This is a genomic window from Actinomycetospora sp. C-140 (assembly GCF_054796175.1).
The window spans coordinates 1-55,376 of record NZ_JBTWNF010000003.1; the positions used below are offsets into that span (position 1 = coordinate 1).

Annotated in this window: 58 protein-coding genes (1 of these 58 running past the window's edge); 29 read left to right on the plus strand and 29 right to left on the minus strand. The window is 74.6% G+C overall.

Translation table 11 applies throughout. The annotated features are described in order from the left end of the window. Window positions 1-50 precede the first annotated feature (50 nt). Window positions 51-554, minus strand: a complete 504-nt coding sequence (locus ACR9E3_RS05600; RefSeq protein ID WP_460379078.1) for an Hsp20/alpha crystallin family protein — start codon at window positions 552-554, stop codon at window positions 51-53. Window positions 555-752: 198 nt separating this feature from the next. Continuing rightward, window positions 753-2,150 (minus strand): xylulokinase, encoded by a 1,398-nt coding sequence (xylB, locus tag ACR9E3_RS05605; protein WP_460379079.1) that lies wholly within the window; start codon window positions 2,148-2,150, stop codon window positions 753-755. Between the two features lie 34 nt (window positions 2,151-2,184). Here xylB and ACR9E3_RS05610 point away from each other — a divergent pair, with 34 nt between their 5' ends. Continuing rightward, window positions 2,185-3,864 (plus strand): NAD-binding protein, encoded by a 1,680-nt coding sequence (locus ACR9E3_RS05610; RefSeq protein ID WP_460379080.1) that lies wholly within the window; start codon window positions 2,185-2,187, stop codon window positions 3,862-3,864. Window positions 3,865-3,873: 9 nt separating this feature from the next. Here ACR9E3_RS05610 and ACR9E3_RS05615 read toward each other — a convergent pair whose 3' ends face one another. Next, on the minus strand, window positions 3,874-4,929 hold the full coding sequence (locus tag ACR9E3_RS05615) for a LacI family DNA-binding transcriptional regulator (RefSeq protein ID WP_460379081.1): 1,056 nt from the start codon (window positions 4,927-4,929) through the stop codon (window positions 3,874-3,876). 223 nt (window positions 4,930-5,152) lie between these two features. Here ACR9E3_RS05615 and ACR9E3_RS05620 point away from each other — a divergent pair, with 223 nt between their 5' ends. From ACR9E3_RS05620 to ACR9E3_RS05635, 4 genes are read left to right on the plus strand one after another with little or no spacing between them, the layout of a single operon-like run. Continuing rightward, on the plus strand, window positions 5,153-6,532 hold the full coding sequence (locus ACR9E3_RS05620) for an ABC transporter substrate-binding protein (RefSeq protein WP_460379082.1): 1,380 nt from the start codon (window positions 5,153-5,155) through the stop codon (window positions 6,530-6,532). Further along, the gene (locus ACR9E3_RS05625; RefSeq protein WP_460379083.1) at window positions 6,529-7,473 is read left to right on the plus strand and encodes a carbohydrate ABC transporter permease; all 945 of its coding nucleotides are present in this window, start codon (window positions 6,529-6,531) and stop codon (window positions 7,471-7,473) included. Before ACR9E3_RS05620 ends, ACR9E3_RS05625 begins: the two co-directional genes overlap by 4 nt. Beyond that, complete coding sequence (locus ACR9E3_RS05630; protein ID WP_460379084.1) at window positions 7,473-8,354, plus strand: carbohydrate ABC transporter permease; 882 nt, start codon at window positions 7,473-7,475, stop codon at window positions 8,352-8,354. The genes ACR9E3_RS05625 and ACR9E3_RS05630 overlap by 1 nt, the downstream gene beginning before the upstream one ends. Window positions 8,355-8,372: 18 nt before the next feature. Beyond that, window positions 8,373-9,464 (plus strand): ABC transporter ATP-binding protein, encoded by a 1,092-nt coding sequence (locus ACR9E3_RS05635; protein ID WP_460379085.1) that lies wholly within the window; start codon window positions 8,373-8,375, stop codon window positions 9,462-9,464. Here the strand turns inward: ACR9E3_RS05635 and ACR9E3_RS05640 are convergent. Further along, on the minus strand, window positions 9,461-10,615 hold the full coding sequence (locus ACR9E3_RS05640; protein WP_460379086.1) for an FAD-dependent monooxygenase: 1,155 nt from the start codon (window positions 10,613-10,615) through the stop codon (window positions 9,461-9,463). The two genes, ACR9E3_RS05635 and ACR9E3_RS05640, sit on opposite strands and share 4 nt — an antisense overlap. A 92-nt stretch (window positions 10,616-10,707) precedes the next feature. Here ACR9E3_RS05640 and ACR9E3_RS05645 point away from each other — a divergent pair, with 92 nt between their 5' ends. Genes ACR9E3_RS05645 through ACR9E3_RS05655 form a run of 3 tightly spaced genes read left to right on the plus strand, consistent with a single transcriptional unit; the run spans window position 10,708 to window position 13,198 of the window. Next, a complete protein-coding gene (locus ACR9E3_RS05645; RefSeq protein ID WP_460379087.1) occupies window positions 10,708-11,661 on the plus strand; it encodes a GntR family transcriptional regulator in 954 nt (317 codons plus the stop codon). Next, window positions 11,658-11,960 carry a Dabb family protein gene (locus ACR9E3_RS05650; RefSeq protein WP_460379088.1) on the plus strand — a complete coding sequence of 101 codons (303 nt, stop codon included), beginning with the start codon at window positions 11,658-11,660 and terminating at the stop codon, window positions 11,958-11,960. Before ACR9E3_RS05645 ends, ACR9E3_RS05650 begins: the two co-directional genes overlap by 4 nt. Window positions 11,961-12,007: 47 nt before the next feature. After that, window positions 12,008-13,198, plus strand: a complete 1,191-nt coding sequence (locus ACR9E3_RS05655) for a macrolide family glycosyltransferase (RefSeq protein ID WP_460379089.1) — start codon at window positions 12,008-12,010, stop codon at window positions 13,196-13,198. Between the two features lie 38 nt (window positions 13,199-13,236). Here ACR9E3_RS05655 and ACR9E3_RS05660 read toward each other — a convergent pair whose 3' ends face one another. From ACR9E3_RS05660 to ACR9E3_RS05670, 3 genes are all read right to left on the minus strand, one after another. After that, window positions 13,237-13,629, minus strand: a complete 393-nt coding sequence (locus tag ACR9E3_RS05660; RefSeq protein ID WP_460379090.1) for a VOC family protein — start codon at window positions 13,627-13,629, stop codon at window positions 13,237-13,239. 78 nt (window positions 13,630-13,707) lie between these two features. Further along, window positions 13,708-14,136 carry a CBS domain-containing protein gene (locus ACR9E3_RS05665; protein WP_460379091.1) on the minus strand — a complete coding sequence of 143 codons (429 nt, stop codon included), beginning with the start codon at window positions 14,134-14,136 and terminating at the stop codon, window positions 13,708-13,710. A 58-nt stretch (window positions 14,137-14,194) separates the two neighbouring features. Continuing rightward, on the minus strand, window positions 14,195-15,322 hold the full coding sequence (locus tag ACR9E3_RS05670) for an MFS transporter (RefSeq protein WP_460379092.1): 1,128 nt from the start codon (window positions 15,320-15,322) through the stop codon (window positions 14,195-14,197). Window positions 15,323-15,489: 167 nt separating this feature from the next. On the opposite strand from ACR9E3_RS05670, the gene ACR9E3_RS05675 reads away from it, so the two are divergent. Further along, on the plus strand, window positions 15,490-16,131 hold the full coding sequence (locus ACR9E3_RS05675) for a class I SAM-dependent DNA methyltransferase (protein WP_460379093.1): 642 nt from the start codon (window positions 15,490-15,492) through the stop codon (window positions 16,129-16,131). A 17-nt stretch (window positions 16,132-16,148) separates the two neighbouring features. Beyond that, window positions 16,149-18,125: an acetoacetate--CoA ligase gene (locus ACR9E3_RS05680; RefSeq protein WP_460379094.1), complete on the plus strand. Its 1,977-nt coding sequence runs from the start codon at window positions 16,149-16,151 to the stop codon at window positions 18,123-18,125. 224 nt (window positions 18,126-18,349) lie between these two features. Here ACR9E3_RS05680 and ACR9E3_RS05685 read toward each other — a convergent pair whose 3' ends face one another. Next, window positions 18,350-19,051, minus strand: a complete 702-nt coding sequence (locus ACR9E3_RS05685) for a hypothetical protein (protein WP_460379095.1) — start codon at window positions 19,049-19,051, stop codon at window positions 18,350-18,352. A gap of 143 nt (window positions 19,052-19,194) precedes the next feature. Here ACR9E3_RS05685 and ACR9E3_RS05690 point away from each other — a divergent pair, with 143 nt between their 5' ends. Further along, window positions 19,195-20,526, plus strand: a complete 1,332-nt coding sequence (locus ACR9E3_RS05690; RefSeq protein ID WP_460379096.1) for a glycoside hydrolase family 15 protein — start codon at window positions 19,195-19,197, stop codon at window positions 20,524-20,526. Between the two features lie 11 nt (window positions 20,527-20,537). Here the strand turns inward: ACR9E3_RS05690 and ACR9E3_RS05695 are convergent, their stop codons facing one another. From ACR9E3_RS05695 to ACR9E3_RS05735, 9 genes are all read right to left on the minus strand, one after another. Continuing rightward, complete coding sequence (locus ACR9E3_RS05695; RefSeq protein WP_460379097.1) at window positions 20,538-21,182, minus strand: PAS domain-containing protein; 645 nt, start codon at window positions 21,180-21,182, stop codon at window positions 20,538-20,540. A 126-nt stretch (window positions 21,183-21,308) separates the two neighbouring features. Next, window positions 21,309-21,965: a CoA transferase subunit B gene (locus ACR9E3_RS05700; RefSeq protein ID WP_460379098.1), complete on the minus strand. Its 657-nt coding sequence runs from the start codon at window positions 21,963-21,965 to the stop codon at window positions 21,309-21,311. A gap of 1 nt (window position 21,966) precedes the next feature. Next, window positions 21,967-22,737, minus strand: a complete 771-nt coding sequence (locus ACR9E3_RS05705; protein WP_460379655.1) for a CoA transferase subunit A — start codon at window positions 22,735-22,737, stop codon at window positions 21,967-21,969. 2 nt (window positions 22,738-22,739) lie between these two features. Next, window positions 22,740-23,504 carry a 3-oxoadipate enol-lactonase gene (gene pcaD / locus ACR9E3_RS05710; protein ID WP_460379099.1) on the minus strand — a complete coding sequence of 255 codons (765 nt, stop codon included), beginning with the start codon at window positions 23,502-23,504 and terminating at the stop codon, window positions 22,740-22,742. 51 nt (window positions 23,505-23,555) lie between these two features. Beyond that, window positions 23,556-23,837, minus strand: coding sequence for a muconolactone Delta-isomerase (catC, locus tag ACR9E3_RS05715; protein ID WP_460379100.1), 282 nt, complete (start codon window positions 23,835-23,837; stop codon window positions 23,556-23,558). A gap of 71 nt (window positions 23,838-23,908) precedes the next feature. After that, window positions 23,909-25,009 (minus strand): mandelate racemase/muconate lactonizing enzyme family protein, encoded by a 1,101-nt coding sequence (locus ACR9E3_RS05720; RefSeq protein ID WP_460379101.1) that lies wholly within the window; start codon window positions 25,007-25,009, stop codon window positions 23,909-23,911. Then, window positions 25,006-25,944: a LysR family transcriptional regulator gene (locus ACR9E3_RS05725; protein ID WP_460379102.1), complete on the minus strand. Its 939-nt coding sequence runs from the start codon at window positions 25,942-25,944 to the stop codon at window positions 25,006-25,008. Before ACR9E3_RS05725 ends, ACR9E3_RS05720 begins: the two co-directional genes overlap by 4 nt. Window positions 25,945-25,947: 3 nt before the next feature. Then, on the minus strand, window positions 25,948-26,817 hold the full coding sequence (locus ACR9E3_RS05730) for a dioxygenase family protein (RefSeq protein ID WP_460379103.1): 870 nt from the start codon (window positions 26,815-26,817) through the stop codon (window positions 25,948-25,950). Beyond that, window positions 26,814-28,007: an FAD-dependent monooxygenase gene (locus tag ACR9E3_RS05735; RefSeq protein WP_460379104.1), complete on the minus strand. Its 1,194-nt coding sequence runs from the start codon at window positions 28,005-28,007 to the stop codon at window positions 26,814-26,816. The genes ACR9E3_RS05730 and ACR9E3_RS05735 overlap by 4 nt, the downstream gene beginning before the upstream one ends. Window positions 28,008-28,249: 242 nt before the next feature. On the opposite strand from ACR9E3_RS05735, the gene ACR9E3_RS05740 reads away from it, so the two are divergent. Next, window positions 28,250-29,401 carry a cobalamin-independent methionine synthase II family protein gene (locus ACR9E3_RS05740; RefSeq protein WP_460379105.1) on the plus strand — a complete coding sequence of 384 codons (1,152 nt, stop codon included), beginning with the start codon at window positions 28,250-28,252 and terminating at the stop codon, window positions 29,399-29,401. Here ACR9E3_RS05740 and ACR9E3_RS05745 read toward each other — a convergent pair. Continuing rightward, complete coding sequence (locus ACR9E3_RS05745; protein ID WP_460379106.1) at window positions 29,382-29,909, minus strand: TetR/AcrR family transcriptional regulator; 528 nt, start codon at window positions 29,907-29,909, stop codon at window positions 29,382-29,384. The two genes, ACR9E3_RS05740 and ACR9E3_RS05745, sit on opposite strands and share 20 nt — an antisense overlap. A gap of 139 nt (window positions 29,910-30,048) precedes the next feature. Here ACR9E3_RS05745 and ACR9E3_RS05750 point away from each other — a divergent pair, with 139 nt between their 5' ends. Together ACR9E3_RS05750 and ACR9E3_RS05755 are read left to right on the plus strand one after the other, a co-directional pair. Beyond that, on the plus strand, window positions 30,049-30,534 hold the full coding sequence (locus tag ACR9E3_RS05750; protein WP_460379107.1) for a flavin reductase family protein: 486 nt from the start codon (window positions 30,049-30,051) through the stop codon (window positions 30,532-30,534). Beyond that, a complete protein-coding gene (locus ACR9E3_RS05755; protein ID WP_460379108.1) occupies window positions 30,531-31,727 on the plus strand; it encodes a CaiB/BaiF CoA transferase family protein in 1,197 nt (398 codons plus the stop codon). Before ACR9E3_RS05750 ends, ACR9E3_RS05755 begins: the two co-directional genes overlap by 4 nt. Here ACR9E3_RS05755 and ACR9E3_RS05760 read toward each other — a convergent pair. Further along, window positions 31,724-32,158: an SRPBCC family protein gene (locus ACR9E3_RS05760; protein ID WP_460379109.1), complete on the minus strand. Its 435-nt coding sequence runs from the start codon at window positions 32,156-32,158 to the stop codon at window positions 31,724-31,726. The genes ACR9E3_RS05755 and ACR9E3_RS05760 overlap by 4 nt on opposite strands. A 37-nt stretch (window positions 32,159-32,195) precedes the next feature. Here ACR9E3_RS05760 and ACR9E3_RS05765 point away from each other — a divergent pair, with 37 nt between their 5' ends. Continuing rightward, entirely contained in the window at window positions 32,196-32,459 is a 264-nt protein-coding gene (locus ACR9E3_RS05765; protein WP_460379110.1) for a DUF3253 domain-containing protein, read from the plus strand. A gap of 70 nt (window positions 32,460-32,529) precedes the next feature. Beyond that, a complete protein-coding gene (locus ACR9E3_RS05770; RefSeq protein WP_460379111.1) occupies window positions 32,530-33,597 on the plus strand; it encodes an alpha/beta hydrolase in 1,068 nt (355 codons plus the stop codon). 43 nt (window positions 33,598-33,640) lie between these two features. Here ACR9E3_RS05770 and ACR9E3_RS05775 read toward each other — a convergent pair whose 3' ends face one another. Continuing rightward, entirely contained in the window at window positions 33,641-34,633 is a 993-nt protein-coding gene (locus ACR9E3_RS05775; RefSeq protein WP_460379112.1) for an aldo/keto reductase, read from the minus strand. 87 nt (window positions 34,634-34,720) lie between these two features. On the opposite strand from ACR9E3_RS05775, the gene ACR9E3_RS05780 reads away from it, so the two are divergent. The 3 genes from ACR9E3_RS05780 to ACR9E3_RS05790 all read left to right on the plus strand — a co-directional run bounded on the left by ACR9E3_RS05780 (window position 34,721) and on the right by ACR9E3_RS05790 (window position 35,802). Continuing rightward, window positions 34,721-35,176, plus strand: coding sequence for a hypothetical protein (locus ACR9E3_RS05780; RefSeq protein WP_460379113.1), 456 nt, complete (start codon window positions 34,721-34,723; stop codon window positions 35,174-35,176). Between the two features lie 68 nt (window positions 35,177-35,244). Beyond that, window positions 35,245-35,538, plus strand: a complete 294-nt coding sequence (locus ACR9E3_RS05785) for a WhiB family transcriptional regulator (RefSeq protein WP_460379114.1) — start codon at window positions 35,245-35,247, stop codon at window positions 35,536-35,538. Between the two features lie 24 nt (window positions 35,539-35,562). Then, complete coding sequence (locus ACR9E3_RS05790; protein WP_460379115.1) at window positions 35,563-35,802, plus strand: PASTA domain-containing protein; 240 nt, start codon at window positions 35,563-35,565, stop codon at window positions 35,800-35,802. 18 nt (window positions 35,803-35,820) lie between these two features. Here ACR9E3_RS05790 and ACR9E3_RS05795 read toward each other — a convergent pair whose 3' ends face one another. From ACR9E3_RS05795 to ACR9E3_RS05810, 4 genes are all read right to left on the minus strand, one after another. Further along, on the minus strand, window positions 35,821-36,285 hold the full coding sequence (locus ACR9E3_RS05795) for a group II truncated hemoglobin (RefSeq protein WP_460379116.1): 465 nt from the start codon (window positions 36,283-36,285) through the stop codon (window positions 35,821-35,823). Between the two features lie 235 nt (window positions 36,286-36,520). After that, window positions 36,521-38,164: an FAD-binding dehydrogenase gene (locus ACR9E3_RS05800; protein WP_460379117.1), complete on the minus strand. Its 1,644-nt coding sequence runs from the start codon at window positions 38,162-38,164 to the stop codon at window positions 36,521-36,523. A 113-nt stretch (window positions 38,165-38,277) separates the two neighbouring features. Further along, window positions 38,278-38,664: a transglycosylase family protein gene (locus tag ACR9E3_RS05805; RefSeq protein WP_460379118.1), complete on the minus strand. Its 387-nt coding sequence runs from the start codon at window positions 38,662-38,664 to the stop codon at window positions 38,278-38,280. Between the two features lie 309 nt (window positions 38,665-38,973). Then, window positions 38,974-39,813 (minus strand): SAM-dependent methyltransferase, encoded by an 840-nt coding sequence (locus tag ACR9E3_RS05810; protein WP_460379119.1) that lies wholly within the window; start codon window positions 39,811-39,813, stop codon window positions 38,974-38,976. A 330-nt stretch (window positions 39,814-40,143) separates the two neighbouring features. Here ACR9E3_RS05810 and ACR9E3_RS05815 point away from each other — a divergent pair, with 330 nt between their 5' ends. The 5 genes from ACR9E3_RS05815 (at window position 40,144) to mihF (ending at window position 44,534) form a co-directional block, all read left to right on the plus strand. Continuing rightward, the gene (locus ACR9E3_RS05815; protein ID WP_460379120.1) at window positions 40,144-41,295 is read left to right on the plus strand and encodes a glycosyltransferase family 4 protein; all 1,152 of its coding nucleotides are present in this window, start codon (window positions 40,144-40,146) and stop codon (window positions 41,293-41,295) included. A gap of 151 nt (window positions 41,296-41,446) precedes the next feature. After that, a complete protein-coding gene (locus ACR9E3_RS05820; RefSeq protein ID WP_460379121.1) occupies window positions 41,447-42,331 on the plus strand; it encodes a GNAT family N-acetyltransferase in 885 nt (294 codons plus the stop codon). Further along, a complete protein-coding gene (locus tag ACR9E3_RS05825; protein WP_460379122.1) occupies window positions 42,328-43,263 on the plus strand; it encodes a lysophospholipid acyltransferase family protein in 936 nt (311 codons plus the stop codon). The genes ACR9E3_RS05820 and ACR9E3_RS05825 overlap by 4 nt, the downstream gene beginning before the upstream one ends. Continuing rightward, entirely contained in the window at window positions 43,253-43,891 is a 639-nt protein-coding gene (locus tag ACR9E3_RS05830) for a class I SAM-dependent methyltransferase (RefSeq protein WP_460379123.1), read from the plus strand. The genes ACR9E3_RS05825 and ACR9E3_RS05830 overlap by 11 nt, the downstream gene beginning before the upstream one ends. Window positions 43,892-44,222: 331 nt before the next feature. Next, entirely contained in the window at window positions 44,223-44,534 is a 312-nt protein-coding gene (gene mihF, locus ACR9E3_RS05835; protein WP_274284601.1) for an integration host factor, actinobacterial type, read from the plus strand. A 115-nt stretch (window positions 44,535-44,649) separates the two neighbouring features. Here the strand turns inward: mihF and ACR9E3_RS05840 are convergent, their stop codons facing one another. After that, window positions 44,650-45,498 carry a hypothetical protein gene (locus tag ACR9E3_RS05840; RefSeq protein ID WP_460379124.1) on the minus strand — a complete coding sequence of 283 codons (849 nt, stop codon included), beginning with the start codon at window positions 45,496-45,498 and terminating at the stop codon, window positions 44,650-44,652. Between the two features lie 574 nt (window positions 45,499-46,072). Here ACR9E3_RS05840 and ACR9E3_RS05845 point away from each other — a divergent pair. From ACR9E3_RS05845 to ACR9E3_RS05860, 4 genes are all read left to right on the plus strand, one after another. After that, window positions 46,073-46,831 carry a pyridoxamine 5'-phosphate oxidase family protein gene (locus tag ACR9E3_RS05845; RefSeq protein WP_460379125.1) on the plus strand — a complete coding sequence of 253 codons (759 nt, stop codon included), beginning with the start codon at window positions 46,073-46,075 and terminating at the stop codon, window positions 46,829-46,831. After that, a complete protein-coding gene (locus ACR9E3_RS05850) occupies window positions 46,828-47,892 on the plus strand; it encodes an MBL fold metallo-hydrolase (protein WP_460379126.1) in 1,065 nt (354 codons plus the stop codon). The genes ACR9E3_RS05845 and ACR9E3_RS05850 overlap by 4 nt, the downstream gene beginning before the upstream one ends. A 156-nt stretch (window positions 47,893-48,048) precedes the next feature. Then, a complete protein-coding gene (locus ACR9E3_RS05855) occupies window positions 48,049-50,481 on the plus strand; it encodes a HelD family protein (RefSeq protein WP_460379127.1) in 2,433 nt (810 codons plus the stop codon). A 194-nt stretch (window positions 50,482-50,675) separates the two neighbouring features. Then, a complete protein-coding gene (locus ACR9E3_RS05860) occupies window positions 50,676-52,067 on the plus strand; it encodes a serine/threonine-protein kinase (RefSeq protein WP_460379128.1) in 1,392 nt (463 codons plus the stop codon). 12 nt (window positions 52,068-52,079) lie between these two features. On the opposite strand, the gene eccB is transcribed toward ACR9E3_RS05860, so the two are convergent. After that, on the minus strand, window positions 52,080-53,543 hold the full coding sequence (gene eccB, locus ACR9E3_RS05865; RefSeq protein ID WP_460379129.1) for a type VII secretion protein EccB: 1,464 nt from the start codon (window positions 53,541-53,543) through the stop codon (window positions 52,080-52,082). A 49-nt stretch (window positions 53,544-53,592) separates the two neighbouring features. Next, complete coding sequence (locus tag ACR9E3_RS05870; RefSeq protein ID WP_460379130.1) at window positions 53,593-54,084, minus strand: hotdog fold domain-containing protein; 492 nt, start codon at window positions 54,082-54,084, stop codon at window positions 53,593-53,595. A gap of 175 nt (window positions 54,085-54,259) precedes the next feature. On the opposite strand from ACR9E3_RS05870, the gene ACR9E3_RS05875 reads away from it, so the two are divergent. Beyond that, window positions 54,260-54,622: a DUF2795 domain-containing protein gene (locus ACR9E3_RS05875; protein ID WP_460379131.1), complete on the plus strand. Its 363-nt coding sequence runs from the start codon at window positions 54,260-54,262 to the stop codon at window positions 54,620-54,622. 9 nt (window positions 54,623-54,631) lie between these two features. Here ACR9E3_RS05875 and ACR9E3_RS05880 read toward each other — a convergent pair whose 3' ends face one another. Together ACR9E3_RS05880 and ACR9E3_RS05885 are read right to left on the minus strand one after the other, a co-directional pair. Next, window positions 54,632-55,294: a response regulator gene (locus ACR9E3_RS05880; RefSeq protein ID WP_460379132.1), complete on the minus strand. Its 663-nt coding sequence runs from the start codon at window positions 55,292-55,294 to the stop codon at window positions 54,632-54,634. Beyond that, window positions 55,291-55,376, minus strand: partial view of a sensor histidine kinase gene (locus ACR9E3_RS05885; RefSeq protein WP_460379133.1) — the 3' end only. 1,072 nt of this gene lie beyond the right edge of the window; the window shows 86 of its 1,158 coding nt (coding positions 1,073-1,158); the start codon falls outside the window, past its right edge; the stop codon is at window positions 55,291-55,293. Before ACR9E3_RS05885 ends, ACR9E3_RS05880 begins: the two co-directional genes overlap by 4 nt.

Below are 55,376 nucleotides of genomic sequence, written 5' to 3' on the forward strand. Positions count from 1 at the left end.
GTGCGCGTAGAAGCAGCGATCACCACGTTCGCTGCGTCAACAGGCGCGCCTCAGGCGGCGGCGCTGCCGGACTCGTCAGAGCCGGACTCGTCCGAGGCGGTGGGCTCCTCCGAGGACTCCGGGGCGGCGATGCCGTCGATGGCGATGCGCCGGGCACCGGGCTGGGCCGGCTCGGCGTGGGCGCCGGCGACGCGCAGGGTCAGCACACCGGCGTCGTAGGACGCGGTGACCGCGTCGGCGTCGACGTGCTGGGGGAGGGTGAAGCTCCGGCGGAACGAGCCGTGGCGGCTCTGTCGGTAGCCCTCGCCGGACTGCTCGTCGCGGCGCTCGCCCCGGACGGTCAGGCGGTCGCCGTCGACCTCGACGGTGACGTCCTTGGCGACGTCCACGCCGGGCAGCTCGACGCGGACCACGGCGTCGTCGCCCTCACGGACGACGTCGGTGGTCGGCGCGAACCAGGCAGCGGGGCGACCGGTGCCGGGGCGGCGGAACAGGGCGGGAGCGACGGCGAACGGGTCGACGAAGCGCGGGCCCCAGGGGATCAGGGTGCTCATGGTGGTTCCTCCTCGATGGGGAAGGCAGCCCGGCCTTGCGGGCTCTCGACTCATGCAACCTGAGTCGGTTCCGCTCAATTCCCGTCGGGAGAACTTTCGAGCTGGGGGATTTCCTGATGTTGAACGCCAGCGTGGACGCCAGGCTGGCAACCACACGCCGACCCCGGGCGACGGGGCGACGGGCTACGGGGCGACGGGCTACGGGGCGCGGTCGTCGCGGACGTCGGCGTAACGGGAGCGCACCTGCTCGGAGATCGAGGCGTCGGTGACGTCGCGCGTGGTCTCGCGGGCGACGGTCCAGCCCGGCTCCTCACCGTGCAGCGCCCAGGCCGCCTGGCGGGCGGCGCCGAGGGCGACGTACTCCTGGGGCGCGAGGACCTCGACGGGCAGCCCGAGGACGTCGGGCGCGAGGTCCGCGACCGCCCGGGAGCGCGAGCCGCCGCCGATGAGCAGGGCCCGCCGGACCGGCACGTCCTGCGCGGCCAGCGCGTCGACGGCGTCGGCGAGCCCGCAGAGCATGCCCTCGACGGTCGCTCGGGCGAGGTTCTCGCGGGTGGCGTTCGCCGTGGTCAGCCCGACGTAGCGGCCCTGGGCCCCCGGGCGGTTGGGGGTGCGCTCGCCGTCGAGGTACGGCAGCAGGGTCAGCCCGCCCGCGCCCGGAGCAGCGCCCAGGGCCAGCTCGTCGAACCCGGCCGGGTCGACGCCGAGCAGCGCCGCCCCGGCGCCGAGCACGCGCGCGGCGTTGAGGGTGGCCAGCAGCGGCAGGTAGCCCCCGCGCGCGTCGGCGAAGCCCGCCACGAGCCCCGAGGCGTCGGTGGTGGGCCGGTCGTGGCCGGTGAACACCGCGCCGGAGGTCCCGATCGAGATGACGACCTCGCCGGGTCCCGGCCCGATCGCGAGCGACGCGCCGGCGTTGTCGCCGGTGCCGGCCGAGACCGCGAGCCCGTCCGGCGTCCGTCCGACCACCTCACCGGGCGCGGCCACCCGCGGCACGTCGAGCCCGCGCCCGAACGCCATCTCCAGCAGGTCGGGGCGGTAGTCCTCGGTGACGGTCGACCAGTAGCCGGTGCCCGACGCGTCGCCACGGTCGGTGGTCGCCTCGGCGGGCGAGCCGCGCAGCCGCCAGGTCAGCCAGTCGTGCGGCAGCATCACCCGCCGCGCGCGGTCGGCGACGTCGGGCTCGGCGCGGGAGGTCCAGCGCAGCTTGGTGGCGGTGATGCTCGCGACCGGCACGGTGCCGACGGCCTCGGCCCACTGGTCGGGCCCGCCGAGCTCCTCGATCAGCGCCTCGGCGTCCGGCGCGGACCGGGTGTCGTTCCACAGCAGCGCGTCGCGCACCGGCTCGCCGCCCTCGTCGAGCAGCACCATCCCGTGCTGCTGGCCGGCGACGCCGATGGCGGCGACGTCGGAGGTCCCGACCTCACCGAGCGCCCCCGCGAGCGCGTCCCACCACGCCCGCGGATCGACCTCCGTGCCGTCGGGGTGGCCGCGACGGGCCTCCCGCACGATCGTCCCGTCGGCCGGGTCCACGACGAGCACCTTGGTGGCCTGGGTCGAGGAGTCGACCCCGGCGACATACCGCTCCGAACGCGCCATGGCCGCAGTATCCCCACGATTAGGGTGACGTCGCGTGACCACTGGGGGGTTCCGGGAACGGTTCGTGGTCTGCGGCGAGGACATGCTCTCCCTGCGCATGGTCGAGGCGCTCGTGCGGCAGGCGCGGCGCGGTACCACCGACGTCGTCGTCCTGACGGCGCCGGGCGGCGCCGTGGTCGACCGGCTGCGGGCGATCCGCGGGGTCGAGGTCGTCGAGGTCGCCGAGCCCGACGACGAGGCCTTCGCCGCGGCCGGGGTCGACGCCGCGACGTCGGTGGCGCTCGTGCACCGCGACGACGTCGTCAACATCCACCGCGCCCTGCGCGTGCAGGAGCTCGCGCCCGCCGCGCGCCTCGTCGTCCGGCTCCACGCGCCGGCGCTGGCCGGGCGGATCCGGATGCTGCTGCCCCACGCCACGGTGCTGTCGGTCTCGGCGACGGCCGCGCCCGCCTTCGTCACCGCGGCGATCGGTGCGAGCTCGCGCCAGGACGTCGACCTGCCCGGCCACCCGATGATCGTCGCCGACCGCGACGGGCTGCGGCCCGAGCGCGTCGTGTGCGGGCTCGCGCGCCGCCCGGACGTCGGCGAGCCCGAGCTGCTCCCGGTCGACGACACCGGCGCCGACCTCGTCCTCGCCCGCGTCCCGCTCCACCGCGAGGGGCGCGTCGTCGGGCACCGCCGCGCGATCTGGCGGCGGGTGCTGAGCCGGATGTGGCGCCGGGTCCGCGCGAGCATGACCCGCTCGCTCGCCCAGGCGACCCTCGGGCTGATCGGGCTGCTCGTGCTCGGCACGGTCGCGTTCGCGACGCTGGCCGACCTCTCGTGGGGCGACGCGATCTTCCTGACCGTCCTGGACTCCGCGGGGGCCGCCGACCCGGACACCCACGTCTCGCCGGTCGCCCGCACGATCCAGGCGCTCGTCACCGTCGTCGGGATCGCGATCATCCCGCTGGTGACCGCCGTCGTGGTCGACGCGGCGGTCAGTGCCCGGTTCGCCGGCACGCCCCAGCGCTCGCGGCCGCGGCGGGGGCACGTCGTGGTGGTCGGCCTGGGCAACGTCGGGGTCCGCGTCGTCGAGCAGCTGCACGAGCGCGGTGTCCCGGTGGTCGCGGTCGACGACGTGGAGGGGCCCGGGGTGACCCAGGTGCGCCGCCTGGGCGTGCCCGTGATCGTCGGCGACTCGACGCGGCAGTCGACCCTGGACGCGGCCTCGGTCGCCGACTGCCGCGCGCTCGTCGCCGTCGGGCGCGACGACGTCGCGAACCTCGAGACCGGTCTGGTCGGCCGCTCCCTGCGCGCGCGGCTGCGGGTGGTGCTGCGGCTGCGCGACGACGACCTCGCCCGCCGGCTCGACCGCACGCTCGAGGTGGCGGTCTCCCGCAGCGTCTCGTTCCTCGCGGCGCCGGCGTTCGCCGCGGCGATGCGCGAGCACCAGGTGGTGGCCACCGTCCCGGTCGGGCGCTCGGTGCTCCTGCTCGCCGACGTCCCGATCGGGCGCAGCGCGCTGCTCGCGGGCCTGGCCGCGTCCGTGGCGGAGATCGAGGGCGAGGTCCGCGTGGTGGGGGTCTACCGCGGCTCCGGGGAGGACGCGGTGCTCGAGTGCCCGCCGCGGCCCCAGCGCCGGCTCAAGGTCGGGGACCGTCTCGTCGTCGCCGCGACCCGCAACGGGCTGGTGGACGTGCACGCGCGGTGCGCCGCCCGGATCTCCTCCTGACGCTCCTGCTCACGCCGTCCGCGCCGGACCACTGCGAGCGGCTCGGGAACCGGACGGCTCGGCCGGAGCGGGCTCGCAGCCGCACGACTCCCGGATGATCATTTCCGGCGGGATGCGGCGGGTGGTGGCCGGGGCGTCGGGCTCGGCGATGCGCGCCAGCAGCATGTGCACGGCCGTCGCCGCGATCTCGTGGAACGGCTGGGCCACGACGGTCAGGCGCGGGGAGAAGAGATCCGCCCAGGCGAAGTCGTCGAACGACGCGACGGCGACGTCGCCGGGCACCGAGAGCCCGGTGTCGCGCAGCGCCTGCAGGACGCCGATGGTCATGCTGTTGTTGCCGGCGACGATCGCCGTCGGCGGGTCGTCGAGGGCCAGCAGGCGGTGGGTCGCGGTCCGGGCCGTGGCGGTCTCGGAGGCGCCGGTGACCTCGAGGTCGGGGTCGACGGGCAGGTCGCGGGCGCGCAGCGCGTCGCGGTGGCCGTCGCGGCGCTCCGAGGTGGTGGCGAGCCCGGCGAGCCCGGCGACGAGGCCGATGCGGGTGTGCCCGTGGTCGGCGAGGTGGCCGGTCAGCGCGGCGGTCGCGTCCCGGTTCTCGCTGCCGACCTGGTCGTGGCCGGCGTCGATGAGGCGGTCGAGCAGCACCGTGGGCACCTCGTGGCGCGCGAGGTAGGCGAGCGCGGCGTCCGGGGCCGCCGACGGCGCGAGCACGACGCCGTCGACGCGGTGGTGGTGCAGGCGGGTGACGACGGTGAGCTCGTAGTCCGGGTCCTCGTGGGGATCGACCAGGAGCAGCGTGTAGCCCGCCGAGGCCGCCGCGGACTCGGCGGCGTGCAGCAGCTCGCCGAAGTACGGGTTCGAGATCGCGGACAGGACCAGGCCCATCGTCGTCGTCCGCGCGGTCGCCAGGGAGCGGGCGACCGTGTTGGGCGTGTACTGCGTCGCGGCGACGGCGGAGAGGACGAGTTCGCGGGTGCGGGCGCGTACGGGACGGGTCCCGTTGAGGACGTGGGAGACGGTGGCCGTCGAGACCCCGGCCATCCGCGCGACATCGGCCATCGTGACCATGCGCGGCTCCCGTCCATCCGGCGGTGTCGCGTCGGCGACCTGCCGCCCCCACGCGCAAGTTGTACCGCCTGCGCGCGATCGGCGCTCGCTCCCGATCTGACGCGGTTAAGCGCTTGCTTATGACGGAGCGGAGCTTTACGGTCACGCCACCGCCAGTGGCCCACGTCACGGACGTTGCCGGCGCGGGACCGATGACGGCGGATCACGGGGGGCGGGAGGCGCGATGCGCGGCGCGGCGCAACGTCGGGGGCGGGGCCGGGCACCGGCGGTCCTCGGGGCGGTCCTGGCGAGCCTGGCGTTGCTCGCCGGCTGCTCCGGCGCGGGTGCGCTGGGGGCGGCCGAGGGCGTCGAGACCGTCACGGTCGCCATCGTGTCCAACCCGCAGATGGAGGACGCGATCTCGCTCGCGCCCCAGTTCGAGGCGGAGAACCCGGGCATCCGGCTGCGGTTCGTCTCGCTGTCGGAGAACGAGGCCCGCGCCAAGATCACCGCGTCGGTGGCCACCGGCGGCGGCGAGTTCGACATCGTCATGATCTCGAACTACGAGACGCCGCAGTGGGCGCAGAACGGCTGGCTCACGAACCTCGAGCCCTACATGGCCGCGACCCCGGGCTACGACCGCAACGACTTCATCCCCACGGTGCGCGACTCGCTGTCCTACCAGGGCGCGATGTACTCGGTGCCGTTCTACGGCGAGTCGTCGTTCCTCATGTACCGCAAGGACCTCTTCGAGCAGGCCGGCATCCAGATGCCCGCGCAGCCGACGTGGCCGCAGATCGCGCAGATCGCCGCCCAGCTCGACCAGGGCCAGGGTCAGCGCCGCGGCATCTGCCTGCGCGGCAAGCCGGGCTGGGGCGAGGTCATGGCGCCGCTCGACACGGTGATCAACACCTTCGGCGGCCGCTGGTACGACCCGCAGTGGCGCGCGCAGCTGACCTCCCCCGAGGTGCGCCAGGCCGTGCAGTTCTACGTCGACCTCGTCCGGGAGCACGGCGAGCCGGGCGCGTCGCAGGCCGGCTTCTCCGAGTGCGCGACGCAGTTCGGCCAGGGCGAGGTCGCGATGTGGTACGACGCGACGTCGGCCGCGGGCACCGTCGAGGACCCCGAGGAGTCGACGGTCTCCGGCAAGATCGGCTACGCCCCGGCGCCCGTCGTCGCGACGCCGTCCTCGGGCTGGCTGTACACCTGGTCGCTGGGCATCCCGCAGACCTCCCCGCGCAAGGACGCCGCGTGGCGGTTCATGTCCTGGATGAGCAGCAAGGAGTACATCCAGCGGGCCGGCAACGATCCCAGCATCGGGTGGACCTCCGTGCCGCCCGGGTCCCGCCAGTCGACCTACCAGATCCCGCAGTACCAGCAGGTGGCCGGCCAGTACGCGCCGCTGATCCTCGACGGTCTGCAGCGGGCCAACCAGCAGCAGCCGACCGTGCAGCCGGTGCCGTACCAGGGCGTGCAGTTCGTCCGCATCCCCGAGTTCCAGGACCTCGGCACCCGGGTGAGCCAGCAGATCAGCGCGGCGATCGCCGGGCAGATCAGCGTCGACGAGGCCCTGGAGCAGTCGCAGAACTACGCGGAGACGGTGGGGGAGAGCTACCAGCGATGACAGCGACACTGGAAGAACGCCCCGCCCCCGAGGCCAACGTCGGCGGCGCCGCGATGGTCGACCGTGCCGAGGGGTGGCGGCGCCGAGGCCCGCTGCTCCCGGCGCTGATCTTCACGATCATCGTCACCCAGATCCCGTTCCTGCTGACGCTCTACTACTCGCTGCAGTCGTGGAACCTGGTCCGGCCGGGGTCGCAGGAGTTCGTCTGGTTCTCGAACTACGGCGACGTCTTCACCGACAGCCAGTTCCGGACGGTCGCGCTCAACACCGTGATCATGACGCTGGGCTCGGTGCTCATCGCCGTGGTCCTCGGACTGCTGCTGGCGCTGCTGCTCAACCGCCAGTTCGCCGGCCGCGGCATCGTGCGCACGCTGCTCATCACGCCGTTCCTCATCACGCCGGTGGCCGCGGCGCTGCTCTGGAAGACGGTGCTGCTCGACCCGACGCTCGGCCTGATCAACTTCGTGCTCACGCCGTTCGGCCTGTCGGGCACGGAGTGGATCAGCCAGTACCCGCTGGCCTCGGTGATGGCCGCGCTGATCTGGCAGTGGACCCCGTTCATGATGCTGCTGCTGCTCGCGGGCCTGCAGAGCATGCCGACCGACCAGCTGGAGGCGGCGCGGGTCGACGGGGCGAGCGCGTGGTCGACGTTCCGGGAGCTGACGCTGCCGCACCTGCGGCGGTTCATCGAGCTGGGCGTCGTGCTCGGCACGATCTACCTGGTCAACATCTTCGACCAGGTCTACATGATGACCCAGGGCGGCCCCGGCGTGGCCAGCGCGAACCTGCCGTTCTACATCTACCAGCGCGCCTTCCTGGGCTTCGACATCGGCCAGTCCGCGGCGATGGGCGTGGTCGTGGTCATCCTGACCCTGATCGCGGCGAACTTCGCGCTGCGCCTGATCTTCCGTTCGTTCAGTGGCGAGCAGGAGGCGGCCTGATGGCGGTCACGACGAGCACCCCACCCGACACGCAGCAGCCCGCGGCGCCGCCCGAGCCCCGTCGCCAGAAGCGCAGCGCCGCGAACGTGTGGCTGGGCGTCATCGCCTGGATCGTGGGCATCGCGTTCTTCTTCCCGGTCTTCTGGATGGTGCTCACCTCCTTCAAGCAGGAGACCGACGCCTACACGACGACGCCGAAGATCATCTTCGAGCCGACGCTGGAGCAGTACGAGGGCGTCTTCTCCGCCGGCGTCGGTCCGTACCTGGTGAACTCCGTGATCGCCACGGTGTTCTCCACGCTGTTCGTGCTGCTCCTGGGCATCCCGGCCGCGTTCGCGGTGTCGCTGCGCCCGGTGAAGAAGACCCAGGACGTCCTGTTCTTCTTCATCTCGACCAAGATGCTGCCGGTCGTCGCGGTGATCGTGCCCATCTACGTCGTGGTCAACCAGATCGGGATGCTCGACAACATCTGGACCCTGGTCGTGCTCTACACCGGCATGAACCTGCCGATCGCGGTGTGGATGATGCGCTCGTTCTTCCTCGAGGTCCCGGGTGAGCTGCTCGAGCAGGCCAGCATCGACGGCGCGCCGCTGTGGCGCACGCTGCGCGAGATCGTGCTGCCGATCATCTCGCCGGGCATCTTCGCCACGGCGCTGATCTGCGTGATCTTCGCGTGGAACGAGTTCTTCTTCGCGGTCAACCTCACCGCGGCGAACGCCGGCACCGTGCCGGTCTTCCTGGTCGGGTTCATCACCTCGGAGGGCCTGTACTGGGCCCAGCTCTCCGCGGCGGCGACCATGGCCGCACTGCCCGTGGTGATCGCGGGCTGGGTGGCGCAGAACAAGCTGGTGCAGGGCCTGTCGTTCGGTGCGGTCAAGTAGAGCAAGGGGAGCAGAACAGTGGCCGAAGTGGTGTTCGACCAGGCCTCGCGCATCTACACCCCGGGCGCGAAGCCGGCGGTCGACAGCCTGGACCTGACCATCGCCGACGGCGACCTCGTCGTGCTCGTCGGACCCTCGGGCTCGGGGAAGTCGACCGCGCTGCGGATGCTGGCGGGCCTCGAGCCGATCGACGCGGGCTCGGTGCGCATCGACGGCCGCGACGTCGTCGACGTGCCGTCCAAGGACCGCGACATCGCGATGGTGTTCCAGAACTACGCGCTCTACCCGTCGAAGACGGTCGCGGAGAACATGGCCTTCCCGCTGAAGATGCGCGGGATGGACAAGGAGGAGCGCGGGCAGCGCGTCCGCCAGGCCGCGGACATGCTCGGGCTCACCGAGTACCTCGACCGCAAGCCGAAGGCGCTCTCCGGTGGCCAGCGCCAGCGCGTCGCGATGGGCCGGGCGATCGTGCGCGAGCCGCAGGTGTTCCTCATGGACGAGCCGCTGTCGAACCTCGACGCCAAGATGCGCGTGCAGACCCGCGCGCAGATCGCCGAGATGCAGAACCGGCTCGAGGTGTCGACGGTCTACGTCACCCACGACCAGGTCGAGGCCATGACGATGGGCGACAAGGTCGCCGTGCTCGCCAACGGCCAGCTCCAGCAGTACGCGACGCCGCCGGAGCTCTACGACCGCCCGATCAACGCCTTCGTCGCCGGGTTCATCGGCTCGCCCGCGATGAACCTGCTCGACCTGCCGCGCTCGTCGAGCGGCGTCACGCTCGGCGGCGTCGAGATCCCGCTCCCGCGCGAGATCTCGGACGCCGCGGGGTCGCGCGACAAGCTCACCGTCGGCGTCCGCCCCGAGGACTGGGTGCTCGAGAGCAACGACGCCGACGCCGGGTCCGTGGTCAAGGCGGTGGTGGACGTCGTCGAGGAGCTCGGCAGCGAGTCCTACCTCTACGCCCACCTCGCCGAGGACACGTCGACGACGATCGTCGTGCGGGGTCCGGGCCGGGTGCAGGTCCGTTTCGGCGACCCGATCGCGGTGCGCCCCAACCCCGAGGCCCTGCACGTCTTCGACGCCGAGACGGGACAGCGCCTGCCCTAGTACTCGGGCAGGTCGATCGCGGTGGCCGCGCTGGCCACCCAATGCTCGTCGAACCCCTCGACGGACTCGCTCGCGCCGGTCATCTGGCGCGTGCGCTCGGCGTTGACCAGCGCGAGGTGCTGGTTGGCCTCGACGAACCCGCGCATCCGCTCGCGGTACGCCGCGAACGCCGTGGGCTCGCCCTGGGCGCGGGCCAGCTCGCCGGCGAGCACGTACGCGCCGACCATCGCGAGGCTCGTGCCCTGCCCCGACACCGCGGTGGCGCAGTAGGCGGCGTCGCCGACGAGGACGACGCGCCCGCGCGACCAGTCCTCCATGCGCACCTGGGTCATGGGGGAGAGGTAGAAGTCGTCGGCGCCCGCCATGCCCTCGAGCATCTCCGGGATGCGCCAGCCGCCGGCGGCGAAGGCCTCGGCGACCAGGCGGCGCTGCAGGCCGAGGTCGCGGTGATCGTAGGTGACGGGCCCGTCCGCCGGGTCGGCCCACCCCATGACCGCCCGGACCTCGGTGTTGTCCCGCGCCGTGTACAGCCCGACCATCGCGTCCGGGCGCTGGAGGAACACCTGCCAGCGGTCGAGCCCGAACGTGTTGGGCAGGGTGAACACGGCGATGTGCTGGCCGAGCGGGTACAGCCGGCCGTCGTCGTCGGGGCCGAAGGCGAGCCGCCGGACCCCGGAGAACTGGCCGTCGGCACCCACGACGAGGTCGACGTCGCGGCGCTCGCCGCTGCTCAGCTCCACGCGGACGCGGTCCCCGGTGTCCACGAGGCCGGTGACCCGCGCGCCGTAGTGGTACTCCACGCCGGCGGTCGCGCCGACCAGGATGTCGACGAGGTCGTCGCGCAGGATCTCCACGTCGGGCCCGTCGACCGGCCCACCGGTGAGCGTGAGGTCGGTGGTGCGCATCAGCTCGGTGCCGTCCTCGCCGACCACGGACATGCCGCGCATGTCGGTGCGCGCCCCGCGGAGCGCGTCCCCCAGGCCCATCCGCTCGGCGATCGTGAGCGCCGGGCCGCGGACGTCGACGGCCTGACCGCCGCGGCGCGGCGTCGGCGACGCCTCCACGACGACGGGCGTGAACCCGTGGTGGCGCAGCCAGTACGCGGTCGTCGCGCCCGCCACGCCCCCGCCGGACACCAGCACGTCGGTCATCTGTTCCTCCTCGCAGTACGGTGTACGAGCAGGAAATCTGCCGGTGGGCAAGGCCGCGCCGGCGAACTGTGCCGGCACAGACAGGACAGATCGTGGACGACGACCTCCCCTCGGAACGGGTCGCGGCGGCGCTGCGCGGCCGGATCGTCGACGGCGACCTGGGGCCGGGCGACCGCGTCCCCTCGACGCGGGCGCTGGCCGCCGAGCACGGCGTCGCGCTCTCGACGGCGGCGCGGGCGCTGACCCTGCTGCGCGACCGGGGCTGGATCCGCACGGTGCCCCGCTCCGGGTCGGTGGTGGCGTCGCGGGCCGAGGCCGAGCCCCGTCCGGCGCCGCGGGCGGGCAGCCGGGACGTCGTCGAGGTCGCGATCGAGATCGCGGACGCCGACGGGCTCGCGGCGCTGTCGATGCGCCGCGTCGCGAGCGCCCTCGGGGTCCCGACGATGTCGCTGTACCGGCTGGTGCGCGGCAAGGAGGACCTGCTCGTCGCGATGATCGACGCGGTGTTCGCCGCCGCCGCGCTGCCGCCGGCCACGGGGTCCTGGCGCGTGCGGCTGGAGGCCCTCGCGCGGCGGCAGTGGCGGGTGCACCGGCGACACCCCTGGCTCGCCCGGGCCCTGTCGCTGAGCAGGCCTCAGTCCTCGCCGGCACTGCTGCGCCTCGCGGAGGCCGAGCTCGCCGCGCTGGAGGAGGTCGTCGCCGACCCCGTCACCCGTTTCGACCTGCACGTCGTGCTGACCAGCTACGTCCGGGGCATGGCCGTCGACCTCGCCGCGGAGCTCGACGCCGAGGCCGACACCGGCGTCGACGCGGACACCTGGGCCGACCGGGACCCCCGGCTGCGCGAGACCCTGCACCGCCACGGCGGCCCGGCCCTGCGCCGCGTCGGCGACTACCCCTACGACCTGCAGCGCATCTTCGACGCCGGCCTCACCGCGCTCCTCGACGGGTTCGAGCACCGCCGGGGTGGTCAGCGAAGTGCCGTCACGGACACTGAGCGTCCGTATCGGGACTTCGATCACCGGTCCGGGAGGATCGAGCCATGATTCGCAACGTGGTGATGGGCCGGGTCCGCGAAGGCGTGCCGGCCGAGCAGGTCGAGGCGGCGATCCAGGCCCTGCGTGACCTCACCGTGGACGGCGTCGAGTTCCGCCTCGTCGGGGGCCAGGACCGCGGCCTGCGCGAGGGCAACGCGAGCTTCGCCCTGACCGCCGACTTCGTCGACGACGAGGCCTACCGGATCTACGACGCCGACCCGGAGCACAACCGCATCCGCCGCGAGCTCTTCGCGCCGATCGCGGCGTCGATCGACCGCATCCAGTTCGCCCTGCCCGACGACCGCTGAGGAAAATCCGTTCGCCCGGTTCGTCCCGATCCGGACAGGGTGGGGTCATGGCCCACGTCCTCGTGGTCGGTGCCGGCGCGCACGGACACACCCACCCCCACCTGCCCGTCGTCGCCGAGCTCGTCGCCCGCGGCCACCGGGTCACCTACGCGATCCCGGCGCCGTTCGCGGACCTGGTCGCGGCGGCGGGCGCCACGCCGCTGGTGCACCCCTCGGTGCTCCCCGACCAGGCCCGCGGCGAGCAGTGGCCCACCGACCCCGTCGCGGGCACCGCGCTCTTCCTCGACGAGGCGGTGCGGTCGCTCCCGCCGATCCGCCGGGCCCTCGCCGACGACGTGCCGGACATCGCCCTGTACGACATCGGCGGCTACCCCGCGATCGTCCTGGCGCGCGGCTGGGGCATCCCCGCGGTGCAGCTCTCGCCCGCGCTCGTCGCGTGGGACGGCTACGAGACCGACCTCGCCGACGACCTCGCCTTCCGCGCGACCCCCGGGTACGCCGCGTACCTCGCGCGGTTCTCGGCGTGGCTCGCCGGGTTCGGGATCGACGACGACCCCGAGCAGCTCGTCGGGCGCCCACGGCGTTCTATCGTCGAGATCCCGCGCGCCCTGCAGCCGTGCGCCGACCGCGTCGACCCGGACGTCTACACGTTCGTCGGGCCGGATCTGGACCGGCGGGCGCAGGAGGAGCAGTGGCCCGCCCCGGAGCGCCCGCTCGTGCTCGTGTCGTTCGGGTCGGCGTACCACGAGCACCCGGACCTGTTCCGCGCCTGCGCCGACGCCTTCGCCCCGGCGGGGTGGGAGGTCGTGCTGGCGATCGGCCCGCACGTCGACCTCGACACGCTGGGCGAGCTGCCCGAGCACGTGACGGCGCACCGCTGGGTGCCGCAGCTCGGGGTGCTCGGCCGGGCGAGCGCGTTCGTCACCCACGCCGGCATGGGCGGGTGCGCCGAGGGGCTCTTCCAGGGCGTCCCCATGATCGCGATCCCGCAGGCCGTCGACCAGTTCGGCAACGCGGCGATGCTCGAGGCGGCGGGCGTGGCCCGCACGGTGCCGTCCGCCGAGGCGACGCCGGAGCGGCTGCGCGAGGTGCTCCTCGCGCTGACGTCGTCGCCGGACGTCGCGGCGCGGCTCGCGGCGGAACAGGACGCGATCCGCCGGGGCGGCGGCGCGGCCGCGGCGGCCGACGTGGTCGAGGCGGAGCTCGCCTCAGATGAGTCAGCGAAGTGCCGTTACTGACGCTCAGCGTCCGTGACGGCGCGTCGCCGACACGCCGGCTACACCTGCACGACCGCGAGGTGGTTGCCGTCGGGGTCGCGCATCATGAACAGCGTCGGCGCGCCGGGCGCCTCCATGACCGGGTCGAGGTCGACGCCGCCGATCGCGGTGAGGCGGGCGTGCTCGGCGCGGACGTCCGGGGTCTCGACGCCGATGCTGCCGCCGCCTGGCTGCCCGCCCATCGGCGGGTTCAGCGCGAGCCGCGCGGTGGAGCCCGGCGGCGCGACCTCGACCCAGCGATTCTCGCCGTTCTCGCCGAAGCGGGCGTCGCCGCGCAGCTCCCACCCGAGCGTCCGTGTGTAGAAGGCGAGCGCGGCGTCCTGGTCGGCGACGGCGAACATCGCGACGCCGAGGTTCGAGACGGTGGTGCTGGTGGGGGTCGGCGCGGTCATCGGGGCTCCTCGGCGGCGGGGCGGTGGGAGCTCCGTACTGTAGGGGGACGCCGTGATCCTGAACAAGGACCAGAAGGGTCAGCCCGAGATGTAGGCCTCGAGCTGGTCGCGGTGCTCCTCGAGCTGGTCGATCCGGTTCTTGACGACGTCGCCGATGCTGACGATCCCCGCCAGCCGGTCCTGGTCGTCGACGACGGGGACGTGCCGGATGCGGCGCTCGGTCATCGTGCGGCTGAGGGTCTGCAGGTCCTCGCCGCCGCGACAGGTGGCGACGACGCTGGTCATGATCTCGGAGACCGGTGCGGCGAGGAGGTCGGCCCCACGCTGGTGCAGGTGCCGCACGACGTCGCGCTCGGAGACGATGCCGGCCAGCCGCTCGCCCTCGATGACGACGGCGGCGCCGACGTTGCGCTCGGCGAGCACGGCCAGCAGCTCGGTGACCGGGGCGTCGGGCGGGACGGTGAGCACCGCGGTCCCTTTGCGAGCGAGCACGTCCGCGATGCGCATGGCCGGTCCCTTCGTCGGGTTCTCGACGTCACACGAATATGACAGGAACCGTCCGGGTTCAGCCAGCCCCGGACGGTGACTTCTCGTGGCGGCCGACCATCACCGCGACCGCGAGCAACGGGACGGCCAGCGCGGCGACGAGGACGGGCAGCGACACCCACGGCGAGCCCGCGCCGACCGTCGCGAGCACCCCGAGCGCGACCGCCTCCGACCCGAGCCCGGCCACCGACGTGACGGTGGCGCGCGCCTCCCCGGTGACGGCGTCCTGGACCCGGGTCTCGACGACCACCAGCAGCATCTGCAGGACGCCCCACCCGGCGCCGAGCACGGCGAAGCCGGGGCCGAGGGGGAGGAGCGCTCCGACGGCCACGGCGGTCGCCGCGAGGGCCAGCAGCACGCCGAGCACCGGTCCGCGGGCCCGTGCGACGCGGCCGGCGAGGGCGACGCAGGCGCTCTCCGCGACGCCGACGCCGGCGAGGACGAGCGCGGTCACCGCCGGCGAGGCGCCCCGGTCGGCGGCGAGCAGCGGCAGGTACTCGTCGATCGCCATGAGGCCGGTGAAGACGGCGGTGACGACGACCGCGCGACGCAGCAGGGCGGTGCGCGAGACCTCGGCGAGCCCGGCGCGCAGCGTCGCCCACCACGCGGTGAGCGCGCCCCGGGATGACGCCCGGGGCGTCCGGGGTCGGTCGGCCTCCGGCAACGTCAGGGCGAGAGCCGCTCCGGCGAGCGCGGCGCCCGCGCCGACCAGGCCCGGCAGCACGTAGCCGCCGGACTGCACGAGCGGCGCGGCGGCGAGCGTCGCGAGCAGCGTGGCCGCGAGGTAGCCGGAGCGGGCGCGGCCCATCAGCGTGGCGTAGCCCTCGGCGGCGTCCCACCCGGCCAGCGCGTCGTACGTCAGGGCCTCGAGGGTGCCGGATGCGAGCGCGGTCCCGAGGCCCCAGAGCACGAAGCCCAGCGCGAAGACCGGGAGGCTCGGGGCGAGCACCCACAGGGCGAACGCCGACCCGGACAGCAGGCCGGCCAGCGCGAGCATCCGCCGCCGCGAGGTGATGTCGGCCCAGGCCCCCGACGGCACCTCGAAGGCCAGCGTCGTGACCGACCACAGCCCGAACAGCGCCGAGATCGCGGTGTCGGAGAGGCCGTGCTCGGCGAAGAGCAGGGCGTAGAGCGGGTACAGCGGCACGAACTGGCCGAGCGCCTCGACGGCGACGACCCGGGCGCCGAACCCGCGCGGGACCCTGCTGTCAGGCGATCAATGTCGCCGGAACGCGTTCTGCACGTGCTCCAGCCTATGTGAGCGAACTTTGGTGCTATAGCCCCGAAGTTCGCTCACGTACGAGACTGGCCGCCATGAGCGAGCCCATGACCCCGAGCGGCGGCAGCAGCCACGTCGAGCGCGCCTACCGCCTGCAGGGTCCCGACGACGCCCGCGCGCTCTACGACGAGTGGGCGGAGAGCTACGACGCCGAGCTCGCCGGCGAGACCCAGGGCTACGTCGCGCCGGGCCTCGCCGCCGACACCGTCGTGCGCGTCGCGGGCACCGGCGTCACCGTGCTCGACGCCGGGTGCGGGACCGGGCTGGTCGGCGCGGCGCTCGCCGAGCGCGGCGTCGGATTGATCGACGGCGTGGACGTCTCGCCCGGCATGCTCGAGCAGGCCCGGGCCACCGGCGCCTACCGCACCCTCGAACCCGCCGACCTCACCCGCCCGCTGCCCACGCCCGCCGACAGCTACGACGCCGTCGTGTGCGTCGGCACGCTGACACACGGCCACGTCGGGCCCGAGGCGCTCGCCGAGTTCGTGCGCCTCACCCGTCCGGGCGGCACCGTCGTCGCCACCGTGCTCGACGACATCTGGGAGTCCGGCGGATACCGCAGCGAGGTCGACCGGCTGGCCGCGTCCGGTGCCGCCGAGCTCGTGTCGGCGGACATCACCCCGTACCGCGCCGGCGCGGGTGTGGACGCGCGGATGCTGGTGCTCGCCGCCCGCTGAGGGATAGAACGGTGACCATGAGCGATCAGCCCGAGATCCTGTGGCAGCCCGACGAGGAGACGGTCCGGCGGGCGCGGATCACCGCGTTCGCGCAGCGGGTGGCCCGGGAGCACGGGGCGACCGTCGACGACTACGACCAGCTCTGGCGCTGGTCCACCGAGAACCTCCCCGAGTTCTGGGGCACCGTCGTCGACCACCTCGGCGTCCGGTTCCACGAGCAGCCCCGCGAGGTCCTGGCCTCGAGCGCGATGCCCGGGGCGACCTGGTTCCCGGGCTCGACGCTCAACTACGCCGAGCACGCGCTGTGGCCTCGCGACGGCGGGGCGGACGGGGACACGGCGATCGTCGCCGTGCGCGAGGACGGCCGGCGGGTCGCGCGCACCTTCGGTGAGCTGCGCGCCGACGTCGCCCGCGCGCGGGCCGGGCTCGTCGCGCTCGGGGTCGGGTTCGGCGACCGCGTCGTCGCCCTGTCGCCCAACTCCGTCGAGACGCTCGTCGCCTTCCTGGCCGCGTCGTCGCTCGGGGCGACGTGGTCGTCGTGCTCGCCGGACTTCGGCCCGCGCGCCGTCGTGGACCGCTTCGCGCAGATCGAGCCGTCGGTGCTCGTCGCCGTCGACGGCTACCTCTACAACGGCAAGTCCTACGACATCCGCGACACCGTGGGCTCGCTGCGCGCGCAGCTGCCGACGCTGAGCGCCGTCGTCGGCATCGACTACCTCGCCGACGGCGCCTGGTCCGGGCACGACGACGTCGTCGGCTGGACCGCGTTCACCGACCATCCCGACGCCGAGCTCGCCGTCGACCCGGTGCCGTTCGACCACCCGCTGTGGATCCTGTACTCGTCGGGCACCACCGGTCTGCCCAAGGGCATCGTGCACTCGCACGGCGGGATCGTCGTCGAGCACCTCAAGGCGCTGTCGCTGCAGCACGACCTCGGCCCCGGCGACCGCTTCACGTGGTTCACCACCACCGGCTGGATGATGTGGAACCTGCTCATCTCCGGCCTGCTGGTGGGCGCGACCGTGGTCGCCTACGACGGCAGCCCGGGCCACCCCGACCTCGACGTCCTCTGGAAGATGGCCGCCGACGAGGGCGTGACGCTGTTCGGGACGTCGGCGTCGTTCGTCCAGTCGTGTCTCAAGGCGGGCCTGCGGCCGAAGGACGCCTTCGACCTCACGGCGATCCGCTCGGTGGGCTCGACGGGCTCCCCGCTCTCGCCGGAGGGCTTCGACTGGATCCGGGACGCCGTCGGGAGCCACATCCAGATCGCCTCGGTCTCCGGGGGCACCGACACCTGCGCCGCGTTCGTCGGCGTCGCGCCCACCGTCCCGGTGTGGCGTGGCGAGATCTCCTGCCGCGCCCTGGGCTGCGCCGTCGAGTCGTTCGACCCGCAGGGCAACCCGGTGATCGACGAGGTCGGCGAGCTCGTGATCACCCAGCCCATGCCGTCGATGCCGGTGATGCTGTGGAACGACCCGGACGGCAGCCGGATGCACGAGTCCTACTTCGAGGACTTCCCCGGCATCTGGCGCCACGGCGACTGGATCCGGATCACCCCGCGCGGCTCGTGCGTCATCCGCGGGCGCAGCGACTCGACGCTCAACCGCGGCGGCGTGCGGATGGGCACCGCCGAGTTCTACGAGGTCGTCGAGTCCTTCGACGAGGTGCTCGACTCCCTGGTGATCGACACCTCGGGGCTCGAGGGCGCGCGCGACGGCGGCGAGCTGCTGTGCTTCCTGGTGCTGGGGGAGGGAGTGGCGTTCTCCGACGTGGAACCGCAGCTCAAGAAGGCCCTGCGCTCGCAGCTCTCCCCGCGCCACGTGCCCGACCGGTTCCTCGTCGTCGACGACATCCCCCGCACGCTCAACGGCAAGAAGTCCGAGGTCCCGGTCAAGCGCATCCTCGCCGGCACCCCCGTCGAGAAGGCCGTCAGCAAGGACGCGCTGCGCAATCCGGAGGCGTTGGAGACGGTGGTGGCGCGGGCGCGGGACTGAGGTGGAACGGAGTCAGCGTCGCCTACCGAGGTCCTCGTGGTTCGGCGCTTGATCCGCCCCGGTGCTCCTCTCACCCGATGTGGTCGGGCGAGAGGAGCAGCTGGAGCGATCATGTCCGCGAGGCCCTCGGGGTGGGCCGCCCATGACCAGGACACTCGAGGCCTCGGCGGGCAGGCGCTCCTCGTCAGGGCTCGAGGCCCCTCGCGGCCTCGACGCCGACTGAGTCACAGGGTGCGGACTCCCGTGAGCCGGCGTTTGCGACGACTCTCCCAGCCGGCAGCCTTGGTGATCGTCTCGTCGATGGCATCGATCCATCGGGCGGTCAGCCAGACGTGGACAGTGGCGTAGGCCCACGCCGCCATCGAGAGGGTGAAGGCCGGCCACGACCACCAGGTCGATGTCCCTGACGTCTGGGCGTGGACGATGTAGAGGATGCTCATGACCGGAGGCGGCACGAAGAACGCCACCGAAGCGATGACGGTGCCCTTGCGGGAGTCCAGCTCGGGACCGACCCATCGTCTCAATGCTCTCCTGGCCCTCGAACCCCGGTCGGACGTCATCGCCGGGAGCCACATGTCCGGATCGCCGACCGGTTGCCCTGGACTCCGCAGGTACGTCTCCCACATGAAGAGGTTGCCGTCGTCCTCTCCGGAGAACGCCGTGCGGAGTCGAGGGCTGAGGCGGCACGAGATGTAGGCCGCGACTCGGAAGATCGCCACGACGTGGTCGATGTAGCGCATCCAGAGCACGGAGGTGAGAATCGCGACGAGGGGCAGGGCTATGGCGTTGTCCGCCGCGGTGGCGGCCACACCGACACCGATGCCCGTCACGTTCAGCGCGAAGATGGCGCTGGCGTTGACCTGGTGGAACTGGCTCTCCGCGCGCAGAGTGACGAATTCTTCCTTGTCGAAATCGCGCGCGTCCACGGAATGTCAACCCCCCGCTCGACATCGTTGTGGGCGAACTCTACCCTGCGGGCGACACATGATCGAATCGTGCGACAACGGTCAAATCGGCCATTGTCGTGCCGCGGTTGCCGGCAGGCGGCCGCTGGCCTAGCGTGCCGGAAATGCCCGGCGACGACGTCGACTTCGTAGCACTGACGGACCGTCCGGAGGAATTGCGGAGAGCGCTGGACGAGCACGGTGTCTTCACTTTCGTGCCCTATCCCAGTGGGATGTTCCCGGCCAGTGACCTACCCCCGGAGGATCGGGCGTCGACCGGGATGGGCATGGCGTGGTTCCGGGACAACGCCCACGTGGCCGATGCCCTGCTCGAGGACGGCCGCGCCGACGAGGCGGCGGCCGTCGGCAGGGCGGTGCTCGAGGTCTTGCGTGCGAATCGAGGCGTTCTCGGCCAGGGGGAGGTCCGGCTGCCCGTCCGCGTCGACGGGGCGACGTTGGCGAACGACACCGAGAACCGCTCCCAGAACGACTCGACCGGCTATGCGCTGTGGCTCGTGTGCCGTCTGGCGCGGAGCGGGCATCTCGAGGTCGGACGCGCGGACCTCGAGGTGCTCGCCGAGGTCGTGGGGTACCTGCGCAGGATCGAGTTCTGGAGGGACGCGGACGAGGGCCACTGGGAGGAGGACAGGCGGGTCCAGGCGTCGAGCATCGGCACCGTTGTCGCCGGACTCCGGGCAGCGCGTGAGCTGTTCGTCGACCGCGGCCACGACCCGGGGGTGAACATCGACGACCTGGAGCGCATCGGGGTGGACGCCCTGTCGTCGATCCTCGCAGCCGGCCGGACCGATGACGTCGGTGACGATCGCGAGGGCGGGGCGGACTCCGAGATTCCGGCCGCTATCACGCCCGGCGTCGGAGTTCGCGAGTTCTTCCGATCTTTCGGACGGGACGGTCGGCCGTACGACGCGTCGCTGCTCTTCCTCGTCGAGCCGCTACGCGTGCTCCCTGACGAGGCTGCAGCACGCGTCGTCGCTGGTATCGAACAGCACCTGGTGCGCGATCACGGGGTGGCTCGGTATCTGGGCGACACGTACTGGGAGCCACGATTCCCGGACATCCTCGGTGTCGGAGAACGTACCTCGGCCGCCGAGGGTCGGATCGAGGACCGGAATCTCATGGGGTCCGGCGTCGCCTACACCGGGACGGAAGCTCAGTGGACCCTGTTCGACCCCGTACTCTCGGTGTACTGGGGCAGGATCTATGAGTCGGGTGGGAACGAACTGCATCACGAGCTTCAGATCCACTATCTGCGGCGATCGCTGTCGCAGCTGGTCGATATCGAGGCTGAACGCCAGAAGCGGAAAGGCCTTCCCGAGGCCTATTACCTCGAGTTCGACGGCGAGACCAATCACTGGGTGAAGAATGACCACACGCCCTTGCTGTGGAGCCAGGCGAACCTGCTCCGCGCGGTCAATCTGCTGGTGAGAACGAGCTGACGAACGCGGTCTCAGGGTGAGAGAACGGCACGTGCCGGGACGACCTCCGAGAGCGTGACCGTCGCCCCGAGGACGTCGCCGCGGTCGTCACGGCGTGACGAGATCAGGACGTCGAAGAACCGCGGCCGGTGCGGGGCGTGGCACGGCACCTCGACGCGCGCCGGTGCGGGGAGGTCGCCGCGCAGTGCGGTGCGGATGGCGGCGGCGACGTCCGCGCTCTGGGCGTCGGCGGCCTCGTCGCACAGCGCGAGGAACGAGCGCCCGACCCCGGCCCGCGCGGGATCGCCGCCGTTGGCGACGCAGAACTCGTGCCACGCCCGGTTGACCCACACGATCGTCCCGGTCGCGTCCACGAGCGCGGTCTCGACGGTCGGCTCGGCCGTCCGGTCGGCGAGCGGGGACGGTGGGACCAGCACGTCGCGGGCCGCTCGGACGGCGCCGTCGAGCTCGTCGGCCTCGATGCGCAGGGCCGTCCGCGTGTCGGGATCGCACAGGCCGGCCCGGGCCAGGAGCCGGAGCGCGACCCGCTGGATCCGGAGCAGCGCCGCGGTGGCGAGCTCGCTCGCCCGGCGCTCGCCGGCCGCGGTCCGGGCGCACCGCAGCATCGCGTGCGCGGTGTCGCGCGGGATGACGGACAGATCACTGCTCGTAATCATGGCGTGGCCCTGTGGTGGGAAGAGAGGCGGCGGCGACTATGCAGCGTGACCGGTCGCGGGACAACACCCCGTCGACCGTCGGCGACCGTCTGTGTCCGGATCGTTTCGTCGGATGGCCAGGGGCCGTCAGGCCGCCATCTCCGCGAGGTCGTCGGCGTCGGCGAGCACCGCGCCGGTCTGCTCGCGGACCTCGTCGGCGGTGACCCCCGGCGCGAGCTCCCGCAGGACGAAGCCGCCGGCGGTCACGTCGACGACGGCGAGGTCGGTGATGACCCGGGACACGACGCCGCGCCCGGTCAGCGGCAGCGAGCACGACTCGACCAGCTTCGCCCCGCCCTTCTTCGTCACGTGCTCCATGACGACGATGACGCGGCGGGCCCCGTGGACGAGGTCCATGGCCCCGCCCATGCCCTTGACCATCGCACCGGGCACGGCCCAGTTGGCGATGTCGCCGTTGGTCGCGACCTGCATGGCGCCGAGCACGGCGGTGTCGACCTTGCCGCCGCGGATCATCCCGAACGACAGCGCGGAGTCGAAGAACGAGGCGCCGTCGCGGACGGTCACGGTCTCCTTGCCGGCGTTGATGAGGTCGGGGTCGACCTCGTCCTCGGTCGGGTAGGGCCCGACGCCGAGCAGACCGTTCTCCGAGTGCAGCAGCACGTCGACGCCGTCGGGCAGGTGGTTCGGGATCAGCGTCGGGAGGCCGATGCCGAGGTTGACGTAGGAGCCGTTGGTCAGCTCGCGGGCCGCGCGGGCGGCCATCTGCTCGCGGGTCAGGGCCACGTCACGCCTCCCGGGTGGTGCGCTTCTCGATGTGCTTGTTCGCCACCTGCTCGCCGGTCAGCTCGACCACGCGGTGGACGAAGATGCCGGGCACGTGGACGTCGTCGGGGTCGATCTCCCCGGGCTCGACGAGCTCCTCGACCTCGGCGATCGTGGTGCGCCCGGCCATCGCCGCCAGCGGGTTGAAGTTCCGCGCGGAGCGGTGGAAGACGAGGTTGCCGTGACGGTCGCCCTTCGCCGCGCGCACGAGCCCGAAGTCGCAGACCAGCGACAGCTCGAGGACGAAAGGCTTGCGCTCCCCGTCCACGTCGAACTCGCGGACCTCCTTGGGCGGCGAGGTGACCGCCACCGACCCGTCGGGGGCGTAGCGCCACGGCATCGCCCCGTCGGCGACCCAGGTGCCGACCCCGGCGGGGGTGTAGAACGCCGGCACGCCCGAGCCGGCGGCGCGGAGCCGCTCGGCCAGGGTGCCCTGCGGGGTCAGCTCGACCTCGAGCTCGCCGGCGAGGTACTGGCGGCCGAACTCCTTGTTCTCGCCGATGTAGGACGCGACGACGCGGCCGATGCGGTGCTGCTCGAGCAGGATGCCCAGGCCCCAACCGTCGGTGCCGCAGTTGTTCGACGCGACGCGCAGGTCAGTGGCGCTGCCGCGCGAGAGGGCGTCGATCAGCACGATCGGCACGCCGGACAGGCCGAAGCCGCCCACGGCCAGCGAGGCACCGTCGCCGATGTCGGCGACGGCCTCGTCGGCCGAGGCGACGGTCTTGTCGATCGTCACGAGGCTCCCTTCGCGTGCTCGCGCAGCAGCGGCGTCACGACGTCGGGACGCTGGAACGACGCCAGGTGCGCGGCGTTGGTGACGGTCTCGAGACGGGCGCCCGGGATGCCGTCGGCGAGGATCTGCTGGCACTCCGGCGGGGTCGCGGGGTCCTCGACGCCGCCGACGACGAGGGTCGGCAGGGCGATGTCCCCGAGCTGGTCGACGACGTCCCACGCGGCGACCGCCTCGCAGCACGCGGCGTAGCCCTCGGCCGGGGTGGACGCGATCATGTCGCGCATCCGCCGGACGGTGTCGGGCTCGGAGTCGGCGAAGTCGTCGGTGAACCAGCGGGCGACGACGGCGTCGGCGATGGACGCCACGCCCTCGGTCCGCGCGGTGGTCGCGCGGTCCCGGAAGGCGTCGGCGTTCGGGAAGCGCGCGGCCGTGCAGAGCATGGCGAGGCTCGTCGCCCGCTCCGGGGCGTGCAGGCCGATCCACTGGGCGACCGCGCCGCCGAGGCTGACGCCGGCGAACGACGCGCGCTCGACCCCGAGGTCGTCGAGGGTCTCGAGGACGTCGCGGGCGAGATCGGCGACCTCGTACGGGCCGTCGGGGACGGGTGATCCGCCGTGGCCGCGGGTGTCGAGCGTGATCACCCGGTACTCGCCGGCCAGGTCCCGGCGCTGGGGCGCCCACATGTCGACCGTGCTGCCCAACGAGCACAGGAGCACGAGCGGGGGTCCGTCGGCGGGTCCGTCGGAGACGTGGTGGAGCTTCACGCCCTCACCGTGCCCGGTGGTGGGGGCGGGTGAACCGTCCGCTTCCACCCATCAGGAGTCCAGCTTCGACGGGTGCACGGTGAGCGCCGTGACCTCGACCTGCATGTAGGGGAACAGCGGCAGGCTCGTGAGCAGCTGGTGGAGCTCGTCGCCCGACGCGACGTCGAAGCGGCTGACGTTCGCGTACTGGCCGACGACGCGCCACAGCTCGGGCCACTTGCCGGAGCGCTGGATCTCGTGCGCGCGGGCCTTCTCGCGGGCGCGGAGGTCGTCGGCGACGTCCTGCGGCATGTCGTGGGGGAGGCGGACGTCCATGCGGACGAGGAACTGCACGGGTTCTCCCGGTGATCGAAGTACGGATACGGACGCTCAGTGTCTGCGACGGCACTTCGCTGACACGAGCTCTACCGGTCGGCGCGGTAGCGGGCGAGCTTGTCGGGGTCGATCGTGACGCCGAGGCCGGGGGCCTGGCGCGGGGCGGTGCGGCCGTCGGCGATCACCGGCGGTTCGGCGAGGACGTCGTCGGCCATGAGCAGGAAGTTGGTGACCTCGACGGGGTGGCGGGCGAGGGCGCGCTGGCCGCACGCGAGCGCCGTGGACGCCACCGTGCCGATCATGCCGTCGATCTGGTTGCCGACCATCGTGGTGACGCCGAGCCCCTCGCACAGCCCGACGATCTTCGCGGAGTCGGTGAAGCCGGTGCGGGCGACCTTGACGCTGATGGCCTGGGAGTCGCCGTCGAGCAGCGAGCGGGCGACGCCGCCCAGGGTGATCGTGGACTCGTCGCCGACCACCGGGATCGGGCTCTCGCGCACGATCCGGCGGCGCCCGAGGACGTCGTCGGCGGGGTTGGGCTCCTCGAGCATGGTGACGTGGAAGTCGGCGAGGCGGCGGGCGGCGACGATCGCGGTGTCGGCGTCCCAGCCGCGGTTGGCGTCGGCGTAGAGCTCGACCGCGTCGCCCAGCTCGCGCCGGAGCTCGCGGACCGCGGCGAGGTCATGGGCGAGGTCGCGGCCGACCTTCACCTTGAACGCCTCCACGCCGTAGGTGTCGTTGACCTCCACCGCGTCGGCGACCATCTCCGACGGCGTGCCCAGCCCGATCATGTGGGCGGCCGCGACGTCGTCGGCCGCGTGCCCGAGCAGCACGTGGACGGGTTGGCCGCACGCCTGGCCGACGAGGTCCCACAGGGCGACGTCGATCGCGCCCCGGGCGGCGTTGTTGGCGACGGTGCGGGCGAGGTCGGCGCGGATCCGCTCGCGGGCGAAGGGGTCGGCGCCGACGAGCGCCGGGGCGAACAGGTCGCGGACCGCGGCGACGATCGACGCCGCGGTCTCGCCGTAGGTGTAGGGGCGCGGCGGGGCCTCGCCGTGCCCGACCAGGCCGTCGTCGGTGGTGATCCGGACGAGGACGTGGTCGGCGGCGGTGACGGTGCCGCTCGCGAAGGCGAACGGCCGCCGGTAGGGCACGGCGAGGGGGATCGCCTCGACGGACGTGATCTTCACGCTGGGGTGTCCTCCTGGTCGGTCGCGGGTCGGCACAGCACGGCGAGGGCCCGCGCCAGGGCCGGCTGCGGGTCGTCGCGGCGCCACGCCAGGGCGACGTCGGTGGTCACGGGCTCGTGCTCGTCCAGCCCCACGTAGCGCACGCCCTCGACGGCCACCGCGAGCACCGAGGACGGCAGCAGCGCCACCCCCACGCCCGCGGCGACGAGGGCGAGCACGATCGAGGTCTGGTCGGCGGAGTGGGTGCGCCGCGGCGTGAACCCGGCCGCACGGCACGCCCGCGCCGCCGCGTCGCCCACCACCGAGCCCGGCGGCGCGTAGACGACGAAGTCCTCGTCGGCGAGGTCGGCGAGATGGGCCGGCGCCGGGGTGTGGACGGAGCGAGGGACGCCCTCGCTCCCCACGGCGAGCCGGTGCGAGGCCGGCACGGCCAGCACGAGGTGCTCGCGGGCGAGGACGTGGTGCGCCAGCCCCGGGTCGCTCACGGGCGGGCGCAGGACGGCGAGGTCGATGCGGTGGTCGGCGAGTGCCGTCTCGAGCGCCGGGGTGAGCAGCTCGGTGGTGAACGCCAGCTCGAGGCCCGGCAGCTCGCGCGCCAGGCGCCGGACGAGGTCCGGGACGTGGCGGTAGGTCGCCAGCCCCGTCGCCCCGACGCGCAGGTGCCCGAGCGCGCCCGCGGCGACGCGGCCCACCTGGTCGCGGGCCGCGTCGAGCGAGGCGAGGATGCGCACGGCCTCCGGGAGCAGCGCCTCCCCGGCCTCGGTGAGGTCGACCCGGCGGGTCGTGCGGTCGAACAGCGGAGCGCCCAGCTGCGCCTCGAGCTGCCGGATCGCCTGGGACAGCGGCGACTGGGCGATGTGCAGCCGCTCGGCCGCCCGCCCGAAGTGCCGCGTCTCGGCGACCGCGACGAAGTAGCGCAGCTGGCGCGTCTCCACGCGCTACTCCGGTTCCAGCACGAAGTCCCGGTCCGAGCGGACCTCGGCGCCGTTGCCGGTGGGCTGCGGGTCGAGGGTGAGCTCGGGCTTGTCGGCCGAGGCGACGTCGTTGCCGAGGTAGGGGTCGCCGGTGAAGAACAGCTGGCTGGTCAGGGTGCGGTGCCCGGGCGCGGCGACGAGCAGGTGGATGTGCGCGGGGCGCCACGGGCTCCACCCGGCGGCCTGGGTCATCTGGCCGGTCGGCCCGTCGAGCGGGATCGTGTACGGCGCGGGCTTGCGGGTGTGGATCTCGAAGCGGCCCTGGTCGTCGCAGCGCACGACGCCGCGCAGGTTCCCGGCCGGGGGCTTGGACGCGAAGCCGGAGTACCAGCCCTCGTCGTCGGTGTGCCAGATGTCGACGGTCGCGCCGGCCAGCGGCGTGCCGTCGGTCGCGGTGACCTGGCCGGCCAGGATCATCGGGGTGCCCGGCTCGTCGTCGCGCATCGGCAGCGTCGCCGGCGAGTCCAGCTGCGCCTGCCCGTCGAGCCAGAACGGGCCGAGGATCGTGCCGACCGAGCCCTGCTGGGTCGCCGCGGCGACCTTCTCGACCTCGAACTCGAGGTAGACGTCGAGGAACAGCGGCCACTCGCCGGTGTCGGAGACCGCGATCAGCCACTGCTTGAACGCGTCGAACTCCTCGTAGGTGACCTTGTTCTCGCGGATCGCGGAGCGGATGCCCTCGAGGGCGGCGCCGACGACGGCGGCGACGCGCTGCTGGTCGACCTGGTTGCCGGAGCCGGAGCGCAGGTTGGACAGCCCGGCGCGGGCAGAGTCGGTGGCGTGCGAGCCGGCGAGCGCGGCGCCGGAGACGGACTGGTCTTCCGTGGTGGTCATGCGGTCGTCCTCCTGAGGTGGTGGTCGAGGTCCAGGGCGGCGTCGTGGTCGTGGACCCAGGCGTTGTCGGGCAGGTAGCCCGCGAAGCGCTTGTCGCGTTCCGCGAGGCGCGGGTGGTCGTCGTCGAGGTGCAGCAGCGTCCCGGTGTCCCAGGCGCTGGCGGCGACGGCGCGGGTGCGGGCGCGCCGTCCGCCGGGGTAGGCCGCGAGCGCGGTGGCCGGGTCGTGCTCGACGAGCAGCCGGGCCAGCGTCGCGGCGTCCTCGATGGCCTGGTTGGCGCCCTGTCCGTGGTGGGGGAGCATCGCGTGGCAGGCGTCGCCGAGCAGTGCGGTGCGGCCCCGGGTCCACCGGCGCAGCGGCGCCTGGGCGAGCAGCGGCCAGCGGGGGCTCTGGGGCACCGCGGCGAGCATCTCGCGCACCGCCGGGTGCCAGCCCGCGAAGGCCTCGAGCAGCTCGCCCGCGGGGACCTCGCGCTGGGCGCCGTCCCACGTCTCCGGTCCGCAGAGCACGGCGAGGAAGTTGACGGTGTCGTCGTCGCGGCCCAGCGCGTAGTGCAGCAGGTGCGCTCCGGGGCCGGCCCAGAACTGGATCGCGTGCGGGTCCGGGAGGCTCGGCAGCGCCGCGATCGGCACGAGCCCCCGGAAGCCGCTGGTGCCGGAGTACGTCGGTCCGGTGCCCGGGCCGGCGACGGCCTCGCGCACGATCGAGCGCACCCCGTCGGCACCGACGACGACGTCGCCGGTGACCGTCCGGCCGTCGTCGAGGGTCAGCGCGCCCGCCTCGGCGTCCACCGCGGTGATCGCGTGCCCGAGGTGCAGGTGCTCGGCGCCCGCGGCGGCGGTGAAGGCGGCGGCGAGCGTCTGCTGGAGGTCGATGCGGTGCACGCCCCAGTAGGGCGCGCCGAAGCGTGCGCGGTACGCGCCACCGCCGGGGTGGGCGGCGATCCGCGCGCCGGTGCGGCCGTCGCGGTAGATCAGCTCGGTGGGCTGGGTGGACACCGCGTCGAGGGCGTCGCCGACCCCGAGGCGGTGGAGGTGGCGGGACCCGTTGGCCGAGAGCGCCACGGCCGCGCCGACCTCGCGCAGCTCGTCGGCGCGCTCGTAGAGGTCGACCGCGATCCCGGCGCGGGCGAGGGCGATGCCCAGCGTGAGGCCCCCGATGCCGGCCCCGGCGACGACGACACGGGTCATGCCGCGCACCTCCGCTCCTCCTCGAACGTCCCCATGTGAGCGAACTCTGGGCCTATAGGCCGCAAGTTCGCTCTCGTACGTCGAGCGTGACACGAGCCATCCCGGACGAAAAAGAGGCGAATGCAGAACGATTGAGATGCTATGTGTCTGAACCGTCGAGGAGTTGACCCGGCGACGTCCCCGGGTCCACGCTCCACCTGAACCCATCGGTACAGGAAATACTCGACGACGAGGAGACGCCCGTGCCGCGCATCCGCACCACCCACGTCGGGAGCCTGCCCCGCCCGCGGCCCCTGCTCGACCTGCTCGCCGCCCGCCAGCGGGGCGAGGAGTTGGCCGACGACGTGCTCGCCGCCGCCACCCGGACCGCCGTCGCCGACATCGTCGCCGCGCAGCGCGAGCACGGGATCGACGTCGTCGCCGGCGGGGAGATGGGCAAGCTCGGCTTCTTCAGCTACGTCACCGAGCGCCTCGGCGGGCTCGAGCGCCGGCCCGGCGCGGAGACCGTCTACAGCTTCGCCGCCGAGCAGCAGGCCTTCCCGGAGTACTACGAGCGCTACTTCGCCGAGGCGATGATGGGCGGCACCGTCGGCACGATCGAGCCCGTCGTCTGCACCGGGCCGCTGGTCTACCAGGGCCAGGAGGCGCTCCATCGGGACCTGGACGACCTGGCGGCCGCCGTCGGTGACGACCGGGGGAACGCGTTCGTGCCGTCGATCGCCCCGAGCGGCGTCGGCGTCAACGAGTACTACGGCTCGGAGGAGGAGTACTTCTTCGCGGTCGCCGACGCGATGAACGTCGAGTACCGGGCGATCGTCGACGCCGGGTTCCTGCTGCAGGTCGACGACCCGTTCCTGACCGAGATCTACAGCTTCCACCAGTACGACCGGCCGACCCGGGAACGCCGAGGGCGGATGTACGTGGCGGCGATCAACCACGCGCTGCGCGGCATCCCGGCCGAGCGGGTCCGCTTCCACACCTGCTACTCGATCAACGAGGGCCCGCGCGTGTTCGACGTCCCGCTCGCCGACGTCATCGACCTCGTGCTCGCCGTGGACGCCCGGTACTACTCGTTCGAGGCCGGCAACCCGCGCCACGAGCACGAGTACCACCTGTGGGAGACCGTGGCGCTGCCCGACGACAAGGTGCTGATCCCGGGCGTGATCACGCACGCGAGCAACATCGTCGAGCACCCGGAGCTGATCGCCGAGCGCCTGGAGCGGTTCGCGCGGCTCGTCGGCCCGGAGCGCGTGATGGCCGGCGCGGACTGCGGGTTCTCCTCGCAGGCCACGTTCCGCACCGAGGTCGAGGAGCGCGTGATGTGGGCGAAGTTCGACGCGATGGCCGCGGGGGCGCGGCTGGCGGGCGAGCGGCTCAGCGTGCCAGCCCGCTGAGCGCGAGGTCGACGACGGCGCCCGGCCAGTCGGGGGCCGCCGTGTCCCGCCCGGCCAGGTGGTCGGCGTAGAGGGTGCCGACGACGAGGCTCGTGGCGGCCTCGACGTCGAGGTCGGCGGGCAGCTCGCCGCGTCGGGACGCGGCGCGCAGCACGGCGGCGAACAGCGCCCGGCGCGGCAGGAGCGTCGCCTCCCGGATGATCCCGAGCAGCTCGCCCGAGCCCGGCTCGTCGGCCAGGCAGGTGCCGATGATGCTCATGGCACCGACCTCGACGTACTGCTCGCGCATCGCCTCGAGCAGGGCGACCAGGTCCGCGCGGACCGCCCCGGTCGGCTCGGGCACCCGTCCCAGGCGCAGGTGGGCGAGGGCCGCGCCGATGAGCGCGTTCTTCGTCGCCCAGCGCGTGTAGACCGTGACCTTCGAGACGCCCGCCTCGGCGGCGACCCGGTCCATCGACGTCCCGGCCACACCCTCGGTGGCGAGCAGCCGGACCGTGGCGTCGAGCACGGCGGCGTCCTTGGAACGGTCGCGGGGCCGCCCCCTCCCAGGACGTGACGAGTCCGGCACAGGGCGAGACTACGGCGGGCGTGCCCGAGGAGATCGCGGGCAATACGGTTCGAGGACGAGCCGCAGGGAGGCAGCGAACATGACCGACGGCACGGACGCCTCGACGATGCGCCAGGTGCTGGGGCACTTCCCCAGCGGCGTCACCATCGTCACCGGGACCACGCCGGAAGGGCCGGCCGGCTTCACCTGTCAGTCCTTCTCCTCGCTCTCCCTCGATCCGCCGCTGGTGCTCGTCCTGCCGGGACGCTCGTCGTCGAGCTGGCCGAAGATCGAGGCCACGGGCCGTTTCGTGGTCAACGTGCTGTCCGCGGAGCAGGAGGAGCTCTCCGGGCGGTTCGCGGTGTCGGGCGGCGACAAGTTCGCGGGCGTCTCCTGGTCGACCTCCGGGCTCGGCTCGCCGATCCTCGCCGGGGCGACCGCGTGGATCGACTGCACGCTGCACGCCGTGCACGACGGCGGCGACCACCTCATCGTCGTGGGGGCGGTGCACGACCTCGGGGCGCCCGGCGACCCGCCGCTCGTGTTCCACCGGGGCGGGTACGTGCGGACGTCGGTGGCGGAATGAGCGGTCCGCTGGCCGACGTGCGGGTGCTCGAGCTGGGCACCATCGTCGCCGGCCCGTTCGCCGGGCGGCTGCTCGCCGACTACGGCGCGGACGTCGTCAAGATCGAGCCGCCGGGCGGGCAGGACCCGATGCGCGACTGGGGCCAGGAGTCCTACCGCGGCCACCGGCTGTGGTGGACCGTGCACGCCCGCAACAAGCGCTGCATCACCCTCGACCTGCGCTCCGAGCGGGGCCAGGAGGTGTTCCTGCAGCTCGTCGAGGGCGCCGACGTGATCGTCGAGAACTTCCGTCCCGGCACGCTCGAGCGCTGGAACCTCGGCTGGGACCGGCTGCGGGCGGTGAACCCCGGGCTGGTGCTCGCGCGGGTCTCCGGCTACGGCCAGACCGGCCCGTACAGCGACAAGGCGGGCTACGCGTCGGTGGCCGAGGCGCTCTCGGGACTGCGCTACATCAACGGCTACCCGGGCCAGGCGCCGCCGCGGCAGGCGATCTCGCTCGGCGACTCGCTGGCCGGGATGGTCGCGGTCCAGGGCGTGCTGGCCGCGCTGCACCACCGCTCGGTGACCGGGGTGGGCCAGGTCGTCGACGTCGCGCTCACCGAGGCCTGCCTCTCGGTGCTCGAGTCGATCATCCCGGAGTACGACAAGCTCGGCCGCGTGCGCCAGCCCGGCGGCACCCGTCTCGAGGGCATCGCGCCGTCGAACGTCTACCGCACGGCCGACGAGCTCTGGCTGGTCGTGGCGGCGAACCAGGACACGGTGTACCGCCGGCTCTGCGGGGCGATGGGCCGCCCGGAGCTCGCCGACGACCCGCGCTTCGTCGACCACCGCGCCCGCGGCGAGCACCAGGACGAGCTCGACGAGATCGTCGCCGCCTGGGTCGGCTCGCTGCCGGCCGACGAGGTGCGGCAGGTGCTCGACGAGGCCGGCGTGATCTGCGGACCGATCAACACCGCCGCGGAGGTCGTCGCCGACCCCCAGTTCCGCGCCCGCGGGATGCTCGCGCCGCACCACGACGAGCGCTTCGGCGAGGACGTCCTCGGCCCGGGCGTCGTGCCGCTGTTCTCCGACACCCCGGGCGAGGTCCGGTGGGCCGGCCCGCCGGTGCCCGGGCACCACAACGCCGAGGTCTACGCCGAGCTGGGCCTGTCCGCGGACGAGGTCACGGCGCTGGCCGACGAGAAGGTCATCTAGCGCTCGGCGTCCTTGCGGATCGACTGCAGGTTCTTCTCGGCGCTCGAGCCCATCGCGCGGTCCAGGCCCCAGCGGGGGATGCCCGGCACCGTGACCTCCATGACCGACGCCATCTCGAGCCGCGTCCGGTCGTCGCCCTCGTCGCGGGCGGTGTAGGTGATCGTCGACTCGCGGATGAGACGGGCGTCGACGCAGGTCAGCGTGACCGAGGTGTCGGTGTAGGCGACCTCGTAGGTCGCGTCGGTGGTGAAGGTCAGCGCCCCGAGGGTCACGACGATCCGCGTCGGGCGGCCCTGGTCGTCCTTCGCCTTCACGACCGCCGACTTCGCCTCGTTGGCCCACCGGTCGGTGTTCTCGAGGTCCGAGATCACCTCGATCACCCGCGACACGGGCGCGTCGATGGTCACCTCGCGGACAACCGGTGTGCTCACGAGTCCATCCTTACCCGTGCGCGGGTACCCGGCACGCGTGAACGCGACGGACCGCACGCTCGCCGACGCGATCGTCACCCTGCTCGACCAGCGCGCCCCCGGGGCGACGATCTGCCCCTCCGAGGCGGCCCGCCGCGTGGACCCGGACGCCTGGCGCGACCTCATGCCCGACGCCCGGCGCGTCGCGGGCGACCTCGTCGCCGACGGGCGGATCGAGATGACGCAGGGCGGCGAGACCGTCGACCCGGCGACCGCCCGCGGCCCCGTGCGCTTGCGATACCCCGATACTGCACGCCGATAGGGTCAGGAAATCCCCCACGTGAGCAACGCAGCACGACGCCGTGGCGGACCGCGCCTAGGCTCCGCGGGTGATGTTCGGTGTCCTCCGGCGCATCCTGCGCGCCCTCATCGCGCTCCCCCGTCCCCTCCGCCGCCTGCTGGCCGGGCCGCGGGCGTCCGTCGACGGCCAGGTCCTCGACCTCGACGTCCAGCTCGTGCTGCGCCTGCTCGGCATGCTCGCCGGCGGCGAGGAGCCGTCCCTGGTCGAGCAGCGGCGCGCCACCGACAAGGCCGCGGGTCTCGCCTGGTCGGCGACCCCCGGCGTCACGGCGCTACCGCTCACGGTCCCGGTGCCCGCCGGACCCGGGCGCGACGAGCCGGGCAGGCTGCCGGCGCGGCTCTACACGCCGGCGGAGGTCGGTGACCGTCCCGCGCCCCTGCTCGTGCACTTCCACGGCGGCGGGTTCGCGCTGGGCAGCATCGCCTCGAGCGAGCCGCTGTGCCGGGTGCTGGCCCACCAGGCCGGCGTGCGGGTGCTGTCGGTCGAGTACCGCCTCGCTCCTGAGAACCCGTTCCCGGCGGGTCTCGCCGACGCCGCCGCGGCGCTGGACCACGTCCTGACCCACCGCGCGGACTTCAACGCGACGACCGTCGCGGTCGGCGGCGACTCGGCGGGCGCCAACCTCGCGCTGACCGCCGCGCACCAGCTCGCCCGCCACCGCGACGCGACCGCGGCGTTCGTGCTCGCGCTCTACCCCGTCACCGACGCGGGGCGCGGCGGTGGCTCGCGGGATCTGTTCGCCGACGGGTTCGGGCTGCGCACCGTCGACATCGAGGTGTTCGAGCGCTACTACCTGCCCGACGGCCTCGAGCCGATCCGCCCCACCGGGCTGCTCGAGGTCGACGACCTCGCGATCATGCCGCCCTGCTACGTCGCGACGGCGGGCTTCGACCCGCTGCGCGACGAGGGCGAGGAGCTGGCCGTGGCCCTGCGCGACGCCGGCGTCCCCGTCGCGGCCCGGCGCTTCCCCGGCCTGGTCCACGGCTACGCCGGGATGGCGGGCGTCGTGCCGGCCGCGCGCGACGCCGTCCTCGACGCCGCCTCGGCCCTGCGCACCGGCCTGGCCCTGACGACGACGCGGGAGCGCGCCCGTACGTGAGCGAACTTTGGTGCCATAGCACCAAAGTTCGCTCACATACCCCTCACTGGTGCAGCATCCGCATGGCCGCTGCGGGGTAGCGCTCGCCGGAGGCGACGCCGACCGGGGCGACCTTCTCGATCGCCTCCAGCTCCTCGGCGGTCAGCGTCACGGTCGCGGCGCCGACGTTCTCCTCGAGGTAGCGGCGCCGCTTCGTCCCGGGGATCGGCGCGATGTCGGAGCCCTGGGCGAGGACCCAGGCCAGCGCCAGCTGGGTCGGCGTGACGCCCTTGCGCTCGGCCAGCGAGTTCACCTCGTCGAGCACCCGCAGGTTCGCCTCGAGCGCCTCGCCCTGGAAGCGCGGCGAGTTGCGCCGCCAGTCGCCCTCGGGCAGGTCCTCGGTGCGCCGGATGGTGCCGGACAGGAAGCCGCGGCCGATCGGGCTGTACGGCACGAAGCCGATGCCGAGCTCCCGGCAGGTCGCCAGCACCCCGTCGTCCTCGACGTCGCGGGTGAACAGCGAGTACTCGGTCTGTACCGCGCTCATCGGCGCCGTGGCGTGGGCGCGGCGGATCGTGTCGGGCGCGGCCTCGGAGATGCCGAGGTAGCGGACCTTGCCGGCCGCGACGAGGTCGCCGAGCGCGCCCCAGGTCTCCTCGATCGGCACGTCCGGGTCGACGCGGTGCTGGTAGTAGAGGTCGACGTGGTCGGTGCCGAGGCGCTGCAGCGAGCCGTCGATCTGGCCGCGCAGGTAGTCCGGGCGACCGTTGACCTTCCCGGTGCCCTTGCCGTCGGGGCCGATCTCGTTGCCGAACTTGGTCGCGAGCACGACCTCGTCGCGCCGGCCGGCGAGCACGGACCCGAGGAGCTCCTCGTTCGTGTGCGGGCCGTACATGTCGGCGGTGTCGAGGAACGTGACCCCGAGCTCGAGGGCGCGCTCGATCGTCGCGCGCGACTCGGTGTCGTCCTGACCTCCGTAGGCGAAGGTCATGCCCATGCAGCCCAGACCCAGCGCGGACACGCGCAGGCCCTGGGAGCCGAGAGTGCGTTGTTCCATGGGACCTGGCTGCCCCCGGCCTGGGGTGCCCATGCACCGGAACGTGTCGTCGCGGCGTGACCCGCGAGGCACCTCCGGAGTGGCACGGTGACCGGTGTGCGCCTGCTGCTGACGACGCTGGTGGTGGCCCTGCTCTCGCTCGGGGCCGGGACGGCGCTGGCCGACCCGGGGCTCGTGATCGGCGGCGACGGCGGCCCGGTGATGCCCGGCACGACCGTGCCCGCGCAGATGGGGTGCGAGGAGCCCGCGACGACGCCGGCGAGCGGTCCCGGAGTCACCGGCACCCCGTGGGAGCGCGACCCCGAGGGGCACCAGCCCTGGTCGGTGTCGTCGACGCTGACCGTCGCGCCGGACGCCGCGGGCGGTCCGGTCACGGTCACCGCGACCTGCGGCGGGCGCCCGCTGACGGCGACCCTGACCGTCGCGGACACCGGGTCGGGCGGCTCGACCTGGCGGTTCGTCGGTGGGGCGGCCGTGCTGCTCGTGATCGTCGCCGCGATGGTGCTGCTGCAGCGCCGGCGCCGGCGGGCGGACGCCGGCTGATCATCATGTGACGACCCCACCGCCGCCGGGTATGCCGGCTCTACGACGAGTCGTAGGAGGTGGTCGCCGTGGCGGACGTGTCCCGTCTACCGGCCGCGATCGTGGAGCACTGGGACTGGCAGCGCCGCGCGGCCTGCCGCGACATGGACCTCGCGGTGTTCTTCCACCCGGAGGGTGAGCGCGACCCGTCCCGGGGCCGGCGGGTCGAGCGGGCCAAGGAGGTCTGCGCGTCCTGCCCGGTCGTCGACCCGTGCCGTGAGTGGGCCCGGACCGTGCACGAGCCCTACGGCGTGTGGGGCGGCGAGAGCGAGGACGAACGCCGCGCGCTGCTCGCCCGCCGCCGCCGCGCGTCCGCCGCCTGAGCCCGAGCCACCCGAGGAGGTCCCGTGTCCGACGACGTCACGACCCCATCACCCGCGCGGGTCCCGGACCTGGTGGGCGTGCCCGCCGCCGAGGCCCACGACCGTGCGCTCGACGCCGGTCTGCTCGCCGTGCCCGAGAACGCCGTCCACACCGGCGCCGGGCGCGCCCACATCGCCCGCCAGGACCCGGAGCCCGGGACGTCCGTCGCGTCCGGGTCGATCGTCCGCATCTGGATCGGCACCGACTCCGGGGCGCCGGCCTGACGGTCCGGGCCCGCTCGGTCAGGACGGCGGCGGGCGTCCGTCGTCGTCCCCCGCCCACGTCCAGCGCGGCACCTCGCGCAGCGGGTGGAGGTCGTCGTCGGTGACGGCGTGGGAGTTCTGCACGGCCACGCGGGTCCCGAACTCGACGTGCTCGATCACGGCGGCGCGGAAGTCGGGGTCGGTCGGCAGGTCGGCGGCGTCCATGGCGGCGAGGTAGAGGGCGACGAACCGCTGCCGCTGCTCCTCGGTGATCCGCAGGCCGCGGTGCACCGCGATGAGGTGGGCGAACCCCAGCTCGCGGGAGAAGCGGTCGGGCCCGCCGAAGGACTCGGCGGTGAACGCCGTGAGGTGCGGGACGTGCTCGGGCCGACCGGCGCCGAAGAGCGGTTGCAGGAGCGGGTCACGCAGGACGCTGTCGTAGAAGATCTGTTCGAGGCGGTGGATGGCCTCCTCGCCGCCGGCGTACTCGTACAAGGAGGTCACGAGACCGCCTCCCCCGCATGGTGGGTCCTCCCGCGGACGGTAGACCGCTGGACGACCGTGGCGACGGCCGTCCGCTGACGGCGAACGCCCGGCGTGATCGTGGGGGCTTTCCTGATGTCTGACGTCAGCGTGGACGCCAGGCTGGAACACCTCGGCGGCCCCGGCGTGTCGTGCCGGCGAGGATGTGGCGATCCTGGCGTCACACGCCAGGAAAGCCGCATCGCTCGTACGGGGATCAGGCGAGCGCGCGGCCGACCTGGCGGCCCGAGAACAGGCAGCCGCCGAGGAAGGTGCCCTCCAGCGAGCGGTAGCCGTGCACCCCGCCGCCCCCGAAGCCCGCGGCTTCGCCGGCTGCGTACAGCCCGGGGAACGGGGTGCCGTCGGGGCGCAGGACGCGGCCGTCGAGGTCGGTCCAGAGCCCGCCGAGGGTCTTGCGGGTCAGGACGTGCAGCTTGACCGCGACGAGCGGGCCGGCGGCGGGGTCGAGGATCCGGTGCGGCGGGGCGACGCGGACGAGGCGGTCGCCGAGGTAGGCGCGCGCCGCGCGGACGGCGGCGAGCTGGCCGTCCTTGCCGTAGGGGTTGGCGAGCTCGGCGTCGCGGGCCAGGACCTCGCGCTGCAGGGCGTCCTTGTCCAGCAGCGGCGTCGGCGTCAGCGCGTTCATCCGGTCGACGAGCTCGCCGAGCGAGTCCGCCGCCACGAAGTCCTCGCCGGCGCGCTGGAACGCGGCCACCGGCTCGGTCGGCCCCGGCCGGGCGCGCTGGAGCGTCAGGCGGATGTCGCGGCCGGTGAAGTCGGGGTTCTGCTCGGAGCCCGAGAGCGCGAACTCCTTCTCGAGGATCCGCTGGGTGAGCACGAACCAGGTGTGGTCGTGGCCGGTCCGGCGGATGTGCGCGAGCGTCGCGAGGGTGTCGTACCCCGGCCACAGCGGGGGCGGCAGCCGCCGGCCCTCGGCGTCGAACCACAGCGACGAGGGGCCGGGCAGGATGCGGATGCCGTGCAGCGGCCAGACCGGGGAGTGGTTGAGGATCCCCTCGGTGTAGTGCCACATCCGGTCGCGGTTGACGACGCGCGCGCCGGCGTCCTCGCTGATGCCGATCATGCGGCCGTCGACGTGCGCGGGGACGCCGGAGATCATCTCCTGCGGGGGAGGCCCGAGCCGCTCCGGCCAGTGGCGGCGCACGGCGTCGTGGTCGCCGCCGATGCCGCCCGAGGTGACGACGACGCTGTCGGCGGCCAGGGCGAACGCGCCGACGGCCTCACGGGAGCTGGACTCGCCGCGGGCGACGTCCGAGGCCGCGAGCACCGTGCCGGACACGCCGGTGACCGCGCCGCCCGTGACCTCCAGGGCGTCGACGCGGTGGCGGTGCCGGATCGCGACGCGCCCGGCCTCGACGCCGGCGCTCACACGGCGGAGGAACGGTTCGAGGATGCCGGGGCCGGTGCCCCAGACGATGTGGAACCGGGGCACGGAGTTGCCGTGGCCGGTGGCGGACGCGCCGCCGCGCTCGGCCCAGCCGACGACGGGGAAGAAGCGCACGCCCATCGCGTGCAGCCACGGGCGCTTCTCGCCGGCGGCGAACTCGACGTAGGCGCGGGCCCACTCACGCGCCCAGCGGTCCTCGTCGGGGCGGTCGAACGCGGCGGAGGAGGTCCAGTCGGACCAGGCGAGGTCGAACGAGTCGCGGACGCGCAGACGGCGCTGTTCGGGACTGTCGACGAGGAAGAGGCCGCCGAAGGACCACCAGGCCTGCCCGCCGAGGGACGCCTCGGGCTCCTGGTCGAGCAGGAGCACGCGGCGTCCGGCGTCGGCGAGCTCGGCGGTGGCGACGAGACCGGCCAGACCGGCCCCCACCACGATGACGTCGGCGTCGGGCACGCCGGACATCGTGGCAGGGAGCCGTCGCATCCGAGCCGGGGGATTTCCTGACGATGAACGTCAGCGTGGACGCCAGGCTGGCACGGGGGTCCGCGCCAGGGGGCGGCCGCGGGTCACTGCAGGCCGATCTTCTCCGAGCAGGTCGGCCAGGCGTTCCAGCCCTGCTCGTCCTGGACCTTCTTGGCGACCTTGATCTGCTCCTCGCGGGAGGCCTCGTCCGGGTGCGCGGCGTACTGGCGGCCCCCGAACTCCTTCCACGTCGAGTCGGTGAACTGCAGGCCGCCCTTGAAGCCGTTGCCGGTGTCGGCGCTCCAGTTCGACGTGCTCTCGCACTGGGCGAGGCGGTCGTAGGTCGCGGCGGAGTCCGGTGACGTCGCGGACGGGGCGGCCATGGCGGTCCCGGTGATCGCGAGCGGGCCGGTGACGGCGGCGGCGGCGACGATCCCGGCCTTCAGCACGGGACGGGACGGGGTGGACGGCGCGGCGTGGCGACCAGACATCGGGGTCTCCGGTTCGTCTCGAGTGTTCGACCGGGCGGGTGACCCGGGTGGGTGGACGGCGCCCCGCGGGGCAGTCCGTACGTCGCCCGGGGGGTCCTGCTGGGGAGCGGAACGACGCGACCGGCACCGTAACCGAACCGAGACCTTTCGTGACAACTGGTGACCGTGGAACCGCCATGCGTCGCGATGAGTGGTCGACACGTGGCGTCGGGCGGCGAACGGCCTAATGGGTCAGGCTCGGTGCTGAGCCGAACGCTGCGATCACCTCGGCGGAGACCGAGACGAGCGGAGCGGTGACGGCGATCCCGGTCACCCCACGAAGCCCACGGCCGCGCGGTGGCCGCAGCAGGGCTCGCCCACCGAGCGCCCGCGCCGGGGCGGCTCGGGGCGCCACTGCGCGGCGTAGACCAGCCCCGGGTCGACGAGCCGGACGCCGTCGATGATCGTGGCCAGCTCGGACGCCGAGCGCGGGACGACCCCGCCGCCGCGGTAGGCGTCGCTCAGGGCGCGCAGCGACCCGACGTCCACCCGCGCGTCGTCGCCGGACAGGTGCGAGACGGCCACCCCGCTGCCGCGGGCGACCCGTCCGAGGTAGCCCGCGACCACCGACGCCGGGTCGTCGACGTCCGCCACGTGCTGCAGGACCGAGCACAGGAGCAGGGCGACGGGGCGGTGCGGGTCGATCACGTCGGTGACCGCGGGGGTCGCGAGGACGCGTTCGGGATCGCGGAGGTCGGCCCAGCTCACCGACACGCCAGGGGTGTCGCCGAGCAGCAGCTCCCCGTGGGCGACGGCGACCGGGTCCACGTCGACGTACGCGACCCGGGCGTGCGGGAGCACCCGGCGGGCGATCTCGTGGGTGTTGCCCATCGTCGGGATGCCCGAGCCGAGGTCCAGGAACTGGTCGACGCCCGCCCGGGCGAGGAACGTGACGGCCCGCCGCAGGAACGACCGGTTCTCCCGGGCGATCTCGACGATGAGCGGGACCGCCTTGACCATCTCCCGGCCGAGCTCGCGGTCGACGGCGCCGTGGGACGTGCCGCCGAGGAGGAAGTCGTAGACGCGCGCGGAGCTCGGCCGGTCGAAGTCCTCGGCGCCGGGGACGGCGAGCGCGGGGCGCGCCCGGCCGGGGAAGAGGTCCTCGACCACGGTCCTCCCTCCCGCCTCGGCACCCGGTGTCCGAGTGGTCCAGTAGCCGACAGCGCGGAGACCGTGTCAACACGCCTCGTCGCTCGGCCTTCCCAATCGCCCGCAGGATTCCCACTGTCAGTGATCGACACGCCGGGACGACGGGGAAAGACACGCCGCCGGCCCGAGGGTAGTGACAGGTTTCCTGATTCGTGGTGACTCGGCGTGACTCTTGGTCACGGTCCGTCCGGGGACTGACGGCCGACGCGTCCGCAGTGTTGGTTCCGTGTTGGGTCGGACGACACGTCGACGTCGGCCGGCAGGGACCCCGGGCCGGGAACCGTGCGGACCGTGCGCGTCGCGGTCGTCACCGAGTCCTTCCTGCCCGCCGTCAACGGCGTCACCAACTCCGTGCTCCAGGTCGTCGCCCACCTGCAGCGCCGCGGCCACGCCGCGATGGTCATCGCGCCGGGAGCGGGGCCGGACGAGGTGCCCGGCGCACCCCGCGTGCCCGTCGTCCGCGTGCCCGCGGTCGACCTCCCCGTCGTCGACTCGCTGCCGGTCGGCGTGCCCACGCCGGCGGTGCGCGCCGCGCTGGAGGAGTTCCGGCCCGACGTCGTGCACCTGGCCTCGCCCTTCGTGCTCGGTGCCCGCGCGCTCACCGTCGCCCGCCGTCTCGGCGTCCCCGCGGTGGCCGTCTACCAGACCGACGTGGCCGGCTTCGCCGCGTCGTACGGGATCGGGCTGACCGCGCGGGCCGCCTGGCGCTGGATCCGCCGGCTGCACGGCGGCGCGGCGCGCACCCTGGCCCCGTCGCGGTGGGCGGTCGACGCGCTGCGCGAGCACGGGGTGCCCCGGGTGCACCGCTGGGGACGGGGCGTCGACACGACCCGGTTCCACCCGCGTCACCGCGACGACGACCTGCGCGCCCAGCTCGCCCCGCACGGCGAGGTGCTCGTGGGCTACGTCGGACGCCTCGCCCCGGAGAAGCAGGTCGAGCGCCTCGCCGCCCTCGAAGGGCTGCCCGGGGTGCGCGTCGTCGTGGTCGGCGAGGGCCCTTCGCGGGCGCGCCTCGGCGAGCTGCTGCCCTCGGCGCACTTCCTCGGCTTCCGCGGCGGCCACGAGCTGGCCCGCGCCTACGCGTCCTTCGACGGCTTCGTGCACACCGGGCCGTTCGAGACCTTCTGCCAGGCCGTCCAGGAGGCCCAGGCCTCCGGGCTCCCGGTGCTGGCACCGGACGCGGGCGGCGTCGCCGACCTCGTCGACCCCGGCCGCACGGGATGGCTCTACGACCCCGCGGACCCGGGTGACGGGATCGTCGGTCGGGTCGCCGCGTGGCGCGACGACCCGGACGGCCGGCGGGCCGCCGGCGCCGCGGGCCGGCGCGCGGTCGCCGACCGGACCTGGCCCTCCGTCTGCGAGGACCTGCTCGGGCACTACGCGGCCGTCCTCGGCGGCGACGAGACCGGCCACGACGCGCCCGTCGCGACCCCGGCGGCGTGAGGTGCGGCTCCGCCGCACGTGAGCACTTCGGAGTGCCAGGGCACTCCGAAGTGCTCACATGCGCCGGAGGCGCACCGAGTTCACCCGGACCACACTCGACCGTCACGGCGAGGTGGGCCCCCGGGCGATCAGGGCCCGTAGACACCGCCCCATGGCCACATCCCAGGTGCTGGCGCAGGTGAGCGCCCCCACCCCCGAGAGCCACGACGAGCGTCCGACACCGCCGGCGGGGCCCACCCCGGCCGTCGGCGGTGACCCCACCGCCGACCTGGGCCGCTACAGTCTGCTGCTGACCCGCGAGCCCGCCCACGTCGCCGCGGCCCAGCGGCTGCGGCACGCGGTGTTCGCCGTGGAGCAGGGGGCCCGCCCGGCCCCCGACGACGTGATCGCCGTCGCGGCCGCCGCCGAGGGCCGCGACGCCGACGCCTTCGACGCCCACTGCGACCACCTCGTGGTCCGCGAGGACGCCACGGGCGAGATCGTCGGCACCTATCGGATGCTCACCCCCGACGGCGCCCGGGCGGCGGGGAGCCTCTACGCCGACACCGAGTTCGACCTCGCCGGGCTCGACGCCCTCCGCGGCGAGATGGTCGAGGTCGGGCGCTCCTGCGTGCACCGCGACCACCGCCACGGCGTGGTGCTCTCGCTGGTCTGGGCCGGGATCTGGCGCTACATGGAGCTCATCGGCCGCCGGTGGGTCGTCGGCTGCGCGAGCGTCCCGCTCACCAGCGGCGGCGCGATGCCCGGCGGCGTGTGGTCGCTGGTCGCGTCCCGCCACCTCGCGCCCGCGGTCCGCCGGGTCCGCCCGTGGCGCGAGGCGCCGATCGCCCCGCACGACCCGGAGGCGCCCGGAGCCCGGCGCGCCGCGCAGGCCTCGCTGCCGCCCCTGCTGCGCGGCTATCTGCGCCTCGGCGCGGAGATCGGCGGGCCGCCGGCGTTCGACCCCGACTTCGGGGTCGCCGACCTGTTCATCCTGCTCGACCACACCGCCATCGACCCCCGGTGGCGGCGCTACCTGCTCGGGGAGGCCGGGTGACCGCCTGGTCCGCCACCTCGCCCTGCGACCCCGGCTGCCTGCCGCTCCCGGCGCCGCGGCGGGGTGCCGCCCGCGCCGCGGCGGCCGCCCGGCTCACCGTCCGGTCGACGGCCCTCGTGGTCGTGCTCGGCGCGGGTCTCGCGGCGGCGGCCGTCGTGCCGCTGCTCGGGCCGGCCGCCACGGGCCGGGTCCAGCGCTGGTGGACGGCCGCGGTCCTCCGCGCCGCTGGGGTCCGGGTGCACCGGAGCGGTCCGGAGGCACCGCCCGGGGCGCTGGTCGTCGCCAACCACGTGTCGTGGATCGACGTGCTCGCCCTGCACGCCGTGGCGCCGGTGCGGATGCTCGCCAAGACCGAGGTCCGGCAGTGGCCGGTGCTCGGGGTCATGGCCGCCCGGGCCGGCACGGTGTTCCTCGACCGTGACCGGCTGCGGGCGCTGCCCGGCGCCGTCGCCGGTCTCGCCGACGCCCTGCGCGCCGGGGTCCCGATCGGGCTGTTCGCCGAGGGCACCACCCGCTGCGGGCGCGACCTCGGCCCGTTCCGCCCGGCCGCCTTCCAGGCGGCCCACGACGTCGGGGCGCCCATCGTGCCGGTCGCCCTGCGCTACCGGCGCCGCGACGGCCTCCCGCCGGGCGGGAGCCCCGACACCACCGCCGCCTTCGTCGGCGACGACACCCTCGCGTCCTCGCTGCTGCGCGTGCTCACCGCCCCGGGGCTCGTCGTCGAGGTGACGACCTGTGCCGTGCTGGACACCAGGGCGGTGCCGCCCGGCCCGGCCCGGGCCACCGCCCGCCGGGTCCTCGCCCGGCGGTGTGCGGCCGCCGTGGCCGCCGCGCTCCCGCCGGCCGTCGACCACCCCGCCGCGGCGCGCCCCGCCGCCGTCCCCGTCCCCGTCCTGGCGACCGTGACCCCGGAGCTCGACCGTGCCGCCTGAGCCGCCCGACGCCGACGGGGCCCGCGAGGCGTCGCTGGCCGACCGGGCGGTGTTCGCCGCCCAGTTCGTCCGCGCCCCCGTGGCGACGGCCTCGGTGTGGCCGAGCAGCACGGCGCTCGCCCGGGCCATGGCCGACACCGCCCTGCGCTCCGTCCGCCCGGACCCGGTGGTGGTCGAGCTCGGGGCCGGCAGCGGCGCGTTCACCGACCTGCTCGCGCACCGTCTCGCCGGCCGCGGGCGCCAGCTCGCGGTGGAGCTCAACCCCGTGCTCGCCCACCGGCTCGCCGGGCGCCTGCCCGCCGTCGAGGTGGTGCCCGCCGACGTCGCCGAGCTCCCGGCGCTGCTCGCACTGCGGGGGATCGCCGGGGCGGACGTCGTGGTCAGCGGGCTGGGCTGGTCGGCGACCCGGCCGGGCCGGGAGGACTCGCTGCTGCCGACCGTCGCGCGGGCCCTGGCCGACGACGGGGTGTTCGTGCAGTTCGCCTACTGCTGGACCTCCTGGGCCGCGCCGGCGCGCGCGCTGCGCGAGGAGCTCGGGGAGTGCTTCGCCGACGTCGTGACCTCGCCCGTCGTCTGGCGCAACCTCCCGCCGGCCGTCGTGCACCGGGCGTCGTCGCCACGGCGCTGACCGGCGCGTCATCACCGCCTGCACACGCAGTGCCTGTCCGGGGAACGAGGAGGTGCACGTGGGTGATGATGTCGCCCGTCATGGTCACCCGAACGTCGCCGTGCGCGTGCCCGGCGCCGCCTCCGCGCGATCCGCCCAGGTCAGGGGCAGGTCGCCCGCCCGGCTGGTGTACCGTCCCGCAACCATCGGCCCGGGCGTCCGGATCGCGGCGATGTCGCGGCGTGGCGTGCGGTGTCGACCGACCGTCCGTGTGACCGTCTGTGCGACCGGTCCGACCGATCGTCGTGGGCCGACCGCGACGACCCGCACCACAGAGAGGGGAGACACCGCGATGGCCCTCCCGACGTTGACCCCCGAGCAGCGCGAGGCCGCCCAGGCCAAGTCGCGCGAGGCCCGCCAGGCCCGCTCGGCCCTCCTGGCCGGTATCAAGAGCGGCGAGGAGTCGATCCCCGCCGTGCTCGACCGCGGCAAGAGCGACCCGATCGCCGGGAAGACGAAGGTCTCCCAGCTCGTCCGGGCGCTGCCCGGCTACGGCCCGGCGAAGGCGTCGGCGGTCCTCGAGCAGGCCGGCATCCCCGAGGACCGGCGTGTCGCCGGCCTCGGTTCCCGCCAGCGCGAGGCGCTGGTCAGCGCGCTGGGCTGACCAGCGCGCCGACCCGCGTGCCCCGCCTGCAGGGGCAGCGACGACAACGGGGCGGTCGGTGGTCCGGACATCCGGACCGCCGACCGCCCCGTCGTCTGCGGGTCGGTCGTCCGGGTCAGTAGCCGCCGGCGTCGGCGGTGCCGCCCGACGAGCCCGACGAGCCGGCCTCCGAGGAGGTGGACCCGGCGTCACCGCGGGTGCCGTCGGCGCGGTGGCGACCGCTCTGCTGCTGGTCGTGCCGGGCCTGCGGCTGGTCGTGCTGACCGCCGACGGTCGCGGCCGCGGCGGCGCTGCCGGCGGCCAGCTCGGGTGCCGGCAGCTCGCCGGTCACCGGCGTGCGGTCCGACGCGAGCATCGTGCCGCCGCCGATGACCGCCACCCCACCGCCCGCGAGCGCACCCAGGAGGGCGAGCGCACCGGCCGTGCGGGTCGGCAGCGGGACGCGGCGGCGCGGGTCGACACGACCGCCGCGCCCGGCCGCCGGGAGCGGGTGCGAGGGCGTCGGGGGCGCCAGGGCGCTCGGGACCGCCGCCGGGTAGGCCGGGCGCGGCGTCCCGCCGGTGGTCGGTCCGCCGGGCGGCTCGTCGGCCGCGGTGCGCGGCACGGCCGTGCCGGCGGGCGACGTACCCGGAGCGGGCAGGCCGCCCTGGCGGGTGCTCGCGGCCGCCAGGGCGATGGCGGCGAGGTCGAGGGGCGACGTCTCCGACGCCCGGGGGCCCGCGTCCGCGCCGCCGGGCGCCGGACGGGTCGCGGCCCGCCGCGACCGTGGCAGCGGACCGGACGGGTGCGCCTCGGTCAGGCCGCCCTGGCGGGGCAGCAGGGCGCCGAGGTCGCCGCCGGCGCCACCGGGACGCTCCGCGACCGCGGTGCGGGACGCGGTGCCGGTCGGGGCGCCGTGATCGGGGACGGCGGGAGCAGGGGGTGGCGTCGCCGCTCGGGCGGGCGCCGCACGGTGTCGGGCCATGCGTGGTCTCCGTCGCGCCGCCGATCGACCTGGCCGAGGGGGAGCGAGCCAGGCGCCGCGTCGCCGGTGGGGAGTCCGGTGCGTCGGCGTTCGGCCTGTCCGCGCTGGGTCGGGGGCCGCACCCGCCGGACAGGCCACGGGCGGAACGGGCGCGGGTCCGGCACCAGCTGCCACGGGTGGCCGGACAGCAGCCACACTAGGCACCGGGGGAAGGCCCGCGGCGCGGTCGGTCACCGGTCGTCGCGGTCGGCGCGCGACCCGTCACGCGGCGTCCGGGCTGCTCAGGCCCTCGGCGTCGGTCACGGGCCTGGCGCGGACAGGTCTCGGCCACATCACGGCGTGACGTACGTCACAGTCAAGTGCGGCTGTTCGGAGCACAACCCGTTGGTCGACCTGCCGAGGCGTTGCTCCGGGTGAGCGGTGCGGCACGCAGCGGGCTCGACAGGGCCCGATATGAGGGGTTCCATCGGTGGCTGTTCCCCGACCGACGTAGTCCGGATCAACGGGCGTGGGCCCGCCCCGCGGCTGCGGCGACAACCCGTGGTCCCCGTGAGTGGGCCGCAGAGAGGCGTCGATGAGCGACCGGGCGTCCCACCCCGATCCCCATCCCGAGCGTCCCGGCTCCGCCGGGGAGCACGCGCTGCAGGAGTCCCTCGGGGCCACCGCGCGGGCGGACCGCTTCTACTCCGACCAGGTGTGCGACCGGCTCGTCCCGTCGATGCAGGAGTTCATCGCGGGGATGACGATGGCGTTCGTCGCGACGGCGGACGCCCACGGCGAGTGCGACTCGACGCTGCGCGCGGGCCCGCCCGGGTTCCTGCGGGTGCTCGACGACCGGCACGTGGCCTGGCCGGAGTACCGCGGCAACGGGGTCATGGCGAGCATGGGCAACATCAGCGAGAACCCGCACGTCGGGCTGATGATGATCGACTTCACCGACGAGCTCATCGGTCTGCACGTCAACGGTGCGGCCCGCCTGGTCACCGACGAGGAGCTGCGCGGCGAGCACCCCGACCTGCCCGAGGAGGGCGCCCCGGGCCGCCGTGCGGAGATGTGGGTGGAGGTCACCGTGGAGGAGGCCTACATCCACTGCCGCAAGCACATCCCGCAGCTGGTCCCGGTCGAGCGCACGCGCGCGTGGGGCACCGACGACGTGCGCCGCAAGGGCGGGGACCACTTCGGTGTCGCCGGCGCCCGCCGGGCGGCCGCCCGGGACGCCGACGGGGCCGAGACGGTCTCGAGCGACGCGGCCGGGTCGGACGCGGCGGTCGGCACCGGGGACGACCCCCGAGAGGCGGCGACCGCCGGGGCAGGGGCATCCTCCGGGGAGTGATCTCCGACCGGCACGCCTGGAGCCGACCCGAGCTGGAGACGGTCGCCCCCGGGGTGCACCGCCTCCCGCTGCCGTTGCCGAGCGACGCCCTGCGCGCCGTCAACGTCTACGTGCTCAGCCCCGCCGACGGCGCCGACCTGACCCTCGTCGACGGCGGCTGGGCGATCGACGCCTCGCGGGACGTCCTGCACCGGCTGCTCGGCGAGCTGGGCGCCGAGCCGGGCGACGTGCGCCGCTTCCTCGTCACGCACGTGCACCGCGACCACTACAGCCAGGCCGTGGCGCTGCGCCGCGAGCACGGCGGGCGGGTCGCGCTCGGCGCGGGTGAGGCCGAGTCCCTGGAGGTCGTCCGCACCCGCGACGAGGGCCTGAACGCGCAGGTCGCTGGCCTCGACAAGGCCGGCGCGCCCGAGCTGGCCGCCGCGGTCCGGGTCTGGCTCGCCGAGGCCGAGCCGCCCCCGAGCGAGGACTTCGCCGACCCCGACGAGTGGCTCACCGACGGCCAGGAGCTCCGCGCGGGCGGGCGCCGGCTGATCGCCCGCGAGACCCCGGGCCACACCCGCGGGCACCTCGTCTTCGTGGACGAGACCGCCGCCGACGCGACGATGCTCTACGCCGGCGACCACGTCCTGCCCCACATCACGCCGTCGATCGGCTTCGAGCCGGCCGCCCGGCCCGGCGCCCTCATCCGCTACCTGGCCTCGCTCGCCGCGCTGCGGGCCGAGCCCGACCGGCTGCTGCTGCCCGCCCACGGGCCGGTCGCGCCGAGCGTCCACGCCCGCGTCGACGAGCTCCTCGCCCACCACGACAAGCGTCTCGACGAGATCGCCGCGGCGGTCGACGACGGGATGACCACCGCGGCCGAGATCGCCGGCGCGCTGCGCTGGACGCGCCGCGAACTGCGTCTCGAGGACATGGAGGTCTTCAACCGGATGCTCGCGGTGCTGGAGACCGACGCCCACCTCGAGGTGCTCGCCACCCAGGACCGGGTGCGCCGGACCGCCGAGCCCGGCCCCGACGGCGCCGACGGGCCCGACGTCTTCCGGAACACCCCCGGCTGACTCGCCGGACGGACGCCCGCCTCGCGGACCGGACACCGGCACCGGATCACCCCGGGTCGATCGGCTGCTCGGCGGCACGGTGTCGGGGTGCGGGGCTACGGTGGATGGTCGTCCCGGCCACCGGCGCCGGAGCCCGAGACGCTGGAGAAGGCCCGCGTGAGGAGTACGACCCCGTCCGCCGAGCCCGACGTCGACCCTGCCACCGATCCGGTCGCCGGCGAGCAGCCCTACGTGACCATGCTCTACGGCAAGCTCGACGAGCGCCGGACCGAGACCGCGGCGCTGCTCGCGCGCGTCCTGCGCGAGGAGACCACCGGGACGCCCCAGGCCGTCTCCGAGCGCGACGCCGCGGCCCAGATGTACTCCGAGCAGCTCGCGACGCTCTCGGCGGTCGAGAACGGGCTGTGCTTCGGGCGCCTGGACCTCGACCCGGACCGCCCGCCGCCCCCGCCGGTCGACGGCGCGCCCGACGCGATCGAGGGGCTCGACCAGGACGTGCTCTACGTCGGGCGCCTCGGCCTGCTCGACGACCAGCACGACTACGAGCCACTGCTCGTCGACTGGCGCGCCCCGGCGGCGCGGCCGTACTACACGGCCACGGCGGCCTCGCCCGACGGCGTGCGCCGCCGCCGGCACATCCGCTCGCGCAGCCGCCGGGTGACCGCGGTCGACGACGAGATCCTCGACCTCGAGGAGGCGGCGAGGCTCGGCGCCACCGTCGCCCAGCGCACCGGGCTGACCGGCGAGGCGGTGCTGCTCGCGGCGCTCTCGGCGGGGCGCACCGGGCGCATGGGCGACATCGTCGCGACCATCCAGGGCGAGCAGGACCGGGTCATCCGCTCGAGCGCCAACGGCGTGGTCGTGGTCGAGGGCGGCCCGGGCACGGGCAAGACCGCGGTGGCGCTGCACCGCGCGGCGTACCTGCTCTACACCCACCGCCGCCAGCTGGCCCGCCGCGGCGTGCTCGTCGTCGGCCCCAACCCGACGTTCCTGCACTACATCGAGCAGGTGCTGCCCTCGCTCGGTGAGACGAGCGTGCTGCTCTCGACCGTCGGCGAGCTCTACCCCGGTCTGTCCGCCCGCCGCGCCGAGCCCGCGGCGACCGCGGCGCTCAAGGGCCACGTCGAGATGACCAAGGTGCTCTCCACCGCGGTGCGCGACCGCCAGGAGCTGCCCCGGCAGCCGATCGGGCTCACCGTCGACGGCGAGCCCGTCGTGGTCGACCGCGACGTCGTGGCCCAGGCGCGCACCCGGGCCCGGCGCACCCGCCGCCCGCACAACGACGCCAAGCGCACCTTCGTCCGGGAGGTGGTCGACCAGCTCGCGCGCCGCGAGGTCGACCGGGTGGGCAAGGACCTCGACGGTCGGAGCAACCTGCTCGACCGCGGCGACCTCGCCGACGTCCGCGCCGGGCTGCGCGCCGACCCCGACCTGCGGGCGGTGCTCGACGACCTGTGGCCCACGATCACGCCGCCGCAGCTGCTCGCCGACCTCTGGACCTCCCCGCGGCGCCTGCGGGCGGCCACGCGCGGCTGGTCGGACGCCGACCGCGACCGGCTCGCCCGCGACGATGCACCCGCGGATCTCCTCGACGGCACCTGGTGGAGCCCCGCCGACGCGGTGCTGCTCGACGAGGTCGCGGAGCTGCTCGGCGAGGACGACACCGCCGCCCGCGAGGCAGAGGAGCGCAAGCGCGAGGCCGACGAGGCCTACGCCGCCGGCGTGCTGGAGATCCTCGCGATGGAGGAGGACTGGGACCCCGAGCTCCTGCGTCCCACCGACGTCGTCGACGCGAGCGTGCTCGCCGACCGCACCCGGGAGGCCACCTACGCCTCCGCGGCCGAGCGCGCCGCCGACGACCGCACCTGGACGTTCGGCCACGTGATCGTCGACGAGGCGCAGGAGCTCTCGCCGATGGCCTGGCGGGTGCTCATGCGCCGCTGCCCCAGCCGGTCGATGACGCTGGTCGGCGACGTCGCCCAGACCGGCGCCCGGGGCGGCGCGTCCTCGTGGGGCGAGGTGCTCTCGCCGTACGTGGCGAAGCGCTGGCGCCGCGAGGTGCTCACGGTCAACTACCGCACGCCGGCCGAGATCATGGCCGTCGCCGCGGACGTGCTGGCCGCCATCGACCCCTCCGCGACGCCCCCGGAGTCGGTGCGCGAGTCCGGCGTCGCGCCGGTCGCGGTGCGCGTCGACGCACCGGAGCTCGTCGCCGCCGCGGCCGAGCGGGCCCGCGCGGCGCGCGACGCGGTGGTCGACGCCGAGGGCGCCGGCCGCGTGGCCGTGCTCGCCCCGGGCGGGCGGGTGGGGGCCCTCGCGGACGCGCTCGGTGTCACCGCCGGGCCGGGGGAGACCGCGGAGGGGACGGCGGACGGCGTCGACCTGGGCTCCGAGATCGTCGTGTGCGAGGTCGCCGACGCCAAGGGCCTCGAGTTCGACGCGGTCGTGCTCGTCGACCCGGCCGGGATCGTCGGCGATTCCCCCCGCGGGCTCAATGACCTCTACGTGGCCCTCACCCGGGCCACCCGGTCGTTGGCGGTCGTGCACCCGGACGCCCTACCGGACGTCCTCGGTCGCCTGACGGGGTAACGCCGCAACCCGCCACGTCGAACCACCGGGCAGGGGCCGCACGTGTTCCGTGACGTGCGGCACGGCCGAGGCCGCGATCACCGCCGCCGGCAACCCCCCGTTCGGGCGACGCGCCGCCCGGGACGTCACGCAGACGAGGGACCGGCCGTACGGGATGATCGGGGCGGACCGCGCACCGGGAGGAGGGCGGGCTGTTGAGCACCGACACCGGTCCGCCCGCGATGGTGGGCGGCCGCTACACCGTCGGCGACCTCATCGGGCGAGGTGGCGCGGCCGACGTCTTCCGCGCCCGCGACGAGCTCCTGGGCCGCGACGTCGCCATCAAGATGTTCAACGCCGCCGGCTCGGCCGCGGCGCCCGACGCCCAGCCGGGGGACCCGGCCGACCCCGCCGAGAAGATCGGCGACATCGAGGAGGGCCAGGAGGCCCGCCACCGCCGTGAGGTGCTCACCCTCGCCGGGCTGTCGCACCCCGGCCTCGTCACCGTCTACGACGTCGGTGACGAGGACGGCCGCGCGTACTTCGTCATGCAGCTCATCGAGGGCGACACCCTCGCGCAGCGGGTGCGCACCGGCCCGCTGCCCGTGGTGGACGTCGTCGCGCTCGGCGCGGCCCTCGCCGACGCGCTCGCCTACGTGCACCGCCGCGGCGTCGTCCACCGCGACGTCAAGCCGGGCAACGTGCTGCTCGACGCGGAGGGCCGCGCGCACCTCTCGGACTTCGGCATCGCCGCCGTCCACGACGCCGCGCCGGTCACGGCGGCGGGCATGGTCATCGGGACGGCCTCGTACCTGAGCCCCGAGCAGGTCCGCGGCGAACCGATCGACGGCGCCGTCGACATCTACGCGCTGGGCCTCGTGCTCATCGAGTGCCTCACCGGGCGCCGCGAGTACCCGGGCAACGCCCTCGAGGCCGCGGTCGCCCGTCTGCACCGTCGCCCGGTGGTGCCCCCGGGGCTGCCGCCCGGCCTCGAGGCGCTGCTGACCGCCATGACCGCTGACGACCCGGGCGACCGGCCGACGGCGGACGAGGTGGTGGCGGCCCTGCGCGGGGTCTCGCGCGAGGTGGGCATGGAGGCCGAGACCGTGCTCTCGCCGGTCCTCATGACCGCGCCGACCGCCGTCGTCAACGGCTCCGGACCGCTCGCGGCCCAGCCCGCCGCCGTCGGCGTGGTGGCCGTCGCCCCGGAGCTCGACACGACCGGCGCGTCCCCGCTCGCGCAGCCGGGACGGCGGCGTCGCCGGATCGCCGCCGCGATCGCCGCGGCGGCGGCCGTGCTCCTCGTCGCCGGATCGGCCGTCGCGTACGCCGTGCTCTCGAACGACCAGCCGCTGCCGCCCCCGGTGCCGTCGGCGACCCTCGCGCCGCCCCCGCCGCCCCTGCCGGTCGCCCCGCAGGTCACCACGACCACCCGGGACGAGACCGAGGTGGCGACGGCCCCGCGCACCCGGCGCACCACCACCGAGCGGCGGACGACCACCACCACGCGGACGACCACGACCACGACGACGACCCCGCCCGCGGCGGTACCGCCGCCGGTGGTGCCCCCGACGACGACCACGACGACCACCGCCGTCGTCCCGTAGGGCCCCGGGAGCTCAGCCCCCGGCGGGCAGGGGCGTCAGCGCGTCCGCGACGGAGAGCACCGGCCCGGCGGGCAGCAGGCCGACCACGGCCTGCGGGGCGGGCGGGAACGCCGTCCCGAGGCCGAGTGCCTCGGCGGTCGCGGGGTCGGGCACCGCGGAGGCGGTCCCGGACCCGGACACGACGGTGGGGCTGCCCGGCGCGTCCGGGCGGCCCGCCGGCACCGCCCGCACGGTCACGCCGCCGCCGGGCACCGCGACCGCGTCCACCCGCTCGCCCGAGCCGTCGGCCTGGGCCAGGGTCGTCGGCGGCGTGGCGGTGGCCGGGGGCTCGGCGCCGACGGTGAGCACCGCGGGCCCGCCGCCGTCGGCGCTCGCGCACGTGGTCGGCGCCTCCGCCATCGGCACGGCGCGCGGGACGGGATCGGGGTAGGCGCTCACGGCGATGCCGCGGGCGGTCCCGAGCGGGCGCAGCTGGCCCGGCGACACGATCGGCACCGGCGCGCCGGCGCGGGCGGGATCCGGGTCGGCGAGGCGCACCAGCCGGGCGACGACCTCGGGCACCTCCTGCACCCCCTCGCGCTGCACCACGTACCAGCGGTCGGGCGTGCCCGGCCCGACCAGCCGCACGACCCCGCCGACCGGTTCGCCGACGAGCGGGCCGGTCGGCGGCACCTCGCCCCGCCCCGCGATCACCGGCGCGACGACGGGGGCGCCCTCGGGCAGCGTGTTGAGCAGGCTCGTGCTCACCGGTCGGGGCAGCTGGCCGGTGAGGCCGAAGGCGACCACGACGGCGGGGTCGCGCAGGTCCAGACGCGACCGGACGCCGTCGTGCACCAGCCAGGTGCCGAGGAAGCGGTCGCGGAGCAGGAGCCCGCGACCGGGCTCGAGGGGACGTGCGGGCACCTGGGCCCCGGCGAGCACCGTCGTCCACACCCGCGGCCGCTCCCAGGGGCGGGCGGCGCCGGGCTGGGGGCTGCCGGTGTCGCACACCGACCAGACCGGCGGCACGGGCGCCCCGGCGGGCGGGAGCGGCGGCGCGTCGACGATGCCCACCCCGCGCTCGCGGGGCGCCGTCGCCAGCTCGGCGTCGCCGACCTCGACCGGGGTGGGGTCACCCGCCGGGCCGCCCGCGGCGGCGAGCCCGGCCAGCACCAGGCGCGCCGAGGCGAGGTTGGGCACCGGGACCAGGCGGTCGGGCTCGTGCACCACGACGTAGAGCGCGCCGGAGCCCGCGGCGACGACGACCCCGGCGGTGCGCCAGTCCGCGGGGCGGTCGAGCAGGCCCCAGACCGCGGCGACGCCGAGCGCGAGCGCGCCGATCAGCACCCCGGCGATCGTCGCCCGGCCCTGGGCGCGCAGCCGGTCCGCGCCGGGCACCGCCTGCCGGCCGACGAGGGCCGACTGCAGGCGGCGCAACCCGAAGCGGTACGCGTGGACCTGGTCGGAGGTCGGGGTCGGTGGCGTCGGCGGGGGCATCTCGCCGCGGATCGTGGCACGTCGCGCGGCGGTCGGGGGCGTGTTCGGATCAGGTGGGCACAGGGGTGCGCGCGGGGCGCGGGGAGATCCGCAGGCTGATCGTCGCGTGCACGACCTCGCGGCCGTGCGCGTCGGTGAGCGCGACGTCGGCGTCGACGTCCTCGCGCTCGTCGCCGAACGCGGGGGCGGCGGGGAACGTCGCCACGGCCACCAGGTCGGTCTCGGCCTTCGCCAGGTACTGCACGGTCATGCCGCGGGGGATCCACCGGTGGGTGTCCGGCACGGTCGCCTCGGCGAGCACGCCCATGGCGTACTCCGCGAGGTTGCACGACGCGATCGCGTGCACGGTGCCGAGGTGGTTGTGCACCAGCCACCAGTTGCGCAGCGACACCTCGGCCCGCCCCGGCTCGAGGCGGCGGATGACCGGCGTCGCCGTGAGGAAGTAGGGCGCGCGCAGCCAGACGGCCGCGCTGACCAGCAGGCGGCCCGGCCACGAGCCGGAGAAGCGGTGCCACGTGCCCAGCACGCTCGGAGTGCTCACGGGCGGAGAGGTTACCCGCCGGTAGCAAGAGGTCGGGATCGTGCGGGTCTCAACGATCATGGACGCACCGTCGACGTGACAGGATTGACGAACGACCGTTCGGGGCACCCTGCCGTCCGCGCGACCTGCGCTCCCGCTCGGAGGCCCTGAGATGACCGCACACCACGACCGGCCGATGACGACCGTTCCGGCGGAGGCCCGTGGGCTCCCCGAGCGGCTCGCCGCGGTCCTGGGCGATCTCGCCTTCCCCGCCCGGCGCTGGCAGGTCCTCACCGCCGGTGAGATGTACGGGATCGACACCGTGACCCGCGGCCTGCTCGAACGCCTGCCCGAGCGGCACTACCAGTCGCTGGGCGAGGTCGTGGGCGTCCTCGCCGCGGTGCTGTCCGGGCGTCCGGTCGCGTCGGTCGGCCAGGCGGGTCCGCCGCGCACGGCCCGCGTGGCGCCGCGGCGCGGCCCCGGTGCGCCGGTCCCGCCCCGGACCGCCCGCGTGCACCCCGGGGCCCGGCGTCCGGTGCCTCGCACCCCCGTCGCCTGACGCGCCGGCTCAGTCGCCGCCGCCGAGCCCGACCAGGCCGGCCGCGAACGCGAGCAGCCCCGCCTGCGTCCGGTTGTCGCAGTCGAGCCGCTCCATCAGCCGTGAGACGTACCCCTTGACCGTCGCCTCGGAGAGGTGCAGCCGGGCGCCGATGGCCGCGTTCGACAGCCCCTTCCCGAGGGCGGTGAGGACCTCGGTCTCGCGTTCGGGGAGGTCGCGGACCCGCGCGCGGGCCTCGTCGCGGGCGCGGTCCGCGCGGTGCGACGAGGCGGCGATCCGCTGCGCCGCCTCGGGCGAGAGCACGGTGTGCCCGGCGGCGGCCACCGCGACGAGCCGGCGCAGGTCGTCGGGCGGGCTCGACTTGAGCAGGAAGCCCCGCGCGCCGAGCGCGAGCGCCCGCAGCACGTAGGCGTCGACGTCGAAGGTCGTGAGGACGACGACCGCCGGGGACTCGTCCAGCGCGCCGAGGTGCTCCAGGGCGGTGAGCCCGTCGACGCCCGGCATGCGGATGTCGAGCAGGACGACGTCGGGCCGGTGGCGCACCACCTGCTCCACCGCCTCCGCGCCGTCGTGGGCCTCGCCGACGACCGTGATCCCGTCCGCGTCGAGGATCGTGCGCAGGTGCGTGCACACCATCGGTTCGTCGTCGACGACGAGCAGACGGATCGTCACGCGGGCGCTCCCCGTTCTCCGGTGGGGACGTACGATGGCAGCGAGACGGTGACACGGAAGCCGCCCTCCTCGCCCGGGCCGG

What these genes read in the sequence shown, in the direction of transcription:
- ACR9E3_RS05600 (WP_460379078.1), bottom strand. Translation starts at nt 554, where the DNA reads ATGAGCACCCTGATCCCCTGGGGCCCGCGCTTCGTCGACCCGTTCGCC.
- xylB (WP_460379079.1), bottom strand. Translation starts at nt 2,150, where the DNA reads ATGGCGCGTTCGGAGCGGTATGTCGCCGGGGTCGACTCCTCGACCCAG.
- ACR9E3_RS05615 (WP_460379081.1), bottom strand. Translation starts at nt 4,929, where the DNA reads ATGGTCACGATGGCCGATGTCGCGCGGATGGCCGGGGTCTCGACGGCC.
- ACR9E3_RS05620 (WP_460379082.1), top strand. Translation starts at nt 5,153, where the DNA reads ATGCGCGGCGCGGCGCAACGTCGGGGGCGGGGCCGGGCACCGGCGGTC.
- ACR9E3_RS05625 (WP_460379083.1), top strand. Translation starts at nt 6,529, where the DNA reads ATGACAGCGACACTGGAAGAACGCCCCGCCCCCGAGGCCAACGTCGGC.
- ACR9E3_RS05630 (WP_460379084.1), top strand. Translation starts at nt 7,473, where the DNA reads ATGGCGGTCACGACGAGCACCCCACCCGACACGCAGCAGCCCGCGGCG.
- ACR9E3_RS05640 (WP_460379086.1), bottom strand. Translation starts at nt 10,615, where the DNA reads ATGACCGACGTGCTGGTGTCCGGCGGGGGCGTGGCGGGCGCGACGACC.
- ACR9E3_RS05650 (WP_460379088.1), top strand. Translation starts at nt 11,658, where the DNA reads ATGATTCGCAACGTGGTGATGGGCCGGGTCCGCGAAGGCGTGCCGGCC.
- ACR9E3_RS05655 (WP_460379089.1), top strand. Translation starts at nt 12,008, where the DNA reads ATGGCCCACGTCCTCGTGGTCGGTGCCGGCGCGCACGGACACACCCAC.
- ACR9E3_RS05660 (WP_460379090.1), bottom strand. Translation starts at nt 13,629, where the DNA reads ATGACCGCGCCGACCCCCACCAGCACCACCGTCTCGAACCTCGGCGTC.
- ACR9E3_RS05665 (WP_460379091.1), bottom strand. Translation starts at nt 14,136, where the DNA reads ATGCGCATCGCGGACGTGCTCGCTCGCAAAGGGACCGCGGTGCTCACC.
- ACR9E3_RS05675 (WP_460379093.1), top strand. Translation starts at nt 15,490, where the DNA reads ATGAGCGAGCCCATGACCCCGAGCGGCGGCAGCAGCCACGTCGAGCGC.
- ACR9E3_RS05680 (WP_460379094.1), top strand. Translation starts at nt 16,149, where the DNA reads ATGAGCGATCAGCCCGAGATCCTGTGGCAGCCCGACGAGGAGACGGTC.
- ACR9E3_RS05690 (WP_460379096.1), top strand. Translation starts at nt 19,195, where the DNA reads ATGCCCGGCGACGACGTCGACTTCGTAGCACTGACGGACCGTCCGGAG.
- ACR9E3_RS05695 (WP_460379097.1), bottom strand. Translation starts at nt 21,182, where the DNA reads ATGATTACGAGCAGTGATCTGTCCGTCATCCCGCGCGACACCGCGCAC.
- ACR9E3_RS05730 (WP_460379103.1), bottom strand. Translation starts at nt 26,817, where the DNA reads ATGACCACCACGGAAGACCAGTCCGTCTCCGGCGCCGCGCTCGCCGGC.
- ACR9E3_RS05735 (WP_460379104.1), bottom strand. Translation starts at nt 28,007, where the DNA reads ATGACCCGTGTCGTCGTCGCCGGGGCCGGCATCGGGGGCCTCACGCTG.
- ACR9E3_RS05750 (WP_460379107.1), top strand. Translation starts at nt 30,049, where the DNA reads ATGACCGACGGCACGGACGCCTCGACGATGCGCCAGGTGCTGGGGCAC.
- ACR9E3_RS05755 (WP_460379108.1), top strand. Translation starts at nt 30,531, where the DNA reads ATGAGCGGTCCGCTGGCCGACGTGCGGGTGCTCGAGCTGGGCACCATC.
- ACR9E3_RS05770 (WP_460379111.1), top strand. Translation starts at nt 32,530, where the DNA reads ATGTTCGGTGTCCTCCGGCGCATCCTGCGCGCCCTCATCGCGCTCCCC.
- ACR9E3_RS05775 (WP_460379112.1), bottom strand. Translation starts at nt 34,633, where the DNA reads ATGGAACAACGCACTCTCGGCTCCCAGGGCCTGCGCGTGTCCGCGCTG.
- ACR9E3_RS05805 (WP_460379118.1), bottom strand. Translation starts at nt 38,664, where the DNA reads ATGTCTGGTCGCCACGCCGCGCCGTCCACCCCGTCCCGTCCCGTGCTG.
- ACR9E3_RS05820 (WP_460379121.1), top strand. Translation starts at nt 41,447, where the DNA reads ATGGCCACATCCCAGGTGCTGGCGCAGGTGAGCGCCCCCACCCCCGAG.
- mihF (WP_274284601.1), top strand. Translation starts at nt 44,223, where the DNA reads ATGGCCCTCCCGACGTTGACCCCCGAGCAGCGCGAGGCCGCCCAGGCC.
- ACR9E3_RS05840 (WP_460379124.1), bottom strand. Translation starts at nt 45,498, where the DNA reads ATGGCCCGACACCGTGCGGCGCCCGCCCGAGCGGCGACGCCACCCCCT.
- ACR9E3_RS05845 (WP_460379125.1), top strand. Translation starts at nt 46,073, where the DNA reads ATGAGCGACCGGGCGTCCCACCCCGATCCCCATCCCGAGCGTCCCGGC.
- eccB (WP_460379129.1), bottom strand. Translation starts at nt 53,543, where the DNA reads ATGCCCCCGCCGACGCCACCGACCCCGACCTCCGACCAGGTCCACGCG.
- ACR9E3_RS05875 (WP_460379131.1), top strand. Translation starts at nt 54,260, where the DNA reads ATGACGACCGTTCCGGCGGAGGCCCGTGGGCTCCCCGAGCGGCTCGCC.